This is a genomic window from Gymnodinialimonas sp. JB5-7 (assembly GCF_055693405.1).
Genome location: NZ_JBVFUX010000012.1, coordinates 2,915,317 through 2,959,911 on the forward strand (window position 1 = coordinate 2,915,317; position 44,595 = coordinate 2,959,911).

Annotated in this window: 48 protein-coding genes, 4 tRNA genes and 6 pseudogenes (1 of these 58 only partly in view); 32 read left to right on the forward strand and 26 right to left on the reverse strand. The window is 61.3% G+C overall.

The window, feature by feature from the left end; translation table 11 throughout:
- A protein-coding gene (locus ACZ1HK_RS23660) for a sensor histidine kinase (RefSeq protein WP_472630755.1) crosses the window boundary here: on the reverse strand, positions 1-448 show its start. Its footprint begins 1,373 nt before the window's first position; 448 of the gene's 1,821 nt are visible here — the first part of the coding sequence; it begins with the start codon at positions 446-448; the stop codon falls past the left edge of the window.
- Between the two features lie 193 nt (positions 449-641).
- Here ACZ1HK_RS23660 and ACZ1HK_RS23665 point away from each other — a divergent pair, with 193 nt between their 5' ends.
- Positions 642-1,925 (forward strand): PPC domain-containing protein, encoded by a 1,284-nt coding sequence (locus ACZ1HK_RS23665; RefSeq protein ID WP_472630756.1) that lies wholly within the window; start codon positions 642-644, stop codon positions 1,923-1,925.
- 54 nt (positions 1,926-1,979) lie between these two features.
- On the opposite strand, the gene tpiA is transcribed toward ACZ1HK_RS23665, so the two are convergent.
- The gene (gene tpiA / locus ACZ1HK_RS23670; protein WP_472630757.1) at positions 1,980-2,726 is read right to left on the reverse strand and encodes a triose-phosphate isomerase; all 747 of its coding nucleotides are present in this window, start codon (positions 2,724-2,726) and stop codon (positions 1,980-1,982) included.
- A gap of 77 nt (positions 2,727-2,803) precedes the next feature.
- On the opposite strand from tpiA, the pseudogene ACZ1HK_RS23675 reads away from it, so the two are divergent.
- Both ACZ1HK_RS23675 and ACZ1HK_RS23680 read left to right on the forward strand, forming a co-directional pair.
- Positions 2,804-3,103, forward strand: a pseudogene (locus ACZ1HK_RS23675) (2-oxoglutarate and iron-dependent oxygenase domain-containing protein); the annotation flags it as partial.
- A 236-nt stretch (positions 3,104-3,339) separates the two neighbouring features.
- Entirely contained in the window at positions 3,340-3,708 is a 369-nt protein-coding gene (locus ACZ1HK_RS23680; protein ID WP_472630758.1) for a 2OG-Fe(II) oxygenase family protein, read from the forward strand.
- A 49-nt stretch (positions 3,709-3,757) separates the two neighbouring features.
- Here ACZ1HK_RS23680 and ACZ1HK_RS23685 read toward each other — a convergent pair whose 3' ends face one another.
- From ACZ1HK_RS23685 to ACZ1HK_RS23720, 8 genes are all read right to left on the reverse strand, one after another.
- Positions 3,758-4,519 carry a hypothetical protein gene (locus ACZ1HK_RS23685; protein ID WP_472630759.1) on the reverse strand — a complete coding sequence of 254 codons (762 nt, stop codon included), beginning with the start codon at positions 4,517-4,519 and terminating at the stop codon, positions 3,758-3,760.
- 18 nt (positions 4,520-4,537) lie between these two features.
- Positions 4,538-4,759 carry a hypothetical protein gene (locus ACZ1HK_RS23690; RefSeq protein ID WP_472630760.1) on the reverse strand — a complete coding sequence of 74 codons (222 nt, stop codon included), beginning with the start codon at positions 4,757-4,759 and terminating at the stop codon, positions 4,538-4,540.
- 12 nt (positions 4,760-4,771) lie between these two features.
- A complete protein-coding gene (locus ACZ1HK_RS23695; protein ID WP_472630761.1) occupies positions 4,772-5,098 on the reverse strand; it encodes a TfoX/Sxy family protein in 327 nt (108 codons plus the stop codon).
- Complete coding sequence (locus ACZ1HK_RS23700; RefSeq protein WP_472630762.1) at positions 5,095-5,466, reverse strand: HesB/IscA family protein; 372 nt, start codon at positions 5,464-5,466, stop codon at positions 5,095-5,097. Before ACZ1HK_RS23700 ends, ACZ1HK_RS23695 begins: the two co-directional genes overlap by 4 nt.
- Positions 5,467-5,537: 71 nt before the next feature.
- Positions 5,538-6,215 (reverse strand): DUF3307 domain-containing protein, encoded by a 678-nt coding sequence (locus ACZ1HK_RS23705; protein WP_472630763.1) that lies wholly within the window; start codon positions 6,213-6,215, stop codon positions 5,538-5,540.
- Positions 6,216-6,371: 156 nt separating this feature from the next.
- Positions 6,372-6,734 (reverse strand): SUF system Fe-S cluster assembly protein, encoded by a 363-nt coding sequence (locus ACZ1HK_RS23710; RefSeq protein WP_368474826.1) that lies wholly within the window; start codon positions 6,732-6,734, stop codon positions 6,372-6,374.
- A 95-nt stretch (positions 6,735-6,829) separates the two neighbouring features.
- Positions 6,830-7,660, reverse strand: a complete 831-nt coding sequence (locus ACZ1HK_RS23715; protein WP_472630764.1) for a LysR family transcriptional regulator — start codon at positions 7,658-7,660, stop codon at positions 6,830-6,832.
- Positions 7,661-7,934: 274 nt separating this feature from the next.
- Entirely contained in the window at positions 7,935-8,231 is a 297-nt protein-coding gene (locus ACZ1HK_RS23720) for a hypothetical protein (RefSeq protein WP_472630766.1), read from the reverse strand.
- Positions 8,232-8,257: 26 nt separating this feature from the next.
- Here ACZ1HK_RS23720 and ACZ1HK_RS23725 point away from each other — a divergent pair, with 26 nt between their 5' ends.
- The 6 genes from ACZ1HK_RS23725 to lon all read left to right on the forward strand — a co-directional run bounded on the left by ACZ1HK_RS23725 (position 8,258) and on the right by lon (position 14,898).
- Positions 8,258-8,596 (forward strand): hypothetical protein, encoded by a 339-nt coding sequence (locus ACZ1HK_RS23725; protein WP_472630767.1) that lies wholly within the window; start codon positions 8,258-8,260, stop codon positions 8,594-8,596.
- Positions 8,597-8,677: 81 nt separating this feature from the next.
- Positions 8,678-9,808, forward strand: a complete 1,131-nt coding sequence (gene tgt, locus ACZ1HK_RS23730; RefSeq protein ID WP_472630768.1) for a tRNA guanosine(34) transglycosylase Tgt — start codon at positions 8,678-8,680, stop codon at positions 9,806-9,808.
- A gap of 189 nt (positions 9,809-9,997) precedes the next feature.
- Positions 9,998-10,900, forward strand: a complete 903-nt coding sequence (locus tag ACZ1HK_RS23735) for an SRPBCC family protein (RefSeq protein ID WP_472630769.1) — start codon at positions 9,998-10,000, stop codon at positions 10,898-10,900.
- A 125-nt stretch (positions 10,901-11,025) separates the two neighbouring features.
- A complete protein-coding gene (locus ACZ1HK_RS23740) occupies positions 11,026-11,622 on the forward strand; it encodes a hypothetical protein (RefSeq protein WP_472630770.1) in 597 nt (198 codons plus the stop codon).
- Between the two features lie 84 nt (positions 11,623-11,706).
- Complete coding sequence (locus tag ACZ1HK_RS23745) at positions 11,707-12,273, forward strand: hypothetical protein (protein ID WP_472630771.1); 567 nt, start codon at positions 11,707-11,709, stop codon at positions 12,271-12,273.
- Between the two features lie 225 nt (positions 12,274-12,498).
- On the forward strand, positions 12,499-14,898 hold the full coding sequence (gene lon / locus ACZ1HK_RS23750; protein ID WP_472630772.1) for an endopeptidase La: 2,400 nt from the start codon (positions 12,499-12,501) through the stop codon (positions 14,896-14,898).
- Between the two features lie 81 nt (positions 14,899-14,979).
- Here the strand turns inward: lon and ACZ1HK_RS23755 are convergent, their stop codons facing one another.
- Positions 14,980-15,417 (reverse strand): tail fiber domain-containing protein, encoded by a 438-nt coding sequence (locus ACZ1HK_RS23755; RefSeq protein WP_472630773.1) that lies wholly within the window; start codon positions 15,415-15,417, stop codon positions 14,980-14,982.
- A 113-nt stretch (positions 15,418-15,530) separates the two neighbouring features.
- Positions 15,531-15,722: a hypothetical protein gene (locus tag ACZ1HK_RS23760; RefSeq protein ID WP_472630774.1), complete on the reverse strand. Its 192-nt coding sequence runs from the start codon at positions 15,720-15,722 to the stop codon at positions 15,531-15,533.
- Positions 15,723-16,024: 302 nt separating this feature from the next.
- On the opposite strand from ACZ1HK_RS23760, the gene ACZ1HK_RS23765 reads away from it, so the two are divergent.
- From ACZ1HK_RS23765 to ACZ1HK_RS23775, 3 genes are all read left to right on the forward strand, one after another.
- Complete coding sequence (locus ACZ1HK_RS23765) at positions 16,025-16,801, forward strand: polysaccharide deacetylase family protein (protein WP_472630775.1); 777 nt, start codon at positions 16,025-16,027, stop codon at positions 16,799-16,801.
- A 57-nt stretch (positions 16,802-16,858) separates the two neighbouring features.
- Positions 16,859-17,413, forward strand: a complete 555-nt coding sequence (locus tag ACZ1HK_RS23770) for an HU family DNA-binding protein (RefSeq protein WP_472630776.1) — start codon at positions 16,859-16,861, stop codon at positions 17,411-17,413.
- Positions 17,404-17,478 (forward strand) — tRNA-Val (locus ACZ1HK_RS23775). The genes ACZ1HK_RS23770 and ACZ1HK_RS23775 overlap by 10 nt, the downstream gene beginning before the upstream one ends.
- 85 nt (positions 17,479-17,563) lie before the next feature.
- On the opposite strand, the gene ACZ1HK_RS23780 is transcribed toward ACZ1HK_RS23775, so the two are convergent.
- Positions 17,564-17,767 carry a hypothetical protein gene (locus ACZ1HK_RS23780; RefSeq protein ID WP_472630777.1) on the reverse strand — a complete coding sequence of 68 codons (204 nt, stop codon included), beginning with the start codon at positions 17,765-17,767 and terminating at the stop codon, positions 17,564-17,566.
- 72 nt (positions 17,768-17,839) lie between these two features.
- Between ACZ1HK_RS23780 and soxR the strand changes: the two genes are divergently transcribed.
- From soxR to ACZ1HK_RS23840, 12 genes are all read left to right on the forward strand, one after another.
- Positions 17,840-18,334 carry a redox-sensitive transcriptional activator SoxR gene (gene soxR / locus ACZ1HK_RS23785; RefSeq protein ID WP_472630778.1) on the forward strand — a complete coding sequence of 165 codons (495 nt, stop codon included), beginning with the start codon at positions 17,840-17,842 and terminating at the stop codon, positions 18,332-18,334.
- Positions 18,335-18,349: 15 nt separating this feature from the next.
- On the forward strand, positions 18,350-18,904 hold the full coding sequence (locus ACZ1HK_RS23790; protein WP_472630779.1) for a histidine phosphatase family protein: 555 nt from the start codon (positions 18,350-18,352) through the stop codon (positions 18,902-18,904).
- A gap of 46 nt (positions 18,905-18,950) precedes the next feature.
- Positions 18,951-19,026: transfer RNA gene (locus tag ACZ1HK_RS23795), tRNA-Val, on the forward strand.
- Positions 19,027-19,205: 179 nt separating this feature from the next.
- The gene (locus ACZ1HK_RS23800; RefSeq protein ID WP_472630780.1) at positions 19,206-19,580 is read left to right on the forward strand and encodes a DUF4870 family protein; all 375 of its coding nucleotides are present in this window, start codon (positions 19,206-19,208) and stop codon (positions 19,578-19,580) included.
- 92 nt (positions 19,581-19,672) lie between these two features.
- Entirely contained in the window at positions 19,673-20,611 is a 939-nt protein-coding gene (locus ACZ1HK_RS23805) for a pirin family protein (RefSeq protein ID WP_472630781.1), read from the forward strand.
- A gap of 122 nt (positions 20,612-20,733) precedes the next feature.
- Positions 20,734-21,501 carry a hypothetical protein gene (locus ACZ1HK_RS23810; protein ID WP_472630782.1) on the forward strand — a complete coding sequence of 256 codons (768 nt, stop codon included), beginning with the start codon at positions 20,734-20,736 and terminating at the stop codon, positions 21,499-21,501.
- Positions 21,502-21,530: 29 nt separating this feature from the next.
- Positions 21,531-22,082, forward strand: a complete 552-nt coding sequence (locus tag ACZ1HK_RS23815; protein WP_472630783.1) for a GNAT family N-acetyltransferase — start codon at positions 21,531-21,533, stop codon at positions 22,080-22,082.
- Positions 22,079-23,047: a DMT family transporter gene (locus tag ACZ1HK_RS23820; RefSeq protein ID WP_472630784.1), complete on the forward strand. Its 969-nt coding sequence runs from the start codon at positions 22,079-22,081 to the stop codon at positions 23,045-23,047. Before ACZ1HK_RS23815 ends, ACZ1HK_RS23820 begins: the two co-directional genes overlap by 4 nt.
- A 120-nt stretch (positions 23,048-23,167) precedes the next feature.
- Positions 23,168-23,244: transfer RNA gene (locus tag ACZ1HK_RS23825), tRNA-Asp, on the forward strand.
- Between the two features lie 34 nt (positions 23,245-23,278).
- Positions 23,279-23,355: transfer RNA gene (locus ACZ1HK_RS23830), tRNA-Asp, on the forward strand.
- Positions 23,356-23,377: 22 nt separating this feature from the next.
- Positions 23,378-24,073, forward strand: a complete 696-nt coding sequence (locus ACZ1HK_RS23835; RefSeq protein ID WP_472630785.1) for a hypothetical protein — start codon at positions 23,378-23,380, stop codon at positions 24,071-24,073.
- A 31-nt stretch (positions 24,074-24,104) separates the two neighbouring features.
- Positions 24,105-24,788 carry a hypothetical protein gene (locus ACZ1HK_RS23840; RefSeq protein ID WP_472630786.1) on the forward strand — a complete coding sequence of 228 codons (684 nt, stop codon included), beginning with the start codon at positions 24,105-24,107 and terminating at the stop codon, positions 24,786-24,788.
- Between the two features lie 129 nt (positions 24,789-24,917).
- Here ACZ1HK_RS23840 and mnmA read toward each other — a convergent pair.
- Positions 24,918-26,061, reverse strand: a pseudogene (gene mnmA, locus ACZ1HK_RS23845) (tRNA 2-thiouridine(34) synthase MnmA).
- A gap of 133 nt (positions 26,062-26,194) precedes the next feature.
- On the opposite strand from mnmA, the gene sciP reads away from it, so the two are divergent.
- The 5 genes and pseudogenes from sciP to ACZ1HK_RS23870 all read left to right on the forward strand — a co-directional run bounded on the left by sciP (position 26,195) and on the right by ACZ1HK_RS23870 (position 32,059).
- On the forward strand, positions 26,195-26,470 hold the full coding sequence (sciP, locus tag ACZ1HK_RS23850; RefSeq protein WP_472630787.1) for a CtrA inhibitor SciP: 276 nt from the start codon (positions 26,195-26,197) through the stop codon (positions 26,468-26,470).
- Between the two features lie 110 nt (positions 26,471-26,580).
- The gene (gene ctrA / locus ACZ1HK_RS23855; RefSeq protein ID WP_472630788.1) at positions 26,581-27,294 is read left to right on the forward strand and encodes a response regulator transcription factor CtrA; all 714 of its coding nucleotides are present in this window, start codon (positions 26,581-26,583) and stop codon (positions 27,292-27,294) included.
- A 157-nt stretch (positions 27,295-27,451) separates the two neighbouring features.
- Positions 27,452-29,720, forward strand: a pseudogene (gene ligA / locus ACZ1HK_RS23860) (NAD-dependent DNA ligase LigA).
- Positions 29,713-31,813: pseudogene (gene recG / locus ACZ1HK_RS23865) on the forward strand (ATP-dependent DNA helicase RecG). The pseudogenes ligA and recG overlap by 8 nt, the downstream one beginning before the upstream one ends.
- Before the next feature lie 123 nt (positions 31,814-31,936).
- Entirely contained in the window at positions 31,937-32,059 is a 123-nt protein-coding gene (locus tag ACZ1HK_RS23870) for a hypothetical protein (protein WP_472630789.1), read from the forward strand.
- A gap of 177 nt (positions 32,060-32,236) precedes the next feature.
- On the opposite strand, the gene ACZ1HK_RS23875 is transcribed toward ACZ1HK_RS23870, so the two are convergent.
- Positions 32,237-32,689: an iron-sulfur cluster assembly scaffold protein gene (locus ACZ1HK_RS23875; RefSeq protein WP_472630790.1), complete on the reverse strand. Its 453-nt coding sequence runs from the start codon at positions 32,687-32,689 to the stop codon at positions 32,237-32,239.
- 66 nt (positions 32,690-32,755) lie between these two features.
- On the opposite strand from ACZ1HK_RS23875, the gene hisI reads away from it, so the two are divergent.
- Positions 32,756-33,115 (forward strand): phosphoribosyl-AMP cyclohydrolase, encoded by a 360-nt coding sequence (gene hisI, locus ACZ1HK_RS23880; protein ID WP_472630791.1) that lies wholly within the window; start codon positions 32,756-32,758, stop codon positions 33,113-33,115.
- A gap of 82 nt (positions 33,116-33,197) precedes the next feature.
- On the opposite strand, the gene gluQRS is transcribed toward hisI, so the two are convergent.
- The 7 genes from gluQRS to gyrA all read right to left on the reverse strand — a co-directional run bounded on the left by gluQRS (position 33,198) and on the right by gyrA (position 40,329).
- Positions 33,198-34,037, reverse strand: coding sequence for a tRNA glutamyl-Q(34) synthetase GluQRS (gene gluQRS / locus ACZ1HK_RS23885; RefSeq protein ID WP_472630792.1), 840 nt, complete (start codon positions 34,035-34,037; stop codon positions 33,198-33,200).
- Positions 34,034-34,630 carry a class I SAM-dependent DNA methyltransferase gene (locus ACZ1HK_RS23890; protein WP_472630793.1) on the reverse strand — a complete coding sequence of 199 codons (597 nt, stop codon included), beginning with the start codon at positions 34,628-34,630 and terminating at the stop codon, positions 34,034-34,036. The genes gluQRS and ACZ1HK_RS23890 overlap by 4 nt, the downstream gene beginning before the upstream one ends.
- A gap of 38 nt (positions 34,631-34,668) precedes the next feature.
- Positions 34,669-36,021, reverse strand: a complete 1,353-nt coding sequence (gene trmFO / locus ACZ1HK_RS23895) for a methylenetetrahydrofolate--tRNA-(uracil(54)-C(5))-methyltransferase (FADH(2)-oxidizing) TrmFO (RefSeq protein WP_472630794.1) — start codon at positions 36,019-36,021, stop codon at positions 34,669-34,671.
- Positions 36,022-36,130: 109 nt separating this feature from the next.
- On the reverse strand, positions 36,131-36,781 hold the full coding sequence (locus tag ACZ1HK_RS23900; RefSeq protein ID WP_472630795.1) for a DoxX family protein: 651 nt from the start codon (positions 36,779-36,781) through the stop codon (positions 36,131-36,133).
- A 206-nt stretch (positions 36,782-36,987) separates the two neighbouring features.
- Positions 36,988-37,350 (reverse strand): DoxX family protein, encoded by a 363-nt coding sequence (locus ACZ1HK_RS23905; protein WP_472630796.1) that lies wholly within the window; start codon positions 37,348-37,350, stop codon positions 36,988-36,990.
- Positions 37,343-37,546 (reverse strand): hypothetical protein, encoded by a 204-nt coding sequence (locus ACZ1HK_RS23910; RefSeq protein ID WP_472630797.1) that lies wholly within the window; start codon positions 37,544-37,546, stop codon positions 37,343-37,345. The genes ACZ1HK_RS23905 and ACZ1HK_RS23910 overlap by 8 nt, the downstream gene beginning before the upstream one ends.
- Positions 37,543-40,329 (reverse strand): DNA gyrase subunit A, encoded by a 2,787-nt coding sequence (gene gyrA / locus ACZ1HK_RS23915; RefSeq protein WP_472630798.1) that lies wholly within the window; start codon positions 40,327-40,329, stop codon positions 37,543-37,545. Before gyrA ends, ACZ1HK_RS23910 begins: the two co-directional genes overlap by 4 nt.
- 199 nt (positions 40,330-40,528) lie before the next feature.
- Between gyrA and ACZ1HK_RS23920 the strand changes: the two genes are divergently transcribed.
- Positions 40,529-40,792, forward strand: coding sequence for an usg protein (locus tag ACZ1HK_RS23920; RefSeq protein WP_472630799.1), 264 nt, complete (start codon positions 40,529-40,531; stop codon positions 40,790-40,792).
- A 15-nt stretch (positions 40,793-40,807) separates the two neighbouring features.
- Here the strand turns inward: ACZ1HK_RS23920 and ACZ1HK_RS23925 are convergent.
- A pseudogene (locus ACZ1HK_RS23925) lies at positions 40,808-41,865 on the reverse strand (ornithine cyclodeaminase).
- Positions 41,862-42,797 carry an arginase gene (gene rocF / locus ACZ1HK_RS23930; RefSeq protein ID WP_472630800.1) on the reverse strand — a complete coding sequence of 312 codons (936 nt, stop codon included), beginning with the start codon at positions 42,795-42,797 and terminating at the stop codon, positions 41,862-41,864. Before rocF ends, ACZ1HK_RS23925 begins: the two are co-directional and overlap by 4 nt.
- Positions 42,798-42,914: 117 nt before the next feature.
- Between rocF and ACZ1HK_RS23935 the strand changes: the two are divergent.
- Positions 42,915-43,348, forward strand: a pseudogene (locus ACZ1HK_RS23935) (Lrp/AsnC family transcriptional regulator).
- Here the strand turns inward: ACZ1HK_RS23935 and ACZ1HK_RS23940 are convergent.
- Complete coding sequence (locus ACZ1HK_RS23940; protein WP_472630801.1) at positions 43,345-43,821, reverse strand: disulfide bond formation protein B; 477 nt, start codon at positions 43,819-43,821, stop codon at positions 43,345-43,347. The pseudogene ACZ1HK_RS23935 and the gene ACZ1HK_RS23940 overlap by 4 nt on opposite strands.
- Positions 43,818-44,396: a YqaA family protein gene (locus tag ACZ1HK_RS23945; protein WP_472630802.1), complete on the reverse strand. Its 579-nt coding sequence runs from the start codon at positions 44,394-44,396 to the stop codon at positions 43,818-43,820. The genes ACZ1HK_RS23940 and ACZ1HK_RS23945 overlap by 4 nt, the downstream gene beginning before the upstream one ends.
- Positions 44,397-44,595: the final 199 nt, after the last annotated feature.

A 44,595-nucleotide genomic window follows, 5' to 3' on the forward strand; every position in this document is an offset into this window, starting at 1 on the left:
GGCCCAAGCCCGCGCCAAGCGCATCCGTGAAGTAGGGACGGAAGCTGAAGGAGCGGCCGAGAAAGGATGTGTCTGACCGATAGTTGGACGTTGCGATTGTGCGACCGTCGAGGTCCATGACGTAGATGTCGGATACGTCGAGCGACAGGGCCGCTTGGCGCAGCATCTCGTTGGTGAACGGGACCAGACCTTCATTTTCCGGCTCTGCGAGCGTCTGATGCAGAATTTGGCGTTCGGCTAGGAGGGCAGGCAAAGCCTCGGTCCGTTCCAATGCACCGCGCAGAACTTGTGTCGCCAGCCGAAGTGTCGCGGCATCTTCTGCCCCGGCTTGGCGAAGGTACAACCGCTCGATCCGGGGTTGCGCCGCCAGCACGCCGATCAAAGCTGCACATACAGCCAGTGCGACCAGCCAAATGGCCCGTCGGGGACGCGTGGCACGGGTGCGCAAGGGCGAAAGCCCATCAAAAGATCGCGGTTCTGTCACAGGAATCGTTATGGCAGGGCCTTGGCAAGTCGGCAAATCCGGAAAATTCCCCGTGCGATTATTCCGGCCAATCCTCTGGAATGCGCGCCCCTGACATGCATAGATATGGAAAGAGCCGACGCGCGACAGGACGCGTCGGTCTATTGGAGGAAAATTTATGAAGTTTACTCTTTCTGCCCTTGCGACCACGGCCACGCTGGCCCTGACGGCTGGAATGGCTCAGGCGCAGGACCAGACGGTTTCATGCGGTGGCATCGGTGTGACAGGGCAGTGGATGGGCGGTAGCCCAGAGGCGTCCGATATCTCGACCGCCGAAGGCCCGTTGCTGCAATCGAACGTGCCCATTGCATTTGATGCCAATGTTATTTCCCTTTTCAGCGTCAGCGAGGCTGGCGATGTCCGGCTTGAGGCGCAGCCCGTCGGCTCCGGTGACAGCGTCATCGAGATCTACGACGAAGCAGGAGCGCTTGTGATCACCGATGATGACGGCGGTGGCGGTTGGGCCAGCCGTGCGGAGACGTTCCTGCAGCCAGGCAGCTATTGCATGCTGACCCGGGGCTTTGCAGGCGGCCAGTTGAACTCTGACATCCAGGTCAGCCGCCTTGAGCAAGAGGCGATCACGGCCGGTTTGACCGGCGGCTTCTTTGGCGGCGGTGGCGGCTCGCTCTTTGTGGGTGTGGATCCCTGCACCAATGAAACGGCGGCCACGCCCCTGGGCACCGGTCCACTTGATGCCGATCTCGCCAATGGCGGTGTCAGCGCGGTCAACACGATCAACGGCGCACCTTACTATCGCTTCACGCTCAACAGCCCGCAGACGATTTCGGTGCGCGCTGAGAACCCGAATGCGGACCCGTATATCTATGTCTTCGACGGCAACGGGACCCTGATCGGCGAGAATGACGATGCTCAGATCGGCGGCACCTGGTCGCTGAACAGCCGTCTCGATTTCACCCAACCGCTGCAGGCCGGTACCTATTGCATCGGTATGCGCGCCCTGTCGAACCCGGACATCCCGGTTACGGTTTCCGTGCTGGCTTATAGCCAGGCCGATGCTCTGGCTGAGCTTTATGCGACCGGTGAAGCCGCTCCGCCCATGGACGGATCCTTCCCCATCGTTGATCTGGGTGTCCTGCCGGGCCGTTCGGTGCGTGATGCCCAGATCTCCGGCACGCAGGCGACCTGGTTCTCGATGGAGGTGCCAGAGGCCGGTGCGCTGGTCATCAATGCGGTCGAGGTGACGGATAGTGATCCGCTGATCATCCTCTACAACGACTTGGGGCAGGAGATTGCCTATAACGACGATGCCAACGGCACGCTGAATTCAGAGATTGTGGCCCGCGTGAATGCAGGCCGGTATCTGCTGGCCGTGCGTCAGTATTCGGAAAGCTATCAGGGCATCATCCGGATCGCGACGGAACGCTACGTTCCCGCCCAGTGATATGACGTGAAAAGGGGCCGCCCGTGTTTGGCGCGGGCGGCCTTTTCTATCGTGTCAGGCGGCAGACAGCGCCGAGACAATCCCGCTGAAATCAGCCGCCTTCAGGGACGCGCCGCCGACAAGGGCGCCGTCCACATTCGACACTGCAAAGATCTCAGCCGCGTTCGACGGCTTCACTGACCCACCGTAGAGGAGGGGGATATCATGCGCGCCTTGTCCGAACCGCTCCGCCAGCTCTGCCCGAATATGGTCGTGGACTTCGGCAATTTGGTCCAACGTGGGCGTGCGGCCCGTACCGATGGCCCAGACAGGCTCGTAGGCGATGACCAGCTTGGCAAGGTCCGTGCCATCTGGGATCGAACCCGCAAGTTGCGTGCTGACCACGTTGAGCGTGACACCAGCGTCGCGTTCGGCCTCCGTCTCGCCCACGCAGACGATGGCAATCAATCCTTCGCCGGTCGCGGCAGCCGTCTGCGCGGCGACGTCCCCATCCGTCTCGCCATGATCGGCCCGCCGCTCGGAATGGCCGAGTATGACATGGGACGCGCCTGCATCCGCCAGCATGGCCGCCGAGATGTCACCGGTATGGGCCCCCGATCCGTTGGGGTGGCAGGTTTGCCCGCCAATCATCAGCCCCGTGCCTTGCGCCATATCAGCCATGCGCGAAATCAGTGTCGCGGGCGGGCACAGCAGAACCTCGCACGCCTCGGCCTCGATCGCTGCTGTCAGGGCCGCAACTTCGGCCAGGGCCGCGGTGGTGCCGTTCATCTTCCAGTTGCCTGCCGCCAGTTTCCGTGCCATCGCCGCCTCCGAGAATTTTGCGTGGGCTCGAGCGATGGCAAACCCACGCCCCATGGTCAACCCGAGAGGTGCCCACGATGATCCCCCATATTGACGCCCAGGCCCTTGCCGCCCGCGATCCAGAGGCGCTGGCAGCCACAAAGCATGGCGCGGAAGAAGTCGGGTTTCTGACGTTGCACAACACGACCTTGTCGACGGCAGATGTCGAGGCGGCGATTGTGGCCTATCGCGCGTTCTTCAAGGGACCGCGTGACGTGAAAGAGGCGGTGAACATGAATGTCACCGGCTCCAATCGCGGCTGGGGCGGACCGGGGTCCGAGCAGGTCGATCCGGACGCGAACCCGGACTACAAGGAAGTCTTCGATTGCGGTGTGGAACTGCCTAAGGGCGACCCATTTGCGCGGCTCCCTGTCTATGCGCCGAACCAATGGCCAGAGGCGCCGGAGGGCTTTCAGGACGCGATTGAGGGCTATTTTGCTCAAGCCCGCGCCATCGCCCTGCGTCTGCTTGCGGGAATTTCGGTCGCGATTGGCAAGGACGAAACCTTCTTCGACGATAAATTCGCCAAGCCCATGGCTTTGCTGCGTGGCAACTTCTACCCTGAGCGCCCTGCATGGGCAGGGAGAAGGATTTCGGCATCGCCGCCCATACGGATTACGGCTGCCTCACGCTGCTGGCCACGGACGGCCAGCCGGGGCTGGAGGTGCAACTGCGCGACGGCACTTGGGTGCCGGTGGAGGCGCACCCTGGCACCTTCATCATCAACTTCGGCGAAATGCTGGAGATGTGGACCGCTGGCCAGGTGCGCGCCACCCCGCACCGTGTGATCGGCGGCGCGCAAGAACGGATATCGATCCCGCTGTTTTTCAATCCGGTCTTTGACACCGATGTTTCGGCAGACGGGCAGCCCACGATCACCGCAGGTGAACACTTGTCAAAACGCTACATAGAGACCTACACGCACTTGCAGGGAACGGAGTAGGACCTCGCCCCTCCTTGGCGCCCCATGAAGGGGGTCCCTCCAACCGATGTCAGCTTTCCGTTGTCATAGAAAGAACCGTGCCGTCGGGGCTGGTTTTGACCGCGAAAATCGTGTCGTCACGCCCTTTGGGCAAGACGTGCAGATCCCAAGTGGCAGAAGGGACCTCGTCGGATGGCCCCGTGCCGAAAGGAGCCAGGCAGATACGGCTCAACCAGAGCGCTTCAAGGAAGGCACCATCTTCGATCCCGTCGCTCTGCGCCTTTGGGAAGACCTTGAGAAGTGCGCGGTGAAGATGGGCATTTGCGGGGTCCAGCAGGTCGGCCAGCCAATCTGCCTTGCAAGGTACGGCTGATCTGCGCACTGCCGTTGCAAGATCGGGAAGGGTCTCCACAAGCGGCACGAACTGATCAAGATCGTCGGCGGCGAAGGTGTCGATAGCCGCTTGGGGCAAATATAGGTCTATCGCAACGCGTTTGCCGTTCACCATCTTGCGTTTGAGGCTTGTCAGACTGTCCGGTTTGAAATTGCCAAAAACCGAATGGGTGAACTTTGGCGCAGCGGCCCTTTTTGCCTCCGCCCTCGCAGTTGCGAAGATGTCATCAAGTTGCGCCCGCGAAAGAAGCATTTCGGCGTTCCTGTCTGTGTCCAAATAGACCGATACCCATGATGGGCTGACGTAGTACATGATCGTCAGGTGATGGGTTATCGTGATCTCGGGCCTGCGTTTGTCAGGCGTCGCGACGGTCAACTGCCACGCGGCGCGCTCAATCTGAAGATCGGCGGGCAGGCCAGCGCGTGACAGGTGGTTCAACGCGGTGCGGTGTTGCGCCTAGAATTGATCGAGCCAGGGCGCCGCCAGTGATATCGCGCCTGTCACGCGGTCAGGAAGGGTTGCCTCCGTGAAGCCGTCCATATCGCCAAGATTGTGAATGCTTACCTGCACCGGAATGCCGTCCAGTGCGCGGTATGGGAGTGAGAGATGGCGGACATGACCCTTGAGGATAAAGACCTCGCCCGGACCGAGTGGCGTATCGACGGGGGTGAGTGTCATTGCAGATGTGCTCTACAGGAATTCAAGCGCGCGGCGGGCCCAATTCGCGGCTTCATCCGGGTCGTCCAGCGCGGCATCCGGCATCGTCCAGTAGGGCATGTAGGTCGGCTTATCCTTGCCTTCGCGCGTGTAGCTCCAACGCGTGCAGCCTTCGTCTTCCAACACCTGCTGAAAGTCGCCCGCGCCTTTGAGGTACATCTGCCCGTCCGACATCAACAACGCGAAGATCGTGCCCTCATGGTACAGGCACAAGCCGCCCATCATCTTGCGCGTGGTGATATCGCCAAGGCCCGAGAACAGCTCAACCGCGTGCTCGATTTCCTCGGCCGAGACGCTCACTTTTCGGCGGCCAGTTCGTCGATGTCTTTGAACTTGATCGACTCACCGCACCCACAGGCATCAGCGACGTTGGGATTACGGAATTTGAAGCTCGCCTCCAGGAGGCTCACCTCATAGTCGATCTCGGTGCCGAACAGGAACATCTGCGCCATAGGCGCAATCATCACCCGCGCGCCGTCCTGTTCCACGACTTCGTCGTTCGGGTCGATCTCGGACACGTAATCCATCGTGTATTCCATTCCTGCACAGCCGCCTTTCTTGACGCCGATGCGCAAGCCTTCGGTGCCGCCCTGTGCCATGAGTTTGGCGATCTGGGCAGAGGCTTTGTCGGTGAGCGTTACGGCTTGCTTGCCGGGGATGCCGAACATGGGGGCGATCCTTTTGGAATACCTGTCTGTGACCAATGTAAGGGCAGGGGTCCTGCGCCTCAAGCCCCGGGTCAGTGCATCATTGGCATGACAAGCGCCAGCGGAATCGCAACCGCCAACCCCCAGGCCAGGCTGATGCCGGAGCCAAGTATGAGCCTGTTGCGGGATGTTGTGTCGCGGCCGGGCATTTTGGCGCCCATGTAAAGGGCCTTCGCGGCGAGAACCGCCCCGGCGAACACGGGCCAGCCGCCAATCAAAACAACGCACAAAGCAGCCCGTTCAAACCAACCCAGTAGCACGCCCCGACTGTCGCCCAAGCCCTGCCGGGCCAAGATCGTGGCCACCGCGTATTGCCCGCCCCGCGCGGCGAACAAAACACCGCCTGCGATCATGTAGTAAAGCGGCAGGTTTTCGACCCCTGTCAAAGGGCTGGCGGGCCAGATCCCGGGGGCCAGCAAAGCGATACCGGCCACCGACGCGACGTGAAGGAGTTGGTCGAAGATGTAAGCGAATAGCCCCTCGGGCATGGCATAGGTCTTCACGATGTCGATCCAGAGGTGCGCGACGGCGAGCGCCAAGAACCATGGATTGAACGTCAGCGTCGTCAGGCACATCGTTCCAAGTACAAGGCCGATATGGGCCGCCATCGCGATGGCACGCCGCTTGTTGACGACCATCCAGGTCGTTTGCAGCACGTAGTCCGCCAAGACATGCGCCAGGAAGAGCGCCGCAAATGTGTAGGCTGCCATATGGCTGTCCTGTATCCTCTGCCCGCACCACGCCTCCGTCACGACGCAGTGGCACGAGGTTAAGCCCCAAAGTCACGATGGCAGGCAGGTTTGCGGACCGCAAGGCGACGCGCGCGTCACAAGGCGTAAGGAAAGCCCGACTTTACAGGTGGTGCGTTACATGAAGCCCAGTTCAAGGCGGGCTTCATCGCTCATCATGTCCATGCCCCAGGGGGGATCCCAGGTGATCTCGACATTGACGGTCTTTACCCCGTCAAGCGGTTCCACCGCATCGGCCAACCAGCCGGGCATCTCACCGGCCACCGGGCAGCCAGGGGCGGTCAGCGTCATGATGATGGAGACGTCATTTTCCGGCCCGATATCAATCGTGTAGACAAGGCCAAGGTCGTAGATATTCACCGGGATTTCCGGGTCAAAGACAGACCGGCAGGCTTCCACCACGTTGTCGTAGAGCGGATGGTCCGTGCTTGAGGGCGCGATCAAGGGCGCGCCTTCCATCTGTGGGGTCTGCTCGGTCATGGCCTGTCCCAATCGAATACCTGAGCGAAGATATAGGGATTGTGCCATGGGTCGTAAAGGCGGGTCGTAAAGGCAAGTCGTAACGGCCGCGTGGGTCAGGCGGCTTTGGTCCGGCTGTCTGAACTCAGAAACCGTGCCAGAGCCGTTAGCGCATTTCGGATCGCAGGATCATGCCGCCCTTCGTGATGGCACACCAACCATTCTTCTGACGTCAAAGCGTCGATGGGCTCACCCAATCGCACAAGGCCGTGCGTGTGATCGCCAACAAAGGTAGGCAGCACCATGCGCCCCACACCAGCCTGCGCCATCGCCATGCCAAGTTGCGCCTCATTTGCGCGGGTCACGATGTCGTCGCCATACCGTGCTTCTGTCCAGCGGCCCGATGGTGTGTTGGACCGGTCACCGGCGGCGCCGATCCAGCCGGTCGCGTCTGGTGCATTTCCGTAAGCGGCAAATTGTATCGTCGCGGTCTTTCGCCCGGCTAGCCAGGGCTGATCGGGTCGTCGGTTTCGAATGCCGATATCAATTTCGCGTCGGGCGATGTCCATATCCAATTCGCATTGAAGAAACTCTGGGACCCAATCGCAGGACGCGTCCCAAAACTCGGTCAAATGCCTCGACAGGATCATCGCCGTCCAGGTGCCGGCCGAGATCCGAACCCGCCGTTTGCCGCGTGGACGATCCCGCCATTCAGCGATATCGGCGGCTGCGGCCTCCATCCGCTCCGTCCGGCGCAATAGGTCGCGGCCCTCGCTGGTCAGGGCATAGCCGTGGCGTCCATGCAGGAACAACGGGCGGCCCAGCGAAACTTCCAAAGCCTTCATGCGACGGCTGAGGGTCGCGGGGCTGCTGCCAAGACGGTCAGCGGCGGCCGTCAGACTGCCTTGCCGAGCCACTTCCGAGAAAAGCGCAAGATCATCCCACATGGCACGTCCTTTTCATTTTTGAAAAGTGCCTCACAAAGCTGTTCGTCGCGCACGGCAGCGCGCAAACGGTACAAGATCCCATAAAACATATGGAGATCGCAAATGCACGAGATCATTCGCAGGATTGAAATTCCACCCGTCGCCCAAACAAATATGATGGAAGAGCGGGAGCTGTTTGCAAAAATGGTTGCCAATCAGCGCAAGCAGGCCCGTGCCGCGCGCCGCGCTCGTCTGCTTTCGCTTCTTGGCTGGCGGCGCGGGGCAGAGCCCGCAACTACTCGACGCAGAAAAACTGCACCGCCCATCCCTGGGACGGATAGCGCGGGGCGCACGACAGCGAGGTCACGGTGATTTCCACCCAATCGGGGATTAGGGTGGTGCCCAGGCTCTGGACGCCGCCGCGATCCTCGTAGGTCCAACCCGGATAGGGGCCTTCGCGGGCGCCATCCGCCCAGGCATGCAAGTTCTCGATCGTCGCGGCGAAGGTCTGCTCGGCCCAACCGCCCTGAAATCGCTGTGGCGCAAAGGCCTGCAGGACGTCATCCAGCAGGTCGATGCGCCGCTCGACCAATTCGGGGATCTCGAAAAAGCTGTTGAATGCCAGGAGAGCAGCACAATCTCGCCGCCCACCTCCAGCGCCACGATATGGGAGACAAGCGAGGTATCCGCCTGTTGATAGACGTGGATATTGGCACCATCGAACCGACTGGCGGCGGCAGTCATGACCTCTTGCGCGACGTTCGGGTCGATGAACCGCAAATCCTCCGCAACCGCTTGGCGCCAGGCATCGTCGATTGCCGTGCTGCGCAGCTCGTAGGGTTCGTTGCGTGTCTCGTGGATTGCCGTCAGTTCTGCGACCGTCAATGCGTGCAGGGGCGCCGCGATCAGGGTTGCAAACCCGAGGAGGAAAGCAAAGACACGATTGTTCATATGTAGTCCCTTTGGTGCAGCGTTCGCGCAGCATCACGCACGCGTCCCCCTTGGCAATTCAATCGTGTCGGTGCATGGCTCTGCCCCATGACACAGCGCTTTGATTTCACTCTCAATGCCGGGTCGGGCAAAGCCCGGACCGGCGTCATTCACACCCCGCGCGGAGAGATACGGACGCCTGCGTTCATGCCCGTGGGGACGGCCGCGACCGTGAAAGCGATGATGCCCGAAAGTGTGGCCGCAACGGGTGCCGACATCCTGCTTGGCAATACTTACCACCTCATGCTGCGCCCAACGGCGGAGCGGATCGACCGGCTTGGCGGACTTCATCGTTTCATGAACTGGGACAAGCCGATCCTGACGGACTCCGGCGGCTTTCAGGTCATGAGCCTGGCTGAGCTGCGTAAGCTGACAGAGGAGGGGGTGACCTTCCGATCCCATATCGACGGATCGAAACACCTGCTAAGCCCCGAACGCTCGATGGAAATCCAACGCCTTTTGGGCAGCGATATCGTGATGTGCTTTGACGAATGCCCGGCGCTGCCGGCGGACCGTCCGGCGCTGGAAAGCTCCATGCGCCTGTCGATGCGGTGGGCGCAACGATCACGCGATGCGTTCGGCGACCGGCCGGGTCACGCCCTGTTTGGCATTCAACAGGGTGGGCTGGAGGAGGATTTGCGCTCCGAAAGCGCGGAGGCGCTGCGAGGTATCGAATTTGATGGCTACGCGGTAGGCGGCCTTGCCGTAGGTGAGGGGCAGGAGGCGATGTTTGCCTGCCTTGACTACGCGCCCGACCAACTGCCTGCTGACAAGCCACGTTACCTGATGGGCGTGGGCAAACCCGACGACATTGTCGGCGCGGTCAAACGCGGGATCGACATGATGGATTGCGTGCTGCCTTCGCGTTCAGGGCGGACCGGGCAAGCCTGGACGCGGCGGGGGCAAGTGAACATCAAGAATGCGCGCCACGCCGATGATCCGCGGCCGTTGGATGAGAACTGTACGTGCCCTGCCTGTTCCAACTACAGCCGGGCCTATCTGCACCACGTTTTCCGTGCGCAGGAAATGATCTCAGGCATGCTGCTGACCTGGCACAATCTGCACTACTATCAGGAGCTGATGGGGGGCATGCGGGCGGCAATCGCAGAGGATCGGTTCGATGCGTTTGAGGCCGGGTTCCATGCCTTGCAGGCGGAAGGGGATATAGCGCCGCTCTAAGACATGACACTCGCTTATCACGGTTGATAAGGTGGGTTTAGCTGCTGATAGGCCGAGAGAATCCATTTTTCGCTTGCCAAATCTTAACCTATTGGGCGGGCCTTAACAGCCATCCAATCGCGCCTGTGCGGCCCTCTTTTCGCCATTCTTGCCGCCCAGAACTGGGCTTCAAAGAAAGGTCGCTGTCCCATGTTCCGACGCCTCTATCGCCAACGCCGCAGGTTTCTGCTTTTCTGGGGCCTGATCGCGCTGACCTGCTTGCTCATGGCCAAGACGAGCCAAGAGGTTCGCGTTTGGATCAAGCACGAAATGGCCGGGCCGGAATGGCTGGCTTACCTGTCGCTTGGCCTTTCCGTTTTCATATTGAGTACAATGCTGGCGATCCTCGTGATCTTGCTGGCGCCTGCACTGCGCCGCGCGATTGAGGTTGGCGCGTTGACCACATTGTTGGTTGAAGCGCTTAAGGCCTACGGGCCTTCGGTATTGTCCGATTGGGGCCTCCAATCCTACGGGTTCGTGTGGTTCATCGGCCTGTTTTACGTCATCGAACTCGCGCTCGCTAAAGATGTCTTGCGACAGCGGGGCCTGCGGTTTGACCTGTCAGTATCGCGCACCCGCACCATTGATGCAGCGCCCGAAGCCGTTTGGGCCGCACTAGTCCCCGACGAACACACGCTAGAGCGGCACTGGGTGCACAGCATAATCCGCATCACCGACCGCCCCGATCTGGGCCAGAATGCCGTTGAGGCCCACTACCGATTGGGGCGATATGGCACGCTTGTTCAACGCCATCGGCGGCGGGTCTGGCAGAAACCGTTCCATGCGGCCTACGATTTCGGACCGGATGATGAGGCCAAGACCGGCCCAAACGCATTCTACGGCACATTCGAGATGCGGTTGGAGCCGTTGGCAGATGGCCGCAGCAACGTGACGCTCAGCCATCATCATCGCGGGCTTGGCATTGGCACCTGGCTGCTGCTGGTTCTTGATGATTTCCTTGCCAGCGAACTTGACGGTGCAGAGGCCTTTCTGAAGGGCCGTCGCGATTGGTCGGTTTCCGGTTGGCAAGTGCGGAAAATGGCCCGCGCCTGAGCGGCCCTGCAGGGAAAGGCGCGCCTGCCTTCCCCGAAATTCGCGGGCTTTCCATACTGTCTTCAAGGGTTTGTGATGTCTATCTGTTGTGGCAAGAATTTCAGGACACCAACGGAGACACGAAAATGACATTGAAATCCAAACTGCTTTCCCTGACTGCCTTTGCCGTTCTTGCCAGTGCCGGGGCGGCATCCGCCGACGACGAAGTCGATCCGTTTTCCATCTGCGACATTGATCCGGCCAACTATGTCGCTGAGATCTCGGAAGGTTTGGTTGGCAACTGGTCGGCCCAAAACCCTGAAGGCGTCGCCGTCATGGCAGGCGGCGGCATGATTATGCCCATTCCGATGCCAGCGGAGGCCCCATCGTCGGTCGATTTTGTGCTGCAAGGGGATCAGCTTTACGCAACATCGTGGATGGACGCGGAGGCCCCGATGTTGCCCATCGGCGTTGCCCCAAGCTCCCCCGTTATTGATCAGGTCGCCGAGGCGCTGGACAGCGCGTTGAGTGAAGAGGAAACCTCGGTCGTTGTCGGGTGTGACATTACCGCTTATCCGATCCTGCGGACCGAATTTTCGCTGAGCGAAGATGGCGTCACGCTGAGCTATGTTGCGGTCTTCCGCGTCTTGAGCGAAAGCCTGATCCAGGGCGCGGTCTACGGTACCGTTGTCGGGGAAGAGGGCTCGATCAATGCGTATCGCCCTGTGGTGATGTCGCGTTAAGGACTTCGCGAAAACCGCATGCAGGTATCCGGTTGGCCGCGCAACGCGTCGGCCAATCTTGTCCGTCGTTCGTGGGGATACGGAATGGCAATGAGTAACGAAGTGGTCCTAAAGTCCAACGCTTCAGTTTTGCTGACGGCGCTGGTCTGCCTGATCTTTACCGCGATCGGTGGGACATGTGTGTGGATCGTTGTGAAATTGATCAATGCCGACCTTTGGCAGCCGCTGCTGTGGGTGCCGGTTGGCCTCGCTTTGGCTTGCGCGTTCCTTATCTTTTTGATGGTCCGCCGCGCGACAATGCGGGTGCTGACCATCACACCTGACGGGATCACGATGCATCGCCCCTTTGCGCGCCGCTTCATTCCCGCCGGTGGCCTGAAGGCAGGCGTGTTCACCGAGACACGAACGTCCGGCGGCGCGGCCAGCGCCCAAGGCACTGTTGCGCGCACCGAGCACGTGGATGCGATTTACCTTGGCCTGCCTGACGGCACGGTGCGAGGTTTGTTTGCCGGGAAGGTCAATGGCCCCCGCATCAGCCGGGTGATTCAGGGATTGGATCACATGCTGGGGGTCGAGGTGGTGCGACTGCCCGGTGATCCGGGCAAGAAAAACCGGCGGCCCGATGTGTCCTCGCTCAAAATTTCGGACTAAGCCGCCGTTTTCCACAGGATTTTGCGCTTTCCTCTCAACATACCCCCATGGGTGGGTTGTGTGAGGGAGCGGGCGCGTGCACTCTGCGCGCTAAAGTTGCGTGCGTTTGCGCTTGAAACACCCTGACACGCGCCCCACGTTAAGACATCCGAGAGAGGAGGGGGCTAGGCTGCCGCCAAGCGGGGCCCCGCACCCTTGCCTGAGCAAAAGGAAGGCATGAGGCTTATGCCAGAGCAAACCACCTATCCCGTCCTGCCCCTGCGCGACATCGTGGTCTTTCCCCACATGGTCGTGCCGCTTTTTGTGGGCCGGGAAAAGTCTGTCCGCGCACTGGAAGAGGTGATGCAGGACGACAAGCAGATCCTGCTGTCCTCGCAGCGCGACCCGGCGGATGATGATCCGAGTGCCGACGGCATCTATGATAATGGCGTTCTGGCCAATGTGTTGCAGTTGCTGAAGCTGCCCGATGGCACTGTGAAGGTGCTGGTCGAAGGCCGCCGCCGTGTGCATATCGACGAATTCACCATGGTCGACCCGTATTTTGAAGCGACGGCCAGCCCGCTGGCGGAATCCACCGGCGATCTGGAAGCGATTGCCGCGCTGACGCGTTCGGTCGCCGAAGAATTCGAGAAATACGCCAAGGTCAAAAAGAACATCCCCGAAGAGGCTTTGACGAGCGTGTCCGAGGCCTCGGACCCGGCGAAGTTGGCCGATCTGGTGTCTGGCCATTTGGGGATCGAAGTGGACCAGAAGCAGGAGCTTCTGGAAACGCTTGAAGTCGCCGCCCGGCTTGAAAAGGTCTATGGCCTGATGCAGGGCGAGATGTCTGTGCTGCAGGTCGAAAAGAAGATCAAGACGCGCGTGAAGTCCCAGATGGAGCGCACGCAGCGCGAATATTACCTGAACGAGCAGATGAAGGCGATCCAGCGCGAGTTGGGCGATGGCGAAGACGGCGCGGGCGAAGTGGCCGAGCTGGAAGAGCGGATCGAGGCCACGAAGCTGTCGAAAGAGGCGCGCGAGAAGGCGGATGCTGAGCTGAAGAAGCTCAAGAACATGTCGCCGATGAGTGCCGAGGCCACGGTTGTGCGCAATTACCTCGATTGGATGCTGTCGATCCCGTGGGGCGTGAAGTCGCGCGTGAAAAAGGATCTGGGCCGCGCGGAGCAGATCCTCGACAACGATCATTACGGGCTTGAGAAGGTCAAGGAACGGATCGTTGAGTATCTCGCCGTTCAGAAACGCTCGAAAAAGCTGAAGGGGCCGATCATGTGCCTTGTCGGCCCCCCGGGCGTCGGCAAGACCTCTCTGGGCAAATCGGTGGCCAAGGCCACGGGGCGTGAGTTCATCCGGATTTCTCTGGGTGGCGTGCGTGATGAATCCGAGATCCGCGGCCACCGCCGGACCTATATCGGCTCCATGCCCGGCAAGATCATCCAGGCGCTGAAGAAGGCGAAAACGACCAACCCGCTGATCCTGCTCGATGAGATCGACAAGATGGGACAGGATTTCCGGGGCGATCCGGCCTCGGCTATGCTGGAAGTGCTTGATCCGGAACAGAATTCGACGTTCGTGGACCACTACCTTGAAGTTGAATATGACCTCTCGAACGTGATGTTCCTGACCACGGCGAACTCCTACAACATGCCGGGCCCGCTTTTGGACCGGATGGAGATCATCCCGCTGGCAGGCTACACCGAGGACGAGAAGGCGGAGATCGCACATCGCCACCTGATCCCCAAGCAGGTGAAAAACCATGGCCTGAAAGCCAAGGAATTCACGCTGGAGCCGGAAGCGCTGCAAGAGATGATCCGCACCTACACCCGTGAAGCGGGCGTTCGGAACCTGGAGCGGGAGATCGGTAAACTGGCACGGAAGGCGGTCACGCGGATCGTGCGCGGGAAGGATGAAGAAGTTGTCGTAACCACCGACAATCTCGACGATTTCCTGGGTGTGAAGAAGTTCCGTTATGGCCTGGCCGAGGATGCGGACGCAATTGGTGTGGTCACTGGCTTGGCCTATACGTCAGTCGGCGGTGACCTGCTGCATATCGAAGCGTTGAACCTGCCTGGTAAGGGTCGGATGAAGACCACCGGTAAGCTGGGTGACGTGATGAAGGAGTCTATTGATGCGGCTTCAAGTTATGTCCGCTCCATCGCGCCGCAGATTGGGGTAAAGCCGCCCAAGTTCGACCGCATGGACATCCACGTTCACGTGCCCGATGGCGCAACGCCTAAAGATGGGCCGAGTGCGGGTCTGGCCATGGTCACATCCATTGTGTCGGTCCTGACGGGCATTCCGGTGAAGCGCGACATTGCGATGACGGGCGAAGTCAGCCTGCGCGGCAACGCCATGCCGATCGGTGGCCTCAAGGAGAAACTGCTCGCAGCCTTGCGCGGGGGGATTACGACGGTCCTCATCCCGCAGGAAAACGAGAAGGATCTGGCCGAGATCCCCGACAATGTGAAAGAGGGGCTGAACATCATCCCCGTCAGCCACGTGTCGGAAGTGCTGGAACATGCGCTGACTTCTGTGCCTGAGCCCATCGAATGGGATGAGGCCGCAGAAGAGGCCGCCGCAGCCCAGGCCGCGCTTGAGCGTGGCGGAGCAGGCGCAACCGCACACTGATAGCGGCAACTTGAACACGGGAAGGCCCCTCTGGATCGCTCCAGAGGGGCCTTTTTCTTAGCCGGTCGACAAATTCAGCGGTTAGTCCACCATCTCCATCGTGAGGCCAAGCGCGTCATAGTCGACCGCAAGGTATCCTCCGATCATCGGTGCAACTGCATCGGGCCGGTACTGCATGACCTCCTGCGCCAGAACACCGCGAAAACGTTGGTCGGAGCCGATGTAGGACCATTCGTAGATCCCGAAGCCAGCCTCAGCTGTTCCGACGTGCACAATGTCTTCCTTCAAGCGCTCGTCACTCGCGGCATGCGCATAGCTCATCATGCCGCCATCATTGGATGCCGATAGCACCAGGATCACCATCAACAAAGCGAACACCGGCACGAAGATCTGCTCGGCAGTTTCAGCCGTGTTCTGATGGATCACGGTCACGTCCATTTCAGGCTGCGGTGCGTTTTGCGCAAACGCAGTGCTGATAGTCAGACTTGTTGCCAACATTAACGCCAATACGTTTTTCATCACTGTCTTCCCCCTTTGAATAAAAAAAGCGCCCCGAAAGACGGGGCGCTCATCAACACGCCTCTAAACCGAAGCGGTGATCTCTGTCTGGTCGGGTGCGGCGCACCCCAACCTTAGCCGTGGTGCAGCATGATCAGCAGCAGAAGCGCGAAGATCGGCACGAAGATGCCGCCATTCGATGCTGCAGTATCTTCAACCACGACGATTTCCGGCGTGACGGTCACGATGCCGCCAGCTTGGGCAGCGGTTGCGAATGCGGCGATGGCCAGAGCGGCAATCAGAACTTTTTCATAGGAATTCCCCAAGTGTTAAGCAGACGTTCGACGCGGCGTTGCAGCCCCGCGTTGATTGCACATTGGCAAAATCACCGGGCTGCGATCAATGCGACTCGCTCAAAAAGCGCGTACAAACCGCGCTGAGGCAGCAAAAAGTGGCGCACTCGCAACGATTTGAGCCGGCTAAGCGGAGGTGCCGGCGCGAAATCGTGGCCATTCGACAACGTATGGCGGTCGATTCGATCAATCCCCCAACCGATTCGTTGCGTGACAGGCGGTGTTCCGCCCATCGTATGTCCGGGGGCGTAAGCCATCGCGAGGGTCCGCGCGAGATGTTCAGAGTAAACCGCCGCGCCCTGCTGCATTTTGCAGCGTCCGGTCTTGCCATGCCATTCATCGCACGTCGCGCAGACGCGCAAGCCGCACCGCAGTCTTTTGCCGGGCGCGGGGAAATTCGACGCGGTGTCGATGCCACGGTCACGCGTATCCCGACCGCGCAGCCCTACGTCGCAATGACGTTTGACGACGGGCCACATCCACGGCTGACACCGCAACTCCTCGATATGTTGAGCGCGCGGGGGATCAGGGCGACGTTTTACGTGATCGGCCGCAATGCCGCGCGGTACCCGCAAATCCTGCAACGGATGGTCAATGAAGGGCACGAGATCGGCAACCACACCTGGTCGCATCCCAACCTGAACGGCCATTCCGACGGATCGGTTCTGAACCAGGTGGATCGCACAAACCGCGCTGTTTATGAGGCCGTTGGACGGCCACCGGTCACCATGCGGCCGCCCTATGGCAATCTCTACGATCGCCAGCGCCTGATGCTGCACCAAACCCGCGCGATGCCCACAGTGCTATGGTCGGTCGATACGCTTGATTGGCAGCGTCCGGGTTCATCCGTGGTGTCGAGCCGCGTAATAAACGGCTCGCACCCCGGTGGAGTGATCCTTGCCCATGACATCCACACCGCAACCGTGCGGGCCATGCCAGCCGCCTTGGACGGCGTGATGGGCCGCGGGTTTCGCTTTGTGACCGTATCGGAACTGATCGGCTGGCCCCGCTGGGATCGCCGCCGTCTGCGGTTGGTTGAGGCGTCCGGTTAACGCTGTTTTTGCCTCACACTGGCCCAATGGGCTGTGATCGGTTAAGCTGTTGTCGAAATGGAAACAATCGACGCGGGCTTTTGCACGACGTTGGTGGAAGGGCAGATCGAGATGGCAACCAAAACGACCAGCAAGGCGAAGAGCACCAAGGCCAAGGCAACTTCGGCCGGGCGACGCAAATCGACCACCAGCACCAAGACATCCACCTCGACCTCGGCGCCTAAGGTGGCTGACAAGTCTGTAACGCCAACATCCCCTGCAGCTCCTGAGCCTCAGCCGGCTGCGGAGGGCGCAGCGGCTTCCGCCAGCGATGCACTGCGCCGCCCGGACCTGATCCAGGCTGTTGCGGACCGCGTGTCTTTAAAGCGGTCCGAGGCCAAGATGGTCTTCGACGTGGTGCTCGATGAAATCGGCAAAGCGCTTGATGCCAATGAAGAGGTGATCGTGCCGCCGCTTGGCAAATTCATGGTGAAAAAGCGGATCGAAAAGCCGAACGGCGAGATGCTGACGCTCAAGTTGAAGCGCGCGCAGGCTGATCCGACGGCGGGCGACGTGGCCCCCTTGCGAAGGCTGACGAAGAAAGCTAAATGCCGCGCATCGGCGGGTGATTAGCTCAGTGGTAGAGCGCTTCGTTCACATCGAAGATGTCGGGAGTTCAAATCTCTCATCACCCACCAATCCGCTTTTTCTTACAAAAAGTCGGGCGTTTGGCGCACCCAACGCGCGTGCGGACCGAGCGTCAGAGCACGAGAATATCGCACGTCACCAAATCTCAAGGCGGATAACAGGGCGTTCTGCCACCGGCAGCCCAAGGTCGCGTGCCATATGGGGATCCATCAGAACACGTTCCAGGCACCTTCGTTGCTGCGCCTTTGCGGCGCGCAGCCACCAGCCCCGCCAAAGCCGGGCCAGGGAGGTGCGGGTGCGATTTCGGGTCGGGGTATGTGCGGTCAATTGAACAGTCATGTCTTTTCCTCTTGGCGAATCGATTTGATTTCATGAGGCTACGGCCTCAAGTTCACTTGAGGTAAAGGCCAAATGTCATCTCGCATCGCGAAGGACCTCAGCGTCGGCCAGATGGCCGAACGGGCGGGCGTCGCCGTTTCAACGCTCCACTTTTATGAGGCCGAGGGGCTGATCCAATCCTGGCGGACGGCCGCCAATCATCGCCGCTACGACAGGCGCGAATTGCGCCGTGTTGCGATCATCCGCACAGCGCAAGCCGTGGGCGTGCCTTTGTCCGACATCAAGGCCATGCTTGACGCGCTGCCAAGCGGAAGGATCACGGCAGAGGAATGGCGCAGCGCCGCGGATGTCTGGGCGGCACAACTGGATGAAAAGATAGCGACCCTGCAACGCTTGCGCACCCAGATGGGGGCCTGCATTGGCTGTGGCTGCCTGTCGATGGAGCACTGCCCTCTTTACAACGCCGATGACCGGATGGGCGCGCGTGGCGCGGGGCCTCGCCGTTGGCTTGGCGGCGCGCAGGAAGAGGCTGAGATGGACGCCGGAGCAGATGATGCCACGCCCTGATTACCCACCCTCTACGTGCTGCGCCACGGACAAACCGAATGGAACCTCGCCGATCGCATGCAAGGCTGGCAGGATTCCCCGCTGACCCCTTTGGGCAGGGCACAGGCCCAGGCGCAACGGAAGATCCTGTTCGGCATATTGGATGGCAGTCAGGCTGCTCGCTACAGCCCCTCTGGCCGGGCCAGGGCAACGGCCGAAGTTGCGCTTGACCAGCATTTCGGCACGGCCATCGAGGATGCCCGCTTGCAAGAGATCAACGTCGGCGACTGGACCGGACGCACACCAACCGAGATCGCGGCAGAGAAAGACGGCATCGACCCGACCGAAGACTGGCACATGTGGAAATTCGGTGCGCCCGGTGGCGAAACGCTGGATGAGATGACCCTGCGCTGTCGTGCCGTTCTGGATGATCTGACCAAACCCACGATTCTCGTGACCCATGGGGTCACCTCGCGCCTGCTGCGGTGCCTCGCATTGGGCTTGCCGCCAGAGGCGCTGGGGACCCTGCCGGGCGGTCAGGGTGTCGTTCATGTCGTCGAAAACGGAAAAGCGCGCATCTTGGGTCAGTAACCGCTTGCCGGAGGGGCAGAGGATTTGTTACAGCCCGCGTCGGTTCGGGTGGTTAGCTCAGTTGGTAGAGCGTCTCGTTTACACCGAGGATGTCGGGGGTTCGAGCCCCTCACCACCCACCACCCAATCCTCTATGCACTGTTAGACTCCCGTGACGCGGCAGCTTTTATGGCCTGAGGCACGTCCACCTAGGTGCTTACCTAACCCCCACATGCGCGCGCCACACCCTTTGCGCCGTTGACCCGCGCAAGACCTTCCTGTCACAGTTGGCCCAACGCACGAAAAGAACGGGTTATCGAACATGTCAGATCAAGGGCCGCCGCCCATCTATGCCCCCGGCCAAGGAAATCCACTTCAGCCTGCGATCATCATCTACGTTCTTCTGGGCCTTGGCATTTTCGTGCCCTTCACCGCATTGGCCGGCGTGGTCTACGCCTATGTGGAGCGCGGCAAGGACCCGATCCTCGATTCCCATCTTTCCTTCCAGATCCGCACGTTCTGGTGGGGATTTGCGTGGATCATCGTGGGCTTCGTTTTCGCCTTTGTACTTATCGGTTTCCTGATCTGGGCCATCTGGGTCGTTTGGCTGGCCGTTCGGATCATTACAGGCATTCAGCTTGCGCAAAGGCAGCAGCCGATTCAGGGCGTCGAAGTCCTCGGCATGAAAGCGATCTGAGCGTTTACGCACAGAATTCGTGTGATTTGTCAGAATTGGCGCGTCCGTGCTGCCAGTTTACCAGTGCATAGATCTCACAAAGGATATGACGCATGAGCTGGAATCCCGCCCTCGACCCCGATTGTCCGACTGGTGATGACGTCGACGCAATCGAAACTGTCATTGTCCCGCGCGCCCGCGATCTGGGTGATTTCGAAGTGCGCCGTGCCTTGCCTGCGCCCAAGCGGCAGATGGTCGGCCCGTTCATCTTCTTCGATCAGATGGGTCCGGCAGAATTCATCACGGGGCAGGGGGTCGATATCCGACCCCATCCTCATATTGGCCTGTCCACCGTGACCTACCTTTATGAAGGCAAGTTCCACCACCGCGACAGCCTTGGCACAGACCAATGGATCGAACCGGGGGCCGTGAACCTTATGACCGCCGGCCACGGGATCACCCATTCCGAGCGGATTGACGGCGAGATGCTCAAACAGCCCTACAAACTGGCCGGCATTCAGACGTGGATCGCTCTTCCGAAAGATGCCGAAGACAATGCGCCCGACTTTGTGCATGCCGCAAAGGCCGAGCTTCCCTTTCTGGAGGGTGAGGGCAAATCCCTGCGCCTTATCCTGGGCACGGCCTATGGTGAGGCCGCCCCCGTCGCGACCCCGTCCGAGATGTTCTACGCGGATGCGCTGTTGGAGCCGGGGGCCAAACTGCCCATGCCGGATGATCACGAAGATCGCGGGGCATATGTGGTGGACGGAAGTGTCAGCGTCGCGGGCCAGACCTTTGAAAAGGGTCAGATGATGGTGTTCCGCCCGGGCGACCGCGTATCGATGACCGCGGGCGACCAAGGCGCGCGGGTGATGATCCTGGGCGGCGAGACCCTGGAAGGGCCGCGCCATATCTGGTGGAACTTTGTGGCTTCGTCGAAAGAGCGGATCGAAGAGGCGAAAGAGGCCTGGCGCCAAGGCGATTGGCAACATGGCCGCTTCCAACTTCCGCCGACCGATGACGCAGAATTCATTCCATTGCCCGAGAGGTGACAGCCCGGCGCGGCCCCCGTAATGTCCGCGGACATCGGCATTGGCAACGGCCTGAGGGTGTTTTGAAGTCGTCCCCGTTTTGTGCATTGGGTTTCGTGCTGTCCTTGGCAGCGTCCGAAGGCATGGCATTCTCACCGGATGCTTGTGCCGAGAACTATATCTCCGATGATCTGCCCATTGATGCGCGGGCAGGCGCATTGCTGGACTATTTCGTGGAACCGGGCCAATTGGGCAGCCCGCTGATTTGTACGTTGGTGCCGAGCGATGTCTACGGCCCGATGATCCAGATTTCAGAGGCGATTTCGGACGACCCGAACGCGGCCTTTGTTCAGTATTTCCCCGACACCGTGCAAATCCTGCGTGCCGAAGGGGACGGCGCGGGGCTGGTTCTGTCGGCCTGCGGGCCGATCCCGCAGGATCTGCCGCCCGAGCGTTACCCGGGCGGGTTCTGGTGCCGTGTCGACGCCTCCGCCGGGCGGGGCGTCGTCTTGGATCTGGAATATGATGCGGCAGGCGCGCTGGCCTGGCTGAATTTCGAGGTCTCGGCGCAAGAGACGGGCATTCTGGCCAACTCCACGCTCGCCCCGGTTCTTGGCGAAACCGCGCCTGATGATATTCGCGCAGGTGTGTTTCTAGGCGGATCAGAGACAACGTTCCTGTTGCGCTATGCGCGCTCGGCGAACGTGTTTCGCATGGTTGAGCTGCAATCCATCATCGATCTCTACCGGGCGCAGCGTGACGCCCCACAGGATATGACCATCGTAGTCGAAGCAGGCGATCCCGAAACGGGCCCGTTTGCGCAGATGGAGGTCTCGGCCCAGGTGCTGTCCGAGATCATGGCAGAGCTGCGCGTGCTGGAGGATTTGATCCGCACCCATCGCGGATTGTAACACCGTCCCTTGCGCTTGGCGGATCGCCCATGCACCGTCCGGCCATGTCATCTGGCCTTGTCATGCATATTCGCCCGGCTTTGCCGCAGGACCTGCCCGAGATCGCGCAGCTGCATGAGGCGAACTGGCGGCGGGACTATGCGGGAACTCTGCCCGAATACGCTTTGGGCACATATTTGTCCGACTATATGGAGCGCAAATGGCACAATGGCGCTTTGGTCGATCGCCGCTGCCTGGTGGCGCGCGATGGGGCCGGCGCTCTGCTGGGATTCGCAGCGATGCTGGATGCAGGCCCTGACGGATCGGCCTTCCTCGACAACCTGCATGTCGCGCCTGCGTTCCGGGCCCAAGGGGTCGGGCGGGCCTTGATGTCGTCAGTCGCGGTGCTGGCCATTCCCGGCGCGCTCTCGCTGGAGGTGCTGAGCGCCAACAAGCAGGCCCGTGCCATCTACAAAGCGTGGGGCGGAGCGGAGAGCACGGAGTTCGCCGATGAGGTCCTTGGCGTCACCGTGCCTGCCGTCACAGTCATCTGGCGCGATACGGTCTGGTTGGCCGACCGGCTGAGCGGGGCGGACGTATGAGCACCGGAACCCCAACCCGCGCCATCGTGCTGATCCTGATCGGCATGGCCTGCATCTCGGTCAACGACACGCTGATCAAGCTGCTCTCGGGGGGCTATCCGCTGCATCAGATGGTGTTCATCCGGTCGATCATCGGGCTGTGCTTCACCGCGATCCTCCTCATGGGAGAAGGGGGCTTGGCCCTTCTGAAGACAGACCAACCGGGGCTGCACCTTGTGCGAGCGATCCTGATCGTGATCGCGAACATGACCTTTTTCGCCGCGCTCGCCGTGATGCCATTGGGTGTGGCCACGGCCCTGTTCTTTGTGGCGCCGCTCTTTATTACGCTTCTGGCGATCCCGGTCCTGGGGGAGCAGGTTGGCGTCCATCGCCTGACGGCACTGTTGGTGGGCTTTGCGGGCGTGGGCGTGATGATGTTGCCCGCCAGCGATTGGGGGGCGGTGCCGACGGGCGCGCTGTTTCTGCCGGTTGTTGCGGCTGCGTGCTACGCGGGCATGCAAGTGATGACCCGCAAATTGGGGGCCAAATCGGCGGCCTCGGCCATGGCGATCTACATTCAGGTGGCATTTATCGGCGTCTCGATCCTGTTCTGGATCAGTGTGGGTGACGGGCGGCTTGCCGGTCAGGTGCAAAATGAAAGCCTCGTTTTCCTGCTGCGCGCATGGATTTGGCCTGCCAGTGAGGACCTCTGGAAATTTGCGATCCTTGGATTGATGTCAGGCATGATCGGTTATTGCCTGAGCCAGGCCTACCGCCTTGGGGATGCGGCGACGATTGCGTCCTACGAATATGCGGCTTTGCCCATGGCGATCGCTCTTGGCTGGCTGGTCTTCGGGGAACGGCCCGGCTGGGTGATGCTTGCAGGCACCGCCCTGATCGCCGGTGCAGGCCTTTATGTTTTCGCCCGCGAACGGCGCCGTGCAGGCGTTGGGCCAGCAGCAGAACGCCCGATCCGACGGGGCTAGAGCGGGCAAGCAAGACGCGGGCAATCGAAAAGCCGCAAATCCAAGCAACCGACCGCTTGACGGGGCAGGCGGCTGGCCCTAAACCGCCCCTCACGCCGGGTTGCCCGGTGTAAAGGGTGAGCGGTTGTAGCTCAGTTGGTTAGAGTACCGGCCTGTCACGCCGGGGGTCGCGGGTTCGAGCCCCGTCAACCGCGCCACCACCCTTTGCACGACGCACTCTCCGGCCGATGCGCGGTTGTAGCTCAGTTGGTTAGAGTACCGGCCTGTCACGCCGGGGGTCGCGGGTTCGAGCCCCGTCAACCGCGCCACTTGTTCGTTCTGGGATCCCGCATGAACCGCCTCTGCTCCGCTGCATTGATATCGCTTGGCCTGTCAGCGCCCGTCTGCGCGGATGAACCCGAGGCGATACCGCCAATCCTGCAGCTTCCATTGGATATTGCCGTGCTGGTCGGGGCCGGGTCAGACGATGTTTTGGAACGGTTGGAACAGCAATTCCCGGATCACCGTGTCCGTTTGAGCAATATGGTCGCTCCGGTGGACGATGAGATGTTCTGGGTCATTGAAGGTACCCTGAGCATCACCCAAGACCCGGTGCGCGTATTTGGCCTGTCGTGCACGCAATATGGTATCGCAACGCGGGATTACTTTGGCGGGAACACCGATCTGACCGCTCTGGACCAAATCATTTTGATTGAAGCGAGTGTCCGCGCGGATGACCTTGCCGTTTGGCCTGAGGACGCGGGTGCGGTGTTAAACTGCACAACTACGCTGGTCGCCCCGACCTCTGACACTGCGATCGATTTGGATGAGGCACAGATCGACGGGCTCCTTGCCGAATATTTTGCTGTGCGCGTTTGGGAAGATGACCCGTTCGGCCTTGGGTCGGACACCCGTGAAGTGACGGCAACGGAGGCCGCGCGCGTTGACGCAATGTTTTTGAATCGGCAATCATTTCGCTCCAAGGGATCCGTGTGGGCGTCCAAACCCGCAGTTTCGCCCTTGTCGGCGGTGTGTGACCCATTGTGAGATCCCAGGCGGCAGCTTAGCCTCTGCGACCATGAAAACCGGCCTGATTTCACTTGGTTTCGCCTTACTGGCGACAGGCCCGCTTGCCGCACAACCACTGAACTTTCCCTTGGCGGAGATATTGGCCCTTGCGTCCCATGCCGATGCACAGGCCGACAGGTTTCTAGACCGGTTGGAGGCGGCGCTGCCCGGCGTGCAATTTGAGCCATCGCCCGAGATCGCCTCTGTCGACGATCCGTTTCGGTGGGCGCTTGGCGGGATATTTGGCGGCGAGGGGGCCTCGCCGCGCCCAGGTGCACTGTTCGGATGCGCGCGCTACGGGGTGGCGACCCGCGACCTCTTCACCGAATACGGCTTTGCACGACCTGAGACGTTTGGATTGATGGGTGCCGTCTTGCCCTTGGCCGATGACGCGGAGGTTTGGCCCGAGGCCGCGGTGGCCCGGCTGCATTGCACCTTCATCTGGGACGATGCCGAAACCGTGGCGATCCTGCCTGAGGCCGCGGCCGCTGCCGGGTTGCGCGCAGTCTACGCGCAGGTGGAAATTGAAACCGGTGGGCTGTTTTTGCCGCTTCTGGGTGAGGACGGCTTCAGACTGTCAGGGCGGAACGACGCCGGTGACAGCATTGTATGGGTCGAAAGTGGCGATGTGATCCTGACCAACGGTCACCAACAGGTATCCTTTCGCGCCTTCCTGATCGGCGGCGCTGTCTGAGGCGGAGGGCAAGGCGGCCATTGCCCTCCGCCTCAGATCCCGCAGGCGTTTGCGACATGTGGAGAGGGCGAAGGGGGCGCTGCCCCCAAACCCCCGGCATATTTGACGAACAAAGAGGGCGGGCGCGCGTCAGCCTTTGTGGATCCACCCGCCGCCGAAGATTCGGGTGCCGGTCGGGTCGTAGAAAACGCACGCTTGGCCGGGGCTCACACCTTCTTCGGCCACGACAAGCTCAACCTCAGCCTCGGTGGCGGAAATTGGGCGGATCGTGGCCCCGCGCGGCGGACGGGTGGAGCGGATTTTGACATCCAGTTCCCAAGCCTCGCGGCTGTCGAACGGGGCATCGCCAAGCCAGTTGATCTCGCGCACTGGTACGGTGCGTGTGCTCAGCGCCTCTTTCGGGCCCACGATCACGCGCCGCGCGTCCGGGTCCAGTTTCACCACGTAGAGCGGGTCGCTCAAACCGCCGATGCCAAGGCCGCGGCGTTGACCAATCGTGTAGTGGATCACACCGCGATGCTCGGCCAGGACATTGCCGTCCATATCCACGATCTCGCCGGGATCCGCCGCACCTGGGCGCAGCTTTTCGATCACAGCCGCGTAGTTGCCGTTCGGCACAAAGCAAATGTCCTGACTGTCGGGCTTGTCCGCCACGCTCAGCCCGTATTTTGCGGCCAGCGCGCGGGTCTCGGCCTTGGAGGCCAGATGACCAAGCGGGAAACGCAAGTAGTCAAGCTGCTCTTGCGTCGTGGAAAACAGAAAATAGCTCTGGTCGCGCGCGGCATCGGCGGCGGAGTGTAGCTCCGCCTTTTGCGCCCCGATCATCCGCTGGATGTAGTGGCCGGTCGCCATGCAATCGGCCTCAAGATCTTTGGCGGTGCCCAACAGATCCTTGAATTTCACACGCTCATTGCAGCGGATGCAGGGGACAGGCGTGGCGCCCGCAAGATAGCTGTCGGCGAATTCGTCAATCACCGCATCCTTGAACACATTTTCATAGTCCAGGACGTAGTGCGGAAAACCCATCGTCTCAGCCACACGGGCCGCGTCATGGATGTCACGGCCGGCACAGCAGGCCCCTTTCTTGGCAAGTGCTGCGCCGTGGTCATAAAGCTGCAGCGTCACGCCGACGACATCATAGCCCTGTTCGGCCAGCATGGCCGCAACCACAGAAGGAATCCACGCCGCCTGACATCGCGACCACAACGCGCGTGTCTTGCGGGGCCTTTGCAAAGCCAAGGGAATTTAGGCCGTCTGCGCGGTCGAGTGCCATATCGGTTTGCCCAATTGAAGGTGTGCCGCAGCCATATAGGAAAAAGCCGAGACATCTCAAGGCGCGCTTACTTGATCTTAAGGCTCAACGGTCACAGTGCCCGCGACCCAAGAACAAAAGCTGTGAGGCCGAGATGTACATTCGAAAAATCCAGGGGCCCCATGCGGTCACCCTGCCCAACGGGGCGACACTGACCCGGTCAGACCTGCCATCGCCCAAGACCACGCGCTGGGTGGCCAGCCGTAAGGCAGCGGTGGTTCACGCCGTCGATCATGGATTGATGACGGCGGAAGAGGCGATTCGCACCTATTCCCTATCTGAAGAGGAATTGGAAAGCTGGCGCCTGGCTGTTTTGAAACACGGCGAAAAAGCCTTGAAAACAACGGCTCTGCAGAAATTTCGCGAATAAACCGCAAAAGAAAAGTGATATTTTGGAGAAATAGCACCGTGCAGGTAACGTGTAATTAACCATTTCGACGAAGAGTGGAGTTAACAAACGAGTTTAATTGGAGAGAGCTGATGCGGGTTCTGCTTGTCGAAGACGATCCTACCACGTCGCGCAGCATCGAAATGATGCTGAATCACGCGAACCTGAATGTCTATTCAACCGACCTCGGAGAAGAGGGAATGGACCTTGCGAAGCTCTACGATTACGACATCATATTGCTTGACCTGAACCTGCCTGACGTCTCGGGGCATGAGGTTCTGCGCCATCTGCGCACTGCCCGGGTCGAGACGCCCATTCTGATCCTGTCCGGCCTCGACGATCCTGAGAACAAGCTCAAAGGGTTCGGTTTCGGCGCAGATGACTATCTGACCAAGCCCTTCCACCGCGAAGAACTTGTGGCCCGTATCCACGCCATCATCCGGCGCTCCAAGGGCCACGCTCAATCCGTGATCGAAACCGGGCGGATCTCCGTCAATCTCGATGCGAAGACGGTGGATGTCGAAGGCGCGCCGGTGCACCTGACCGGCAAGGAATATCAGATGCTCGAACTCCTTTCGCTGCGCAAAGGGACCACGCTGACGAAAGAGATGTTCCTCAACCATCTTTACGGCGGCATGGATGAGCCTGAACTCAAGATCATCGATGTCTTCATCTGCAAACTGCGCAAGAAATTGTCCGAGGCGACCGGCGGCGACACCTATATCGAAACAGTGTGGGGCCGTGGATATGTTCTGCGCGATCCGGTGCCACAAGCCGAGCAGATGGACATGGCCGCAACCGGCTGAACTGCTTTCCCTGCAGCAAGACCGAAAGACGGCCCTTGGCAATCGCTCGGGGCCGTTTTTCTTTGTGCCGAACCGCCTGCTCAACCGCGTCGCTCTGGACCATCGCTGCGCCGCGACCTACACCCAAGAGCGGAGGCATCGTTCGGGGGAATTGGCCATGTCGAAACAGACCGACACACCGACAAAAGAGGCATCAACGCTCGATGCGAAGGCCGCCGAAGCGCGCCTTGCCGAACTGGCCCATCTGCTTGGGGCCGCCAATGACGCCTATTATCAGGACGATGCGCCAGAGCTAAGCGATGCCGAATATGACAGGCTGAAACGTGAGAACGCCGCGCTTGAGGCGCAGTTTCCGGATCTCAAACGCGCCGACAGCCCCTCAGATCAGGTCGGCGCCGCGCCATCTGCAGGATTTTCCAAAATCACCCATGCCGAGCGGATGCTGTCGCTCTCAAACGCATTTGACGCGAGTGATGTACAGGATTTCGTAAATGGCATCCGCAGGTATCTGGGGCTGAAAGAAGCCGCGCCTCTGCCGTTCACGGCAGAGCCCAAGATCGATGGCCTGTCGCTTTCCCTGCGTTATGAAGGCGGAAAACTCGTGCACGCTGCCACGCGGGGAGACGGCACAACGGGCGAGAACGTCACCGCCAATGCCCGCACGATCAGCGACATCCCGACATCTCTGACCGACGCGCCGGAGATCCTCGAAGTGCGCGGCGAGGTCTATATGTCCCACGCCGACTTCGCGGCCCTGAATGCGCGCCAGGAAGAAGCCGGTGACAAGGTCTTTGCAAACCCGCGCAACGCGGCCGCAGGCTCACTCCGCCAATTGGACCCTAACATCACCAAAGCGCGCCCTCTGAAATTCTTCGCCTATGCGTGGGGAGAGCTCAGTGCCCCGTTGGCCGAGACCCAGACAGGCGCTCTGTCCCGCCTCGAGGCGCTCGGGTTTCAAATCAACGACCACACGAAAACCTGCCAAAACAGCGAGGAAATGCTGGCGCACTACGCGAGTATTGAGGAGGGGCGCGCAGACCTTGGCTATGACATCGATGGCGTTGTCTACAAGGTCGACGATCTCTCCTACCAGCGCCGCCTCGGAATGCGTTCCACAACGCCGCGTTGGGCCATCGCCCATAAGTTCCCGGCCGAGCTTGCCTGGACCACGCTTGAGGCCATCGATATCCAGGTTGGCCGCACCGGCGCGCTCAGCCCGGTCGCCCGCCTGAAACCCGTGACCGTGGGCGGGGTCGTCGTCTCCAACGCGACCCTGCATAATGAGGATTACATCGCGGGCCGCGACGCCAATGGTGCGCCCATTCGCCCCGATGAAAAGGAGTCGGCAAGGATATCCGCGTGGGCGATACCGTCCAGATCTACCGCGCCGGCGATGTGATCCCGAAAGTGGCCGATGTCGATCTGTCCAAACGCCCCGCCAACGCGGCGCGATACGTCTTTCCCGTCACCTGCCCGGAATGCCAAAGCCAGGCGATCCGCGAAGAAGGTGACGCGGTGCGGCGCTGCACGGGCGGGCTGATCTGCCCGGCCCAGGCCGTCGAGAAGCTCAAGCACTTCGTCTCGCGCGCCGCATTCGACGTCGAAGGGCTTGGCGCCAAGCAGGTCGAGGCCTTCCACACGGACGGCTGGGTCAAGGAACCCGCCGACATCTTCACCCTGCGGGATCGCTTTGGGCAGGGCCTCCAACAGCTCAAGAACCGCGAGGGCTGGGGGAGAAATCGGCCGAGAACCTGTTCCAGGCCATTGACGAAAAGCGCGAAATCCCACTTGCGCGTCTGATCTTTGCCCTTGGCATTCGTCATGTTGGCGAGGTTGCCGCGGCAGATCTCGCGCGCCACTACACCAGCTGGGATGCGCTGGCGCAAACCGTCGATGCGGCCGCCCCCGCGGCAACCGCACACCGCGCCGCGGAAGAGGCGATCGTAGCGGAGCGTGCCAAGGCCGCAGACGAAGGCCGCCGCGCCAATCTGTCCGCCGCACGCGAAGCCGCCTGGGCGGACACCCCGCCGGACGCGAAAGCGGCCTGGGACGACCTGACCGGCATCGACGGCATCGGCGCAACCGTCGCCGTGTCGCTTGTGACGACCTTCCAGCAAACGACCGAGCGTGCCTCGATCGACCGATTGGTTGCCATGCTCCGCCCCACGGCGCCTGAAGCACGGGCAACCGACAGCCCCGTGGCAGGCAAAACGGTGGTCTTCACCGGCAGCCTCGAAAAGATGACCCGCGCCGAAGCCAAGGCGCGCGCGGAAAGCCTTGGCGCCAAGGTCTCGGGCAGCGTGTCTGCCAAAACGGACCTTCTGGTGGCAGGGCCCGGGGCCGGGTCAAAGGCTACCAAAGCGGCGGAACTGGGGATCGAGACCATCGACGAAGATGGATGGCTGGCATTGGTGGGCGATGGCTGAGCAGGTCCCAAAAGGTCGGCCAGAGCTTCTGTTCCCGCTCTTCGCCGGGCTGGAGACGCTGGATGGTGTCGGTCCGAAAACGGCCAAACACTATGCCGGGATCGGGGTGGAGACCCCCAAGGACCTGATCTTGACGCTCCCCTCCGGCGGGCTCGACAGGACCCGGCGCGCGTCGATCCGCGATGTGCCACTACCGGGGCTTGCCACGGTCGAGGTCACGATAGGCAAGCACCACAAACCGCGCGGGCGCGGGCCCTACCGCGTCGATGTCGAAGATGCGCAAACCGCATTTCAGCTCGTCTTTTTCCACGCCCGCGGCGATTACCTGGAACGTCAACTGCCCGTGGGCAGCCGTCGGGTCGTGTCCGGCAAGGTGGAACTTTACGACGGCATCGCGCAGATGGCCCATCCCGACCATATGCTGCCCCCGAAGAAGCAGCCGACATCCCGGAATTTGAACCGGTCTACCCCCTGGCACAGGGCCTGACCCAGCGCGGTGTGCACAAGGCCATGGCCTCCGCGCTCACGCGGGTGGAATATCTCGGGGAATGGATCGACCTCGATCTGCGCAAGGAAAAGAAATGGCCCGCTTGGGCCGATGCAATAGCTGAGGTTCACGCGCCCAAAAACATGGGCGACCTGAGCCGGGCTACGCCCGCGCGCGAACGTCTGGCCTATGATGAGTTGTTCGCCCACCAACTCACGCTGTCCCTCGCCCGCGCACACCGGCGCAAGCAGCCCGGTCTCGTGACTGCCAGTGACGGGCATCTGCGCACAAAGGTGCTTGCCGCCTTGCCCTATGCGCCAACGGGCGCCCAGACCCGCGCAATCCAGGAGATCACCGATGATATGGCGCGCCCGCACCGCATGAACCGCCTGCTGCAGGGCGATGTCGGGGCGGGCAAAACCCTTGTGGCGTTCATGGCCCTGTTGGCGGCCGTCGAAGCGGGCGGGCAGGGCGTGATGATGGCCCCGACCTCGATCCTTGCGGGGCAGCACTACCTGAACCTCAAACCCCTGTCCGATGATGCCGGCGTGGTGTGTGAGATCCTGACAGGAGCGGACAAGGGCAAAGCCCGCGCGGCAAAGCTCGCCGCCCTCAGGTGCGGCGATATCCACATCCTCGTGGGCACCCATGCCGTGTTCCAGGACGATGTTGAATTTGCTGATCTGCGTCTCGCCGTGGTCGACGAACAGCACCGCTTCGGCGTGCGCGAACGGGTCCGGCTCAGCCAAAAGGGCGAAGCGCTGGACGTTCTGGTGATGACCGCCACACCGATCCCCCGGACGCTCAGCCTTGCGCAGTATGGCGATATGGATGTCTCGGTTCTGGATGAAAAACCGCCGGGCCGGACGCCAGTAAAGACCGCCTTGGTCTCCACAGCGCGGATTGACGAGGTGGTCGGACGCCTGCGCAAAGCCCTCGACGAAGGGCGGCAGGTCTATTGGGTCTGCCCCTGGTTGAGGAAAGCGAAGTCTACGACGCGACCGCAGCGGAAGAACGCTTCAAGATGCTGCGGGCCGCTTTGGGTGACGATGTCGTGGCATTGGTCCATGGTCAGATGCCACCGGCCGACAAGGACGCCATCATGGCGCGCTTCAAAGCGGGGGAGACGCGGGTGCTGGTCGCCACAACCGTGATCGAAGTGGGCGTCGACGTGCCCAATGCCTCGATCATGGTGATCGAGCAGGCCGAGATCTTTGGCCTGTCCACGCTGCACCAACTGCGGGGGCGCGTGGGGCGCGGCTCAGCGGAAAGCACCTGCCTTTTGATGTTCCGCGACCCTTTGGGCGAAACCGCACGCCGCCGCTTGCAAGTGATGCGAGAGACCGAAGATGGCTTCCGCATCGCGGAAGAGGATCTTGCGATCCGCGGGGCAGGGGATCTGATCGGAACCGCCCAATCCGGCTTGCCGCGCTTTCGCATTGCAGACCTTGAGGAACAAAGCGCCCTGCAGGCCCTGGCCCAGAACGATGCGCGCGCCCTTCTCGCCCTTGATCCCGACCTTGTCGGCGCGCGCGGACATTCTGCGCGGGTCCTTTTGTGGTTGATGGAACAGGACAAGGCGATCCGCCTTCTTGGGGTCGGTTAACCTAGGGGCATGAGAACAAAACGCGTTTTGTTCTCAAATGTTCTTAAAAAGTTCTTTACAATTTTATCGATACATGAGAACAAAGCATCAACAAGACGTTAACAACACCCTTCGGAGGTCACCATGATCCACCAAGCCACTCAGATCCTCGCACGGTCGCGCAACACGCTGATGTATGACCTGGCCGGTGTGGTGGCCTTGGCCGCGATCACCGTTGGCATGCTTTTCCTGCCGGGTGCTGTGTAACTCTTACCTGTTTCTGCCTGCGGTCCATTTTGGGTTCCGACCTTACGCGACTTGTCCCCGCCTAAGATCATCTGACGACCCCTCAGCTCCCTGCCTCGGAGCGCCTCGGATACGCATTCCTCCGCCGCCACCCGAGCCCCGGGTGTGCGGCGGTTTTTTCTGATGTGGTGTTGGGGATCAGGCGCAGGCGGCGCGTTCCGCTTCGGCCATGGCTTCAGACGTGGCCTCCAGCGCCAGCAGGATCGACGCATGGCGATTGCGGTAGTCGCGTGCCGGTTCCAGCACTTCATATCCGTCGAACGGGGCCGCTGGCACGGGGCCTCCATCCTTCAGCATCGCGCGAAGGGCATCGCGCGCGCCCTCGATCTCTGCCCGGCTGCGCCCGATGACGGACTGCCCCAGTATAGCGGCCGAGGCCTGGCCCAGGGCGCAGGCCTTCACATCCTGCCCGAAGCGCGAGATCACCCCATCTGTCATGTCGAGATCGACAGTCACGGTTGACCCGCACAAGGGCGCGCGCTTTTTGACACTGGCCTGTGGCGCATCGATCCTTCCGCGATGCGGAATATCCGCTGCCAGCGCCAGGATGCGCTGGGAGTAGAGCTTGATCAGGTCGCTATCGCTGGCCATGGCTTTGCCTTTCGGTACGTCCTCCCATAGGTAGCGGCGGACAATTGATTTGCAAAGAGGTGCGACATGGCGGCCTTCGATCCTTCAAGCCTTTGTTACGACGCCAACGGCTTGATCCCGTGTATCGCCCAACAAGACGGATCGGGTGAGGTCCTGATGATGGCGTGGATGAATGCCGAGGCCGTCGCCAAGACGCTTGAGACCAAGCGCGTCACCTATTGGAGCCGCTCGCGGGCCAGCTTCTGGATCAAGGGGGAGACATCGGGCCACACACAGGAATTGGTGGATCTGCGCGTGGATTGCGACCGGGATTGCCTCTTGGCCATCGTGCGCCAAACCGGCCCGGCCTGCCACACGAACCGGCGGGTCTGCTTCTACACCTCTGTGACCTCGGGCGACAAAGTGGAGCTGATGGCCCCGGAATAGGTTTCTTGCTTGCGCGCAAGCGCGCGTTGGGGCGCTGCCCCAAACCCCGGCATATTTCTGGAACAAAGAGGGCGGCGCGCGCCTAGAGGCCAACCATGGCGCGGATGTCTTGCGGGGTTGCGCCCTCAGCGCGGTGTTTCGAGATCGCGCGCGCATCATCGCGTTTGGCAAGGCGCTTGCCGTGTTCGTCGCGGATCAGGCGGTGGTGGTGGTAATCGGGGATCGGTACGTCCAGCAGATAGGCCAGAAGGACATGGATCGGCGTGGCATCGAACAGGTCCATGCCGCGCGTGACAAGGGTCACGCCTTGCGCGGTATCGTCGACCACAACACTCAGGTGATAGGCCGCGGCCTGACCCTTTCGGGCGACCACGACATCTCCAATGCCGCGCAGCATCGCGTCAGGGTCAAGCACGTGATTGCCGGGCTGCTCAGGGCCAATCTCAAGGAACGCAGGCAAAGGCCCTTTCGCCAATGCCTTTTCCATGTCGAGCCGGATCGCATCATCAGGTTTGAGATCCGACATGGCGCGCCCCCGACAGGTGCCGGGATAGATCCGCCCGTCCGGCCCGAATTCCGGCACACCTTCTTGCGGCGCACCTGCGGCTGCGGCGATATCGCCACGTGAGCAGGAACAGGGGTAGATCAATCCCAACGCGTCCAATTGCGTCAAGGCGGCGCGAAACCTGTCCTCGGACCGGGATTGGCGCAAGACCGGTTCGGGCCAGTGCAGGCCGAGCCAAGCCAAATCCTCGAACGCCATGGCCTCAAATTCCGGCTTCGACCGGACCCGGTCGATATCATCCATCCTCAGCAGGAAGGTCCCACCGGCTGCCTGTGCCAGATCAAAGGCCGTCAGCGCCGAAAAGGCGTGCCCAAGATGCAGCGGCCCGGTGGGCGAAGGCGCGAAGCGGGTTATCACGCTTTGCGCAGGATATAGATGGAAGACTTCATGTCCTTGCCCGGAAGGTGATCGCCATAGGCCTCATGGATCAATTCCGCGCTTGTCCGCGCTTTGGCGAGCGCATCCATGTAGCTTTGGTCCGCCAAGGTCGCATCGTTGTAGCTGAACCCAAGAAGTCCGCCGGAGGGCAGGGCTTCGAGCAAGCCATGAAGGGTTTCGGCAGGGGCGGCGCCGAGGCTGACGACCCCGATGGCAGCGATGATCTGGTAGCCACCGGGCGGCAGGTCGCCGGGTTGGCCCGCCCATGTTTTGCGGTAGGCGCCCGTCTCGCTTGCTCTTTCCAGCATTTCCGGTGTGATGTCGGTGCCGTCGATGGTCGAAAATCCCTCCGCCGCCAGCGCCATGCCCGACAGGCCGGTGCCGCAGCCGAAATCGAGCAGCGGCGCGTTCAAATCCGGCGCGGCCTGGGCCAATGCCTTGGCCAGACGGCCCGGCGTCGCATAGCCCGCGCCTTGCACATCGGCATCGTAGGTGTTGGCCCAATCGCTGTAGAGCGCGCGGGTTTCCTCAGGGCTGCGGGGCTGCCAAAGCGGTTTGTCGAACGTTGCCATGGGCGGAGGTTAACCGCGCTTGGGCAAAGCCGTCCAGATCACTCCGCCGCTTGGGCCTGTGGCGACAACCACGCTGTCCAATCCGCCTTGGCGCGATCAGTATAGGCTTTGTAGCGATCCTTGCGTCCGCGCCGCCCGCCTTTGAGGCCTTCGACCGGTGGAAACAGGCCAAAATTCACATTCATCGGCTGGAAGGTCTTGGCCTCCGCCCCGCCAGTGATGTGGGTGACCAGCGCGCCCATCGCGGTTGTATGCGGAACAGCGGGCAGACTTTGGCCATGATGCTCGGCAGCAGCGAGGCGGCCGGCGAGCAGGCCCATCGAGGCCGACTCAACATACCCCTCCACCCCGGTGATCTGGCCCGCAAAGCGGATATGCGGCTTGGACCGCAAGCGCATCTGATCGTCCAGCAGCGTGGGTGAGTTGATGAAGGTGTTGCGGTGGATGCCGCCGAGACGCGCAAATGATGCGTCCTGAAGCCCGGGAATCATAGCAAAAACAGCCTTTTGCGCGCCGTACTTCATCTTGGTCTGGAAGCCCACGATATTGTATAGCGTCCCCAGCGCGTTGTCGCGGCGCAGCTGCACCACGGCCCAGGCCTTGGTCTGCGGATCATGGGGGTTTGTCAGGCCGACAGGTTTCATCGGCCCATGGCGCAGCGTATCACGCCCCCGTTCGGCCATCACCTCAATCGGCAGGCAGCCATCAAAGTACGTGGCCGTCTCGCCCTCCTTGAACACGGTCTTATCGGCCTCCAGCAGCGCGTCGATGAAGGCCTCGTATTGATCCTTCGTCATCGGGCAATTGATATAGGCCTCACGCTCTTCAACCGTGTCACCCTTATCGTAGCGGGATTGCCGCCAGGCCACGTCCATATCGATCGTGTCGGCATAGACGATGGGGGCGATGGCATCGAAGAAGGCGAGGCTTTCCTGCCCTGCCTCATCTGCGATGGCTTGCGCCAGCGCGCCGCCGGTCAGCGGGCCAGTCGCAATGATGGTGGGGCCGCTTTCGGGCAGGGCGGTGATCTCATCCTCGACGATCTCGATATTCGGATGGGCACGCAGCTTGGCGGTCACCGCCTCAGCGAACAGGTCGCGGTCCACGGCCAGCGCGCCACCGGCGGGCAGTTTATGCGCGTCCGCCGTGGTCATGATGATCGAGCCCGCCGCGCGCATTTCCCAATGCAGAAGGCCCACGGCATTCTGTTCATCATCATCCGAGCGGAAGGAGTTCGAGCATACCATTTCGGCCATATTGCCTGTGCGATGGGCAAAGGTTTCGACCTTTGGCCGCATCTCGACAATGCGCACCTTGAGGCCTGCATTTGCGGCCTGCCACGCGGCCTCGGACCCGGCCATGCCGCCGCCGATAATGGTAAGATCTGTCATGGGGGGGATGTAAGCGAACGGTGGCGAAAGGAAAAGGGCCGCGCAACCTCGGGTGTTGGCGACCCTTTTCGGGGACCGGTTGGTCTATCTGCTGTCGTGATGGAAACGCTCAGGCGAAGATGTTTTCCAGATCATCCTCGTCTGCCAGCGTGCGCGGCGATGCCAAAGGCGCAATGCGCTCTGATCCGCGTCGGCGGGAAACCGGACGGCTGACCACGGATTCATCGTGGCGCACCTTGGACAGGCTGGCGCGGCGCGGGCGGTTTTTGGGGCGCAAGGTGGCCAACGCCTCTTCTGTACCATGCAGCGCCGCGCGGGCCATGATCGCGTCCACACGGCGCGGTACGATCTTGCGATGCACCAGACGCCGGCGGCGACGGTCCCCGGACAGGCTGGCCTCGCCGTAGGTCAAAAGCAGCGCAGCAATCAGCGCCAAATCACGCCAAAAGGCCCCAAGCTCATCCGCTACGCCCAGTTGGACCATGGCGACATAGCTTGCAAAGAAGGTCATGAGCGCGATCAGCAAGGCCGCGACCCGTGTCGCCAGCCCGATCATAATCATGAAGGAGAAGATGAAAACCAGTCCAGCCGCCGCGGCCGATGCATAGGGTTCCGGCAGGATTGCCTCGAATAGGATGCCCAGGCTGGTGCCTGGGATGATCTTCAGCGAAACGGCCAAGAAATAAGAAGCAATCAGTACGCGCAGCGCAGTTTGTGCTGCAGAATTGAACGTTACGCGGTCTGCGGTTCCGGTGCTCATGGCAGGACCCCTTTCCTCGTATGCGCTCTGTCAGCCGTGTCGTCTGTTGCGGTGCCCTTCGGACGTTTTGAACCACAATTCGAACACGACATGGGTATCAGAGCGTCACGATTGGTTCGATTCTTTGGACAATTTGCGTGCGGAAAGTGAATTAATTCTGTTCGAATTGAGGCGGCAGGAAAACCGCGGCGCTCAGGGTGCCGGCCTCAACGCTGTATCGCGAAGCGGCCCGGACCATGAGCGGCCAGCATCAGGTAGCCGCCCGCGATGACCCAGTTCTTGAAGGCAATGGTCATCTGCCAGGGATCGTCCATCAGGATGTGGAAGATACTGGTCACCACGCAATACCCCGCCGCCAGAATGCCCAATGGACGCGTGGCGACCCCCAGCGCAATACCAATCCCGGCAATCGTCGTGAACGCGGCGGCGGGCCAGATCATCCAGCCGGGCAGGGCGGCCAGCGCCAGAAGCGCTTGCGCCTCGGACGGGGAGGCAACTTTCTGAACCGTTCCCGCAACCATCAGCGCCGCAAGAAGCAAGCGCCCGGCAAGGGCCAGTCCGTCAGCCACGTTTTTCAAGGCTGTCGGCAATCCGCTCCAGCGCGGCAACCTGACGTTCATGTAACGCGATCTGGCGCTGTTGGTTGGCGGCAATCTGTTCGTTCGTCGCCTGCACGTTGCGCCCCCGGCGCAGGCCAAGCGCGAACATGATTGTCACAACGACGATGAACGCGAGGGCGGCATAGACAAGAACGTCCTCGCTCATTCTGCGTCGGCCTCGCCGTCCGTTTCGTTGCCTTCAATCACTTCTGCGTCCTCATCCCCCTGATCCGCGATATAGGCCACGCTGACCACTTCCTCGCCCTTGCCAGTGTTGAAGACTTTCACACCGCCCGCAGACCGCGACCGGAAGGAAATCCCATCAATCGGTACGCGGATCGACTGGCCCTTGGAGGTCGCCAGCATAATCTGGTCGTCCATATCCACCGGGAAGCTCGCCACCAGATCGCCGCCGCGCATGGCCTTATCCATCGCCATGACACCTTGGCCCCCACGTCCGCGCACGGGGTAGTCGTGGCTCGACGACAGCTTGCCCGCACCGCCCGACGTTATCGTCAGGATCAGGTCTTCGGCCGCCGACATCTCGGCATACCGCTCCTGCGAAAGCTGCCCCTCGGCGATTTCTTCCTCGTCCGGATCGGCCTCTTCCTCTGGCGCACCGGCCATCAGGCGGCGCTGCTTGAGGTAGGCCACGCGTTCGGACGCCTCCGCATCGAAGTGGCGGATGATCGACATCGACACGACCTCATCGCCCTCGGCCAGCTTCACGCCCCGAACACCGGTCGACGCGCGGCTGTTGAACACCCGCACATCCGTCGCAGGGAAGCGGATCGCGCGACCCTTCTTGGTGACCAGCATCACATCATCATCATTCGACGCAATGCGCGCATTGATCATGCGCCAGCCTTCGCTCTCACCCTCAAACTTCATCGCAATCTTGCCATTGCGCATGACATTGGCGAAGTCAGACAGAGCATTCCGGCGCACCGTTCCCCGGTCGGTGCAGAACACGACCTGCAACTCGTCCCAGTGATCCTCATCCCGGTCCACGGGCATGATCGCCGCAATCCCGGTGCCAATCTCAATCGGCAGGATGTTCACAATCGCCTTGCCACGTGAGGAGCGTGAGCCTTGCGGCAAGCGCCATGTCTTCAGCTTGTAGACCATGCCGCCCGTCGTGAAGAACAACAGCGGCGTATGCGTGTTGGCGACAAACAGCGACGTCACCACGTCGTCATCCTTCATCGAGCCACCCGACAGCCCCTTGCCGCCACGCTTCTGCGCCCGGAAATCGGCCAAAGGCGTGCGTTTGATGTAGCCGCCCTGGGTGATCGTCACGACCATATCTTCGCGCTCGATCAGATCCTCATCTTCCATATCGCCGGACCAATCGACGATCTCCGTGCGACGGTCGACGGCAAATTTCTCACGCACTTCGGCGAGTTCGCCGCTGATGATCTCAAGAATCCGCTCGCGCGAGGCGAGGATCGCGAGGTACTCCTTGATTTTGCCCGCCAGCTCTTCGAGCTCGTCCGTGACTTCCTTCACACCCAGTTGTGTGAGGCGCTGCAACCGCAATTCAAGGATCGCGCGCGCCTGTGTTTCCGACAGGTTGTAGGTGCCATCTTCATTGGCCGTATGGGTCGGATCATCGATCAGCTTGATGAACGGCAGGATCTCCTCGGCAGGCCAAGCCCGCGTCATCAACTTGGCGCGCGCCTCAGGCGCATCCGCCGACGCCCGGATCGTGCGCACAACCTCGTCTACGTTCGAAACCGCCACGGCCAGACCACAGAGCACGTGCGCCCGGTCGCGCGCCTTGCGCAATTCAAAGGCCGTCCGCCGCGCCACGACCTCTTCCCGGAAGTCTAGGAAGGCGGTCAGGAACCCGCGCAGCGTCAATTGCTCCGGCTTGCCGCCATTCAGAGCCAGCATGTTGCAGCCAAACGAAGTCTGCATCTGCGTGAACCGGAACAGCTGGTTCAACACGACCTCAGGCGTCGCATCGCGCTTCAGCTCGATCACCACGCGCACACCGATCCGGTCAGATTCGTCCGCCACGCCGGAAATTCCATCAATCTTCTTCTCACGCACCAGTTCCGCGATCCGCTCGATCATCGACGCCTTGTTCACCTGATACGGGATCTCGTCGATGACAATGGCGTAACGGTCCTTGCGGATTTCCTCGGTCCGCGTCTTGGCGCGGATAATCACCGACCCGCGCCCTTCCAGATACGCCTTCCGCGCGCCGGACCGGCCAAGGATAATCCCGCCCGTCGGAAAATCCGGGGCCGGGACGTATTCGATCAACTCTTCCGACGACAAATCCGGGTTCTCGATCAGCGCCTGGCAGGCATCGATCACCTCACCCAGATTGTGCGGCGGAATGTTGGTGGCCATGCCGACGGCAATACCCCCCGCGCCGTTGACCAGCATGTTCGGGAAGCGCGACGGCAGAACAGAAGGTTCCTGCTGCTTGCCATCGTAATTATCGACAAAATCGACCGTGTCCTTGTCGATATCGGCCAGAATGTAGGCCGCGGGCGCGTCCATCCGCACCTCGGTATAGCGCATGGCCGCCGGGTTATCCCCGTCCATCGAGCCGAAATTGCCCTGCCCATCGAGAAGCGGCAAAGACATCGAGAAGTCCTGCGCCATTCGCACCAGCGCGTCATAGATCGCGCTGTCGCCATGAGGGTGGTACTGGCCCATCACGTCGCCCACGGGCCGCGCCGACTTGCGGTAGGACTTGTCGTGGGTGTTCCCAGTCTCGTGCATCGCAAACAGGATGCGGCGGTGCACGGGCTTCAACCCGTCGCGCAAATCGGGGATCGCGCGGCTAATAATGACGCTCATCGCGTAGTCGATGAAGCTGGTCTTCATCTCCGCCGTGATGTCGATGCTCGGGCCGCTATAGGCAGGCCGCGCAGGCAGGGTTTCGCCCCCGTCTGTTGGGGGATCTTCTGGGGTGTCAGGAGTGTCCGTCAAAGTCTCGCCTGTCCGCTACGTTTTACGCTATATTTTGTTGCCGGTAGCATACCGTGCCGCGACATAAGGTGCAATGGCAGCGGCGTATTTTGGCAGCCCATCCTCACATTTGCTAACAAATTGTTTTCTTTGAATATTAACGATTCCATAGCAGGCTGGTGGTCGGAACGGGAGGGCAACACAAAAGAGGTGCCGCAAAATGACCGAGACCGAGCTGATGTTGAAAGGATACGGGCTAACTACCGCCGAGATGATTTACAGGATGCCAGACTACCAAAACGTGCTGAACACGTTTGTCTGGCAAGACTACGATCTCGCGCCCGATTACCCGAAATTATTTGAGTTCATTGAATTCTGGCAGGACGAAATCGAAGGGCCGTTGCATACGGTCCGCTTCACCCACCGCAAGGTGATAGCACCGGGCGAATGGCGCAACGTAACGGGTGAATTCACGCTGCATTGAAACGCGCCTAAGGGTTTAGCTCGTAGGCCGCGCCCGCTGAACCATCCCGAACAGGTCGCGGGGATCGTCGGGGTCTGCCAGCATATCCAGCCGGTCGTACATCCCGTGCCGCTCCAACGCATCGCGCACATAGCGCAGGGCGCTGAAATCTTCCGTCGCAAACCCCACGCTATCGAACAGAGTGATCTGGCGCGCGCCGCGCCGCCCCTCCGCCTCGCCCCGGATCACCTGCCACAACTCTGTCACCGGGTGATCCTCGGGCAGGGCCTGTATCTCCCCCTCGATCCGCGTTTGCGGGGGTATTCCACGAAAATGTCCGACCGCAGCAGAATATCCCGATGCAACTCCGTCTTGCCCGGACAATCCCCGCCAATCGCGTTCACGTGCACACCGGTGCCCACCATATTGTCGGTCAGGATCGTCGCATATTGCTTGTCCGCCGTGCAGGTCGTGATGATCTGCGCGCCTTCCACCGCCTCTTCCGGCGATCCGCACGCCACAACCTCCAGCCCTGAGCCCTCAAGGTTCCGGACCGCTTTCGCCGTTGCGCCCGCATCGATGTCATAGAGCCGAACCGTCTCCACCCCGCACACCGCCTTGAACGCCAGGCACTGAAACTCCGACTGCGCGCCATTGCCAATCATCGCCATGACCCGCGCGCCCTTGGGCGCCAGATGCTTCGCCACCATCGCGCTGGTCGCCGCCGTGCGCAGCGCCGTCAGCACCGTCATTTCCGACAACAACACCGGATAGCCCGTGTCCACATCCGCCAACAGCCCAAAGGCTTGCACCGTCTGCAAGCCGTCACGCGTGTTCTTCGGATGCCCATTCACATATTTAAAGGCGTAGTGCGTCCCGTCTGAGGTCGGCATCAACTCGATCACCCCCTCCGGCGAATGCGCCGCCACGCGTGGGGTCTTGTCGAACAGCTCCCACCGTTTGAAATCGGCCTCGATCGCATCGGCCAGTTCCACCAACATCCGTTCCAGCCCGATTGCATGAATCAGGGCCATCATGTTGGCGACGGAAACGAAGGGCACAAAGGCGCGCTCTGAAGGCTTGGGCAGGTTCATGCGGCAAACCCTCCGGCAAAGGGGCGGGTGGGACGGTCAAAGATCTTGCGCCCCATCAGCGATGCGACCAACTCAACCATCAGCGAGGCTGTGCGCCCGCGCTCGTCCAGGAACGGGTTCAACTCCACCAGGTCCAGCGACGTGACCAAGCCGCTTTCATGCAACATCTCCATCACCAGATGCGCCTCGCGATAGGTCGCCCCGCCCGGCACCGTGGTGCCCACCGCCGGTGCTATAGATGGGTCGAGGAAATCGACATCGAACGACACATGCAGTGCGCCGCCGGCCTCCGCCACACGTGCCAGAAAGGCGCGCAAGGGGGCCGCAATCCCGTGCTCATCAATTGCACGCATGTCGTGCAAATCCACCGGCAAGCCGTCCAACGCCGCCCGCTCCGGCGCATCGACGGAACGCAGGCCCATCATGCATACATTCTCTTCCGGGATCGGGGCAGGGACGTCCGGGAAGGCGTCAAATCCCGGCTGGCCCGTCACATAGGCCACCGGGCAGCCATGCAGATTGCCCGATGTAGTGGTCTCGGGCGTATTGAAATCGGTATGGGCATCCAGCCACAGCAGGAATTGCGGGCGGTCTTGCGCCTTCGCGTGCGCCGCAACCCCCGAAACCGTTCCCATCGACAAGGCGTGATCGCCGCCCAGGAAGATCGGAAACCCCTCCGCCATGGCCGCCTCAGCGGCCCCCATCAGGGCCTCGGTCCATCCCACGGTCTCGGGCAGGGCATGCAATTGCGGATGCTCCGGCAGATCGTTCGGGGCAGGGGAGACATTTCCGGCATCGTGGACGGAGACACCCAAATCCCGCAGCGCCCGCGGCAGGCCCGCAACGCGGAACGCGTCCGGCCCCATCAGGCAGCCTTGCCGCGCCTTGCCGCAATCCATCGGCGCCCCAACCAATATGCAATCCTGTCTCATCGCCACATCCGCTCTGTTCCGTTTTACCGATCATCCGCGCATGTTGAGGGGTAGTTAAGCAGCCACATTGCACAATTTGCGCGCAGATCGTGCAAAACGGTGCTATAGGCTGCCGATATGGATGAAATTGACCGAACCCTCTTATCCGCTTTGCGCCGCGATGGCCGGGCCTCCCTCTCGGATCTGGCGGCGACGCTTGGCGTTACACGCGCAACCGTGCGGGCCCGGATCGAAAAGCTGGAACTGCGCGGCGTGATCCGCGGCTATACCGTGCAGACCGCGCAGGACCTTATGGATGCGCCGGTGCGCGGCCTGATGATGCTGGCCATCTCCGGCCCGGGGCCGAGCGGGTAATGCACCGGCTGACGGGTCATGCGGCCGTCAAGCAGGTGCATTCCACAAATGGCAAATGGGATCTGATTGCCGAGATCGGGACCGAAACCCTGGAAGAGTTCGACCGCACCCTGTTCGACATCCGCCGCATCGACGGGGTGGAAACGTCTGAAACCAGTCTGCTGTTGAACAGCCGCAAAGGCGGGCGACGCACCTAAGCGGGACGACGCGCGGCCATCACCCAGATCGCCGCCAAGACCAGGCACGCAAGCCCGTTCCAAGACGCCATACTCAGGCCCAGGAATTCCCACGCGACCTCATTGCACAGGACCAATTGCGGCCCGCTTGTGGTGTCGAACAGGTCCTCAACGCTCATCGCTCCCAAATCCTGCGCCGCAGAGGCCCTGCAAACCTGCGGCCCGTCCCACCATGCCCGCTCCACCCCCGTGTGCAGCAGGGCAAGCCCGGCACCGACCAACGCCGTCGCAGCGCCAAGCCAGGCGAGGATTGCATGGGGGATCACGACACCAACAACCGAAAGCACAATCGCGATCCGGTGCGGCCAGCGTTGCCACAGGCACATCGCACAGGGCAGCAAGCCCACAACATACTGAAAGTAGAGCGCACCCAGAAACATGCCAAGCGACCCAAGCCCGGCAATCGCGATCAGATGTCTGCGCGTCAACGTCACAGGAACCTCAATACATAGAAGCCGCCCACAAGCAGGACGCAAAACAGAATGAACATCAACCCAAGGCGCTTCTCGATGAAGTCGCGGATCGGCTCCCCGAATTTCCACAGCAGACCGGCAACAATGAAGAACCGCAGTCCGCGCGCGACGATAGACGTTATGATGAATGTCCCCAGCGGCATGCCTGTCCAACCCGACATGATCGTGATGACCTTGTAGGGGAAGGGGGTCAGCCCGGCGATCAGGACAGCCCAGAAGCCCACGCCATTAAAGCGCTCGTTGAATTCCTCGATCCGTTCCAACTTGCCGAGCGATTCAAAGATCGGCCGTCCGATTTCCTCAAAGGCAAAGGCCCCAATGGCATAGCCCAAAAGCCCGCCAAGGACCGATGAGATCAGGCAGACACCCGCAATGACCCAGGCCTTTTTCGGGCGCGCCAGGATCATCGGGATCATCAGGACATCAGGCGGGATCGGAAAGACCGAGCTTTCGGCAAAACTGACAATGGCCAGGACCCACAGCGCGTGGCGATGCCCGGCAAATCCCATCACCCAATCATAAAGGCGGCGTAGCATAATGTGTGTGTCCTGCTCGAAACGTTTTGCGATGGGTGCCGCATCGCCGCGCGACGGTCAAGGCAGGCCCGCCGCCCGTTGACGCCGCCCGCAGGCGGAGGTAAGCGACAGTCCACTGGGCCCGAGTGGCGGAATTGGTAGACGCAGGGGATTCAAAATCCCCCGCCGCAAGGCTTGTCGGTTCGAGTCCGACCTCCGG

Bases quoted from the DNA above. Each gene is read 5' to 3' on its own strand.
- ACZ1HK_RS23780 (WP_472630777.1), bottom strand. From the start codon at position 17,767: ATGACTGTTCAATTGACCGCACATACCCCGACCCGAAATCGCACCCGC.
- tpiA (WP_472630757.1), bottom strand. From the start codon at position 2,726: ATGGCACGGAAACTGGCGGCAGGCAACTGGAAGATGAACGGCACCACC.
- ACZ1HK_RS23945 (WP_472630802.1), bottom strand. From the start codon at position 44,396: ATGCTACGCCGCCTTTATGATTGGGTGATGGGATTTGCCGGGCATCGC.
- ACZ1HK_RS23920 (WP_472630799.1), top strand. From the start codon at position 40,529: ATGACCGAGACCGAGCTGATGTTGAAAGGATACGGGCTAACTACCGCC.
- hisI (WP_472630791.1), top strand. From the start codon at position 32,756: ATGGCGGCCTTCGATCCTTCAAGCCTTTGTTACGACGCCAACGGCTTG.
- tgt (WP_472630768.1), top strand. From the start codon at position 8,678: ATGACACAGCGCTTTGATTTCACTCTCAATGCCGGGTCGGGCAAAGCC.
- ACZ1HK_RS23890 (WP_472630793.1), bottom strand. From the start codon at position 34,630: ATGGCAACGTTCGACAAACCGCTTTGGCAGCCCCGCAGCCCTGAGGAA.
- ACZ1HK_RS23725 (WP_472630767.1), top strand. From the start codon at position 8,258: ATGCCAGGAGAGCAGCACAATCTCGCCGCCCACCTCCAGCGCCACGAT.
- ACZ1HK_RS23755 (WP_472630773.1), bottom strand. From the start codon at position 15,417: ATGAAAAACGTATTGGCGTTAATGTTGGCAACAAGTCTGACTATCAGC.
- ACZ1HK_RS23765 (WP_472630775.1), top strand. From the start codon at position 16,025: ATGTTCAGAGTAAACCGCCGCGCCCTGCTGCATTTTGCAGCGTCCGGT.
- ACZ1HK_RS23805 (WP_472630781.1), top strand. From the start codon at position 19,673: ATGAGCTGGAATCCCGCCCTCGACCCCGATTGTCCGACTGGTGATGAC.
- ctrA (WP_472630788.1), top strand. From the start codon at position 26,581: ATGCGGGTTCTGCTTGTCGAAGACGATCCTACCACGTCGCGCAGCATC.
- ACZ1HK_RS23740 (WP_472630770.1), top strand. From the start codon at position 11,026: ATGACATTGAAATCCAAACTGCTTTCCCTGACTGCCTTTGCCGTTCTT.
- ACZ1HK_RS23815 (WP_472630783.1), top strand. From the start codon at position 21,531: ATGCACCGTCCGGCCATGTCATCTGGCCTTGTCATGCATATTCGCCCG.
- lon (WP_472630772.1), top strand. From the start codon at position 12,499: ATGCCAGAGCAAACCACCTATCCCGTCCTGCCCCTGCGCGACATCGTG.
- ACZ1HK_RS23875 (WP_472630790.1), bottom strand. From the start codon at position 32,689: ATGGCCAGCGATAGCGACCTGATCAAGCTCTACTCCCAGCGCATCCTG.
- ACZ1HK_RS23665 (WP_472630756.1), top strand. From the start codon at position 642: ATGAAGTTTACTCTTTCTGCCCTTGCGACCACGGCCACGCTGGCCCTG.
- sciP (WP_472630787.1), top strand. From the start codon at position 26,195: ATGTACATTCGAAAAATCCAGGGGCCCCATGCGGTCACCCTGCCCAAC.
- trmFO (WP_472630794.1), bottom strand. From the start codon at position 36,021: ATGACAGATCTTACCATTATCGGCGGCGGCATGGCCGGGTCCGAGGCC.
- ACZ1HK_RS23910 (WP_472630797.1), bottom strand. From the start codon at position 37,546: ATGAGCGAGGACGTTCTTGTCTATGCCGCCCTCGCGTTCATCGTCGTT.
- rocF (WP_472630800.1), bottom strand. From the start codon at position 42,797: ATGAGACAGGATTGCATATTGGTTGGGGCGCCGATGGATTGCGGCAAG.
- ACZ1HK_RS23715 (WP_472630764.1), bottom strand. From the start codon at position 7,660: ATGTGGGATGATCTTGCGCTTTTCTCGGAAGTGGCTCGGCAAGGCAGT.
- ACZ1HK_RS23820 (WP_472630784.1), top strand. From the start codon at position 22,079: ATGAGCACCGGAACCCCAACCCGCGCCATCGTGCTGATCCTGATCGGC.
- ACZ1HK_RS23770 (WP_472630776.1), top strand. From the start codon at position 16,859: ATGGAAACAATCGACGCGGGCTTTTGCACGACGTTGGTGGAAGGGCAG.
- ACZ1HK_RS23800 (WP_472630780.1), top strand. From the start codon at position 19,206: ATGTCAGATCAAGGGCCGCCGCCCATCTATGCCCCCGGCCAAGGAAAT.
- ACZ1HK_RS23745 (WP_472630771.1), top strand. From the start codon at position 11,707: ATGGCAATGAGTAACGAAGTGGTCCTAAAGTCCAACGCTTCAGTTTTG.
- soxR (WP_472630778.1), top strand. From the start codon at position 17,840: ATGTCATCTCGCATCGCGAAGGACCTCAGCGTCGGCCAGATGGCCGAA.
- ACZ1HK_RS23735 (WP_472630769.1), top strand. From the start codon at position 9,998: ATGTTCCGACGCCTCTATCGCCAACGCCGCAGGTTTCTGCTTTTCTGG.
- ACZ1HK_RS23870 (WP_472630789.1), top strand. From the start codon at position 31,937: ATGATCCACCAAGCCACTCAGATCCTCGCACGGTCGCGCAACACGCTG.
- ACZ1HK_RS23700 (WP_472630762.1), bottom strand. From the start codon at position 5,466: ATGTTCGGCATCCCCGGCAAGCAAGCCGTAACGCTCACCGACAAAGCC.
- ACZ1HK_RS23705 (WP_472630763.1), bottom strand. From the start codon at position 6,215: ATGGCAGCCTACACATTTGCGGCGCTCTTCCTGGCGCATGTCTTGGCG.
- ACZ1HK_RS23840 (WP_472630786.1), top strand. From the start codon at position 24,105: ATGAAAACCGGCCTGATTTCACTTGGTTTCGCCTTACTGGCGACAGGC.
- ACZ1HK_RS23710 (WP_368474826.1), bottom strand. From the start codon at position 6,734: ATGACCGAGCAGACCCCACAGATGGAAGGCGCGCCCTTGATCGCGCCC.
- ACZ1HK_RS23680 (WP_472630758.1), top strand. From the start codon at position 3,340: ATGGGCAGGGAGAAGGATTTCGGCATCGCCGCCCATACGGATTACGGC.
- ACZ1HK_RS23835 (WP_472630785.1), top strand. From the start codon at position 23,378: ATGAACCGCCTCTGCTCCGCTGCATTGATATCGCTTGGCCTGTCAGCG.
- ACZ1HK_RS23810 (WP_472630782.1), top strand. From the start codon at position 20,734: ATGGCATTCTCACCGGATGCTTGTGCCGAGAACTATATCTCCGATGAT.
- ACZ1HK_RS23690 (WP_472630760.1), bottom strand. From the start codon at position 4,759: ATGACACTCACCCCCGTCGATACGCCACTCGGTCCGGGCGAGGTCTTT.
- ACZ1HK_RS23900 (WP_472630795.1), bottom strand. From the start codon at position 36,781: ATGAGCACCGGAACCGCAGACCGCGTAACGTTCAATTCTGCAGCACAA.